Genomic DNA, 55,596 nt, shown 5'->3' on the forward strand with positions numbered 1-55,596 from the left:
TTTTTGATTGGATGAGATACGGTCCGATCCCCCTAAATCCCCCTTAGTAAGGGGGACTTTGAAGAAAGTATACTTCACGAACCTGAAAAATGCTGTATTTCTCCTCACCTTATATTATCCAGAAAAAAGGGGGCATTTGCCCCCTAATCTTTAATCGATAACCTTGAACGAACTAACCTGGAGAACCGGGCCAATCATTGCGAAAGTCATGACATCATCGCGAACTTCCCCCTCTACTGATACCTTCAAACCTTCTTTTTTCAAGTCAGAAGGGGCATCTTTGAGTTCATAAGTCTTATCCGCGCTGACTAAAGCCCAAGTACCGGGGCCAAAGCCTTTCTTTTCAATCGTTCCAGTTACATTCATGCCAGTTTTTGCTCTCCACTAACCGCTAAACGGGCTAATCCAAAACAGAGTAGCGCATTGATAACCAGGAAGCCACGGGCTAACCAACCTCCGCCTAACCACATCATAGCCGGGTCAATGGCGGCGCTGATGAATAAGCAACTCGCTACACCCAAAGCTGAACCAATGGCGAACCATTTCCAACTGGGATGACCCAAGAAGAGGACAACGAGAACGGCGGGAATCAGAACGCTAGCAAAGATGGGGTTTAAAGCGGTAGTCCCAATAACGGTGTTCCCTAACTCTGGAATAGAACTCCCCATCATCCGGAAAGGCCATTGCGGCACATCAAACAGATAGAAGCCTTGTAGGAAGAATAAACCGCTGCTACCGGCAACTAAGCCGCTGGTTAACGACCAACTCCAACCGAAGGGGAAGTAGTTTCGCAGCAACCAGGCGAGTAGGTACGATCCGATCACCATGCCAATTTTAGGCAAAAGGGCGATCGCACCACCATCAATCCAAAAACGAGGATTGAGATAGCCATTATCCCGCAACCACCGGAAGAAATCCTTGAAGGTAATTTGACCGCGCAAGGCCAACTTCACTGAAGCAGCAGCATCCAAATGACCCGCCCCAAAATGGTTTAAGGGGTCTTCTGCGACCTTACGAGAGGCTTCTTTTAAGATATTGGCAATTTCATCGGGACTCTCAATATTCGACGCTTTCAGCAACGCTGCAACCCCTGCTACGTGAGGCGCGGCCATACTGGTTCCCTGATAAGCAGCAAAAATGGGCTGTCCGGTTTCTGGGTCAATGGTATTTTGTAAAATACCGCCTGCGGGGTTTTCTTCATTCATATAACCCCCCGGTGCAGAAATATCTACACCCGCGCCAAAGTTAGAATAAGGGGCCCTGTCACCTGCGGAATCTAGCGCTGAAACGCCAATGACGCGAGGATAGCGGGCGGGGTAGCTGGCGGAATTCTGATTAGAATTACCCGCTGCTGCAATAACTACAACCCCTTTTTGATAGGCGTATTCGATGGCTTCTTGCATGAGTTGGCTTTCACCGCTGCCACCCAAACTCATGTTAATGACATCAGCACCATTATCGGCGGCAAATTTAATGGCTTCGGCGATATCTGCAACAGTTCCGCCGCCACTTGCGCCTAAAACCTTTAGGGGCATAATTTGGGCTTCGTAGGCAATTCCAGCAACCCCATAACCATTATTAGTGGATTGGGCGATGGTTCCGGCGACGTGGGTTCCATGTCCGGCGTCATCATCGGCGGCGATGCGGTCGTTGACGAAATCGTAACCTTTAACAAATTTAGTATCTTTGAGGTCGGGAACGCGACTAACACCCGTGTCGATGACGGCGACGGTGACGCCCTGACCGTGGGTTTCATCCCAAGCCGCTTCTACATTAATACTGCGGAGGTTCCACTGTTTGGGATAGTCCGGGTCATTGGGAACGGCGTTCAGCGTATAAATGTAGTTGGGTTCAATATATTCGGTGTACTTCTGCAAGCCCGATTGTCTCAGGTTTTGCAGCAAAGCGCGATCGCCCTCTACGATATAAACGTTGTCCGCTTGGGAAAATTCGCTATTGAGTCGGGGTTTGACCCCAAACTCTTGGGCAATTTCTTGGAGTTTCGGGCTAATCTGTTCGGCTTTTTCTTCCCGAAAGTCTAGTACAATCGAGTCAAACTCGCCTTTGTTCGACAATCCGGGATAGCTGAATAGGGCAAAGCCTAGTCCTATCACAAATAAACAAGTGAGGAAAAATTTTCTCATGTCCGCATCGCCTAGGTTGCTCGCTTGGATTCCACGATAACCCACAAAAAGGGTCATCCGACAGATTTGGATCGGGTGCGTCTGAAATCCTTCAAGAAGGACTACTCAATCAATTCGTCCGATTAAGGATTGTGCTGGAAAAATCGTGCCACGATAGAGAAGCAGGAACGGGTTTGAGCGACGATGGAAAGAGGATTACTGTGGTTGCCGTTGTTAATTGCCTTTTTTGGGTTAGCCTGGGCGGGATGGAATGATTACCAGAAGGTGGAAGCTTACCGCCAGTGGGCGATGCAGTTCGACCGGGCAAAGTACGATATCTATGCCGTTCTGGGTCAAAAAGGCAGCGAACTGACTTGGGGAAAGCCGACGCGCCAGGGGCCTGTGGAGTTAGAAACGTTTTCTTTGAACAATGTACAAGCAATTCGTCTGCTTGGCGATCGCCAACCCTTAGACTGGAATAGCGAGCTAAACGGATCTTTTAAGCAAGTTGCTCTGGAATTTATCCTACCTACCCCGCAAGCTTCGATTCAAGTTCCGTTTACAGAACTCTCTCTAGCGGCTGAATGGGGTAAGTTTCTGCAACAGGAGTGGCAGCGTTATCAATCGCAGAAAGCGGTTTAGATAAACCCAATTGACAAACTTATGAATTGAAACAGTTCGCTCAATACCGTTTCGAGAGTCTCCTATTCACTTTACAGGTTTTTCCATCATTCATAAGGTAGAGATAACTCATTTATCAGACCTCTGTCTCCGGTAGGTTTTCTTAAGTTTGTTACTTTTGTTAATTTGCACACAGACAACTTAAAGTTGCTGCTTTTAAGTCACTTAAATTGATTTAAAAATTAGCAAAATTCAAGAAAAAACCAAAATCCTGGAGACCTTATGACCTCTATTAATACCGATCCCAATCAAAAAGCCTTACAGAAATTCAACTCTCTAAGTGTAGACGATCGGTTAGCCTTTTTATGGTTTGTTTACACTGAAATGGGCGAGTCTATCACCCCGGCTGCACCGGGTTCCGCCGCTCCCGAAATTGCTGAAGGTTTGTTCAACCAAGTCAAAGAGAAATCGCACGACGAACAACTCCAAGTTATGCGCGATTTGGTCAACAATGCCGACACGCTCATCTGTAGAGAGTACGGTTCTTTCAGCGATAATACCAAGTTATTATTCTGGTATCGCCTATCCCAAGGAATGGAATCGCAAATCATTGTTCCCATGCCTCCCAACTATGAAATGGCAGAGACTGGCAATGAATTGTTAGAGCAACTGAAAGGATTCGATTTTAATCAGCAAATCACCTTCTTACGCGATTCAGTAATGGGAATGGGCGCTGAACCTAAAGGCGGTTCTGATATCTAAGGGACACTTAAAATTCTAGTTTTGATGAATTCCCAATTGAAAGAAAACCTAGGATACCTCATGCAAGAATTAGAACTGGTGCAAGCCAGTTCTTTTTTTATAGCTGTACTCAGTAAGGTGAGGACAGACTGAACTGCTCAAAGCATGAGACTCACTCGGTTTTAATTCAGCACTTTGCTATACTCGTTTTTCGCTCCTGAGTTAGACTTAATTCCCCTATCGATCGCGCTATGCTGTGGATGAAAATTTAGGAGATTGAATGATGGCAGACGAAACCTATCGTCAAGGAATTAGCGATCGCAATACCGGCATGGCTGAAAATATGTCTCAGTTTGACTCTGACTTAAGCGCAGCAGACGCAACTCCCGCCGGAGAACTGGATAATAACCGCTACCAAGCCGCCGTCGTCGGAGAAGAGTCCCCTGGCGGTACCACCCCCACCCCCGATCAAGATGTGGTTGAAGAAATTGCCGCCACCGCAGGCGTCGAAATGGACGATCGCCAACCCTTACGAATTAACGATACCTTAGAGAGACGCGATCGCAACCGTTCGGAACTCGACCCCGCCACGGCTGAAGACTACGAACAACGCCGAGATTAAATGGGTGCATCCCCCAATGGGTGACATCCCCTAAGCCGAATTAAAAGATTCAAGCCTAAGATGGGGGCAACAGGGAGTGAGGACGTTCGCTATAATCTGACTGCCTCAGTTCCAACTCCACGGACTGAAAAAATTACGGATTTTAGTCTTAGGAGCCTGTAAACAGCAACTATCATGATTACTTCAGTTACGCAGGCAGACTTGGCAACTCGACGACAGCATCTTCGCAAAAGCCGACGGATTAAGATTGTACAAACCATTTGGCGCAGTGCCGTCGTCAGTGGTATTGCTGGGGGAGTCGTTTGGGTGACAACCCTTCCCGGTTGGGTGATTCGCCAGTCCGAACAAGTTGCGATCGCCGGAAACCAGTTTCTTTCCACCCAAGCGATCCGTTCGCTACTCCCCATCGACTATCCCCAATCTTTATTTCGCCTCGAACCCTACAACATTGCCAACACTCTAGAAGCCAAAGGTCCCATTGCGGCGGCTAGAGTCAACCGCCAATTATTCCCCCCTCGCCTCACCGTTCAAGTCACCGAAAGACATCCCGTTGCCGTGGCGATCGCACCTGCGGGACATCACCCCTCACAAAACGCCTCTGTGGGCTTATTAGACGACCAAGGGGTGTGGATGCCTCAAGAAAGCTATACCGCCCTCAACCAGTCCTTTCCCCTACCCACCCTCAAAATCGTCGGCAAACCCGACACCTATCGCTCGCACTGGCGCGAAGTTTATCAAATCATTCATCGCAGCCCCATCCAAATTACAAGCATTGACTGGCAAGATACCAACAACCTTAAACTCGATACCGAATTGGGCGTGATTCATCTGGGCCCCTACAGTCCCAAATTTGAGCAGCAGATCAAAACCCTCGATCAAATGCGGCAACTCTCCGAAAGAGTCAACCCGGCGCAAATCGCTTATATCGATCTAAAAAACCCTGCTGCGCCGATGCTGCAACTCCGGTAGAGGCCAGCTCAAAAAGTGGACGCCCTGAAGTTGACAGTTGCAAGCAGGCTTGCTACAACTCTTGAGTCCCTCTTGTCAAACTTTAACGAGCCACTCCTTTGAAAGATTCAATCAAAACTTAAGAGTAATTCATTGCCTTGCTTGAGTATGATTAAACCTGTAGCAAAGCAGATGGGTTTCCCATTTCATTGGCCTAGCCTGTAAGTTCTCCATCCAGACCAACCGGCTGATTGGGCAAAACATCCAAAGCGGCGATCGCGCATCTTTAGGATAGCCCAGCAAGTTACAGTCTGAGGAACCACTTCAGGGTACTATCATTGATAAGCTGTGCTGCTTGTAGATAATAAAGTTGTTTAGATGACCTAACCAAATTGCCCATGACACTGCCGAATAGGAAACTAGGGCTTGCTCACGGAAACGCCAACGCTGAAAATCCTACCCCCTTTGCTATGTCAGTGGATGCTGCTAACCCTTTCCGCAATGCTGGACTGCAAATCGCGCAGTCCCACGATCGCAATAACCTCGCCGCAGAAGAGTCTAGGCAAGACAACATTGTGCCAAGCAGCGTTGCCCGGATTAAAGTGATTGGTGTTGGAGGCGGCGGGGGAAATGCCGTCAACCGCATGATCGCGAGCGAAGTGTCTGGGGTTGAATTCTGGACGATTAATACTGACGCTCAAGCCTTAATGCACTCATCCGCCGCTAAACGCTTGCAGATTGGTCAAAAATTGACCAGAGGACTAGGCGCAGGCGGCAACCCAGCAATCGGTCAAAAAGCCGCAGAAGAATCGCGAGATGAATTAGCCCTAGCGCTCGAAAGTGCTGACCTAGTGTTTATCACTGCGGGTATGGGAGGCGGTACAGGCACGGGTGCAGCCCCCATTGTGGCGGAAGTTGCCAAAGAAGTCGGAGCGTTGACTGTGGGAGTCGTGACGCGCCCCTTCACCTTTGAAGGTCGCCGTCGGACCAATCAGGCTGATGAAGGCGTAGAAGCCCTAAAAAGCCGGGTAGATACCCTAATTATGATTCCCAATGACAAACTGCTCTCTGTAATTACCGAACAAACTCCGGTACAAGAAGCGTTTCGCGTCGCCGATGACATCCTGCGTCAAGGGGTGCAAGGGATTTCCGACATTATTACCGTTCCGGGTTTAGTGAACGTAGACTTTGCAGACGTGCGGGCTGTAATGGCCGATGCTGGCTCGGCGCTGATGGGAATTGGCACGGGTTCTGGCAAATCGCGGGCCAGAGAAGCTGCGATCGCGGCTATTTCTTCACCCTTGCTCGAAACTTCAATTGAAGGAGCCAAAGGCGTCGTCCTCAATATCACTGGGGGAAGCGACCTAACTCTCCACGAAGTCAACGCCGCCGCCGAAATTATTTACGAAGCCGTCGATCCCAACGCCAATATTATCTTTGGGGCTGTCATTGACGAGCGCTTGCAAGGCGAAATCCGGATTACAGTCATTGCCACAGGTTTTAGCGGCGAAAGTCCCGTTCAACCTGCACAACGGGTTGCCAATGTGCCAGCGCAACGACCCGTTGTCCCCAGAACTCAGCCTCAAGCCCGCTCTGAGTCAGAACGAGGCTTAGATATTCCTGAGTTCTTACAACGTCGCCGTCCGCCCAATCGTCCCTAACTTGAGGGCTTCGCAATGGGAAGATGGAAAAGCAGCCTCCCCATCTTCCCCATTCCCCTTCTTAAATTCCCCTATGACCAACAGCATTTCTCGCTCGATACCCGTTGCTCTAACCATTGCAGGGTCAGATAGCGGGGGCGGTGCGGGAATTCAGGCGGATTTACGCACCTTCGCTTTTCACTGCGTTCACGGGACGAGTGCCATTACTTGCGTTACGGCTCAAAATACGCTGGGGGTGACTCGCGTAGATGCTCTCCCCGTAGAGGCGGTCATCGCTCAAATTGAAGCGGTGAGGAGCGATATTGGCGTGCAAGCAGCAAAAACGGGAATGTTGCTCAACCCGTCGATTATTGCGGCGGTGGCGCAACAGGTGAAAGACTATCCGTTTGCGAACCTAGTGGTCGATCCGGTGATGGTATCGCGCACCGGGGCGCAGTTAATTGATGATGAGGCGATCGCAATTTTGCGGGAACAGTTGATTCCCCAGGCGACGCTTGTCACCCCCAACCGCTACGAGGCACAGATTCTCAGCGGTTTGCTCATTCAGAGTTTAGATGATATGCGGGCGGCGGCCCAGCGGATTTATCAACAAGTCGGGGTTCCCATCTTAATTAAAGGCGGCGGCTTAAGCGGCGCGGCGCGAGGCGTGGATATCTGGTTTGATGGGAAACGCTACGAAACCTTGAAAACTACAACGGTTGAGACTCCGCACACGCATGGCACTGGATGCACCCTAGCGGCAGCGATCGCCGCTCAATTAGCGCTAGGACAAGATTTATTCCCCGCCATCCAACTTGCGAAAACCTACGTCACCCAGGCGCTACAACATGCCTTGGCTCTGGGTCAAGGGACAGGGCCGGTGGGTCACTTTTTTCCGTTACTCCTTCACGAGGAGTGATAAGTCTGACCGTTCGTTGAGCCAGAATTTAGCGAGATCTGCTGGCTAACGGGAATTTCAATTAAAAACTCTGTTCCTTGTCCCGGTTGGCTCTTGCACCAGAGCTGACCTTTGTGTTTTTCGACAATAATTTGATAGCTAATGGATAACCCTAAACCCGTCCCTTTACCGACCGGCTTGGTGGTAAAGAAGGGGTCAAACAGTTGCGTTTGAATCGCTTCTGGCATTCCGGGGCCGTTATCAGCAATGGTAATTGAAACATAATGGGGACGACTGACTTGCGTGCGAATCCAGATGGTTGGGGGTTTTTCAAGCGGGGATTTGCCGTTATATTCTGAATGGCGATCGCTACTTCCCACCACAGATAGCGGTCGTTCGAGCAAGGACTCTTCGAGCGCATCAATGGCATTACTCAAAATATTCATAAATACCTGGTTGAGTTGTCCGGCGTAGCACTCAACGCTGGGTAAATTGCCGTACTCTTTCACCACCTCAATCGCGGGACGATGGGATTTTGGCTTAAGCTGATTTTGTAGAATGACTAGCGTGCTTTCAATGCCTTCGTGGAGGTTCACCTGCTGCATTTTTCCGCGATCGCTGCGCGAGAATGTCCGCAACGACAAGACAATTTCTCGAATGCGATCGGCTCCAACTTTCATAGAAGACAGCATTTGAGGCAAATCTTGCATTAAAAATTCTAAATCAATGTTTTCCCGGTAATCTTGAATGGGTTCGACTGGATCGGGGTAATGTTCCTGATAGAGTTTGACTAATTCTAATAAATCTCTGGCGTACTCATTGGCAAAGGTGAGATTGCCATAGATAAAGCTGACGGGGTTATTAATCTCGTGCGCTACCCCGGCTAGCAGATGACCTAAAGCAGAGAGTTTCTCTGTTTGTACGAGTTGAGCTTGGGTTTGTTGAAGATTGTGTAAGGCTTGTTGGAGTTGTTCGGCTTGTGCGGTGGCTAAAGCGGCGGTGCGGCGACTTTCTTCATAGAGTTTGGCTTGATCGATCGCGATCGCAATTTGATCGGCGACAGCATTGAGCAATTCTACTTCGCTAATTTTCCAAGGGCGATCGCTACTTTCATGCTGGCACATGACCACCCCCAGATCGCCAGAGCGGGTTTGAACGGTAATGGCTAGGAGCGATCGCACTCCAATTTCTAAAAGCGCAACTTTGCTATTGACATCCAGTTGATGGGTAGTGGCAACATCATCCAGTTTCAGTAAACTTTGTTCGAGAATTCGCTCTCCCAAAAGCTCAATCGCTCGCAAACGATTGTCATCGCGTGCGGGTATGTAGGGCAACTCGCAACACTCATGGCCTAACTCAAATTGGCAGGATTTTTCTAGAGACAATAAAGAATTGCTCCCTGATGTTTCCTGACTTAAGGTTTCTTCTACAGAAAGGTCTTGACTTCTACACCAAAAAAACTGACAGCGATCGATTTGCAGCAACTCGCGAATCTCAGCAACAGCCGTCCACACAATCGTATCAATATCTAGGGAATTGCGAATTTGACTGGATAGGCGGCGCTTAAATACTTCCGATTGCTGAACTAATTTCCTAAACTGATTAGTCCGATGTCGCAATTGTTCTTGGGTTTGTTGCAAGCGCTCGTTTGCCGCTATCAATTCCTGATTGGCGATCGCCACTTCGCGAGACTTTTGTTCGAGCTGACAGTTATATTCAATCGCTTGAGAAACTTCTGCCAGCATATCAATAATAACCGGAGAAACTGTTCCTTCTAATTCCTCCATTCCCAACCAAGGCAATGGCTTAATTAAGTCTGGACTCGTATAGATGGTTTGAAACTGACCATTGGGCAAAATTTTACCAATTCGACAAGCTTTAGAAAGATGATGGTTTGGCTCAATTTTAACAATCCCGCTTGGCCCGTGAAAGGTTTGACCGTAAGCCGCTTGGCGCACATCATCTACCGCAAAGGATTGGGCAGTTTCTACCGCTTGTTTCCATAAAAAGACTTGAGCGTAAGCGGACTGAATTGAATCGCTGGTGACGCGATCTGTACCATATTGTTGTTTAAAACTTTGAACAAACTGCTGATTTTCTTTTAACTCTAAGCTTTGAAAATAACTCCATGCAGCATAATGTCCAGTCGCCACATCTGGAGGCATTCGTCGCAATTCTTCTTCGGCGACGCTAATCGCCATGATCGGAATTTTTTCAGGAGAAATTCCAAATTCTTTATACTGTTGATAAAAGGCAAGATTGCTATCTCCATTCAGCGTATTAAAAACTACATCTGGCTGAATGTTTTGAATTTGTTCAATAATTTCTGTAAAATCAGTAGTTCCTAGGGGCGTATATTCTTCACCCAGCAAAGTACCGCCAAAATGCTTGAGTTGGGCTTTGATCAGCTTATTGACCGTTCGAGGAAAAACGTAGTCTGAGCCTACCAAATAAAATCGCTTGCCCTGATTATCTAACAACCATTGGATAGTCGGTTCAACTTGCTGATTGGGACATAATCCACTGTAAAAAATTTGACGCGAACATTCTAGCCCCTCGTATTCTACGGGATACCAAAGTAGGGCATTAAATTCTTCAAGAACGGGTAAAACGGCTTTACGAGTCGCAGAAGTCCAACCGCCGAATAGAGTAGTCACGCCGCATTCTTGGAGAAGCTGGCGCGCTCGTTGAGCAAAGATTGCTGGATCGGAAGCGCCATCTTCAATCATTGGCTCAATTTGCCGCCCTAGCACGCCCCCAGAGGCGTTAATTTGCGCGATCGCCATCAGTTGAGCATCTTTGAGCGATTGCTCGCTAATCGCCATTGTACCGCTCAAAGAATGTAAGATCCCGACTTTGACCGTTTCCTCCGCCGCTTTGTGTTGTTCTGGCATCATTTTCAAGAGTGTTGAGCGCTTGCAGTTTTTCTATTCAGCATTACTGCCCATTGCTGGCTAAACTGGGGTTGTTTGAGACGAAACCTGCCTAAAGTGCGATCGCGCTTGAGTGGATTGCAGCCAGCAATCGGGTTGCGGGACAAAAGACCTATTATGACTAATCTTTAAATAAAGAAATTTCGATAAGCTTGAGTTCATAAATAATTTAACTTTTAGATTACTGATAAATCTGCTAGAGATTTGTATCTGATGAAACAGCAGGTTTCTCCGTTTAATTTAGCAGCCTGTCTGAAATTGCAGTCTCCGCCCCAAGCGAAGCCAAAACACCTTCTATTAAGATTTGGACATTGGCTGTTAAAATTTGGGGATCGGCTTGATGATCAGTAGAGAGTGGCTATGGAACCCATGCAGCCTGTACCGCAAGAAGTTCTGCAACAAGTCGCTGAGTATTTCAGCGTACTGGCTGAACCAATGCGCCTAAAAATCCTAAACTTACTTCGCAATGGTGAAAAATGCGTACAAGACTTAGTGGAAGCTACCCAAACGAGTCAAGCAAACGTCTCAAAACACCTCAAGGTCATGCTCCAAGCCGGGATTTTGCACCGCCGAACCGAGGGAACCTCTGCTTACTACAGCGTTAAAGACGAACTCATTTTTGAGCTTTGCAATCTGGTGTGCGATCGCCTTGCCACTCGCATCGAACAGCAAGCGCGTCATTTTCGCGATTTTAGCTTAACGGCAAAAAAATAAGTGGGGGAACTCAGGAAGAACCTGAGTCAACCCCTCACTCATCACCCCCTTCAAGGGATTAAATTGGGAAATCTCGCTCGACACTGGCACGAGTCAAAGGCTGATCGAGCGTTAGCCCTTCACCCCCTAGATACTCAATCGGCTGCCCTTCGACTAAAATCCAGACCGGTCGATTAGGCGCAGTTGCAGTAGCCGTGTAGACCACCTGCCACACGCGGCCGCTCATAGAGGCGCTACCGCCACCCTGAGTAAACTCCTGAGAGAGATTAACATACACGCCATCATTTCTAACCTCAACCCCGCGTAGCTGCGTTCCTGGGGGAATTGCGGAGGTATCGGCGGGACTATCCGGTTCGGATAGGAGATGATTAAAGGCGGTCGCGAGGCGATCGCTCTCATTTTGCACGCCAGATTGCACGGCAACCGGCTTGGGAGTAAGCTGAAAACTACTCCCCGTATCTCGAATCCAGTACACTTGTACGGTTTCCTGGACAGGCGTTACGGGCTGTTCTCCGGGAGTGGGACTGGCTTGAGCCGTCGGTGCGGGTGAAGGCGATGGGTCTTGGCGCGTATTGATCGCCCAGAAGGCCGTTCCTGCGCCCACAGCCAACATGAGAGCAGAAACAGCAATAATTGCGCCTTGAGAAATATTGCGATGGGGTTTTTGATCTTGCATAAAGATCCTCCTAAAACCGATGATTGAGCAAGGCGGATTGTACCGTCAACGAAAGCGCAAAGCTTAACGGGAAGGCGGAGCTAATCTTACAAACGCAGCCATTTCCATTTGTTCCGGATTGACCTCTACCTGTAAAAGCCGCGCTGTAATTCCTGAAGCCTCTAGCACTTGCAAGTCGAGGCGTCGATTAACCCCTTCTGTTAGTAAATTAACAAAGAGTTCTGGAACGGGAGTGCCATTTAATTCTAGACGAGGGTTCAGAAGTTGAAGTTTCCGTCCGCCAATCGTCCCTAAACCCGTTTCTGCGGTTAGCGTAATCGGGGTTGTTGCCGTTCCCTGTTCTTGTAAATTAACCTGGATGCGAAAGCGATTATTTCCTAAGAACTCTACTTGAGGGGCGAGGATTTCATAGCGGTTGACTTGAGCGCCCATTGGACCGGGAAACAATTGGCTAGCCGCTGTTCGCAGGCGATTGGTGACAGCAGGCGATCGCAATGCCCGGTTGATATCCTCTTCGCTCAGAGCCAGACGAATTCCCGCTTGGATCGGTCTTTCTAAAAATGAAAAATCTCGCTGTCTTAACCGTTCGCGCAACTGAGGCAGATCGAGATCGATGGGATCGGTTTCAATATCCACCGCCGCGAGTCGAATATCCGGTTGCAGCCAGAGTCCGCGTCCTGCAATTTGGATGCGTTCAACCTTCCCTTGTAATAATTGATGGCTTGGAGGGTTATCGACTCGGACTTCAAGCTGTTCGATACGTTCAAACTGAGAGCGAATCAGCCGTTCCCCCACCCGATCGACCACTAAGCCAATGGGAGAAGCCAATAGGAGCAAACCCGAAAGCAGGATCGTCAGAAATTCCATGAATATTTATGTTGTCTGCGCCGTAAAATTGAACTTTCATAGTTAATCTAACGGCTAACGGTTGCAGTGGCTAGCTCCAAATCGATTAATACCAGAAGCGATCGCCCTCATAAAAGTGCAAGCGTCCGTAGCCTAAAAACTGACCCCGCGCCTGTTCTCCCGGTGGAAAAGCAGTCACGCCAAACAGATAAACACCCCCAAAGCGCGGGTTGCGAATCGGATACAGGCGAATGGTGACGGTTTGACCTGGTGTTACGGGCGGATCGAAGACAATAGTTAGACTTTGCGATTGACGATCTTGAGTGACGCCTTGCAAATTTAAAGCTTGACCCCGCCGGGAAGAACCTCCTGCAAAAGCGCAGCTTTCAGTGAGGAAAAATTGAGGAAAATCTCCCCCCTCCCGCAAAGCAATGGTGACGCGCTGCAAGGGTTCGCCTGCATTCTCAGGCAAATCTAGGGTGAAATCGTAGCTAGCGTGCCAAACATTAACCGTATTAAAGCTTGTACTGGCAGACAATAGGCGGGGGGGTTGAACAAAATGGGTGCTGCCATCAGCAAGTTGCACGGCTTTGGCAAATTGAGCGTGAATGCCCATCGAAGCAAGAGCTGCTAAAGTTAAGCCGATTCGGGTGATGAGATTCATGGGAGAGTACCGAACGCGATCGCGGAATAGTTTTATTGTGTATCCGAGCGCGATCGCCCTCAATCAACCCAAAGAGCGACCTCTATTCACCTAAGACGGACCAATCGCACCGGAGTAAACCAAACCGCGCTGTAAATCCAGCGTCAGCATTGAGCCATCGCGAATCACTTCTGTTGCCCGCTTGACACCCACCATCACCGGAATTCCCAAACGCAAACCAATCACCACCGCATGGCTCGTTAAACTCTCTTCTTCTGTCACCACACCCGCCGCCTTGCGGATCGCATCCACAAAATCAGCACTGGTTGAAGGGGCGACTAAAATCTCACCGGGATTAAAGTGAGTGACATCAATGCCATTATGAGCAATCCTCGCCCGACCGCTGACAAACCCCTGTCCTACCCCCGTTCCACTGCATAAAACGGCGGTTACAACTTCCACCTTAATTAAATCTGTTGAACCGGGAACGCCCTGTAAAGTCCCGGCAGTCATGACCACTAGATCGCCTTCCTGCAACAAATACTTCTCTTGAGCCACCCCTAATGCCGCTTGGAAGGTTTGATTCGTCGAAGCCAAATCTAACACCAATAAGGGCGTAACCCCCCAAACCAGTTGCAAGCGACGCGCCACATCGACATGGGGAGTCACTGCCAGAATCGGTTTCTTGGGGCGAAACTTGGAAACATTCCGCGCAGTAGCCCCGGTTTTCGTCAGGGTCATAATTGCACTGGCTTCCAATTGTTCGGCAATGCGGCTCACAGCTTGAGAAATCGAATTGGGGATTGAACGGCGCGTATGCGGATGGGCTTGATGCGCCTTCATTTCTCGCTCAGTGCGAATTGCAATCCGGGCCATTGTTGCCACTGCTTCTACGGGATATTTCCCCACTGCCGTTTCATTAGAGAGCATGACGGCATCTGTACCATCTAGAATCGCATTGGCTACGTCAGAAATCTCCGCGCGGGTTGGACGGGGCGAGTGAACCATGCTATCCAGCATTTGAGTGGCTGTAATTACTGGAATTCCCAGGCGGTTCGCTGTTGTGATTAAGCGTTTCTGTAAAATAGGGACATCTTCGGCGGGTAATTCAACCCCTAAATCCCCGCGAGCCACCATGACGCCATCGGAGAGGCTTAAAATAGCGTCCATTTGCTCGATGGCTTCATGTTTTTCAATTTTGACGATGACAGGAATTTGTTTGCCCGCGTTAAAGATAAGTTCTTTAATTTCGAGGACATCTTGCGGGTTGCGGACAAAGGACAGCGCTACCCAGTCAATCCCTTGATTAAGACCAAATCTTAAATCTTCTCGGTCTTTTTCGGTTAAGGCTTTAATGGAGAGGTAGACGCCTGGGAAGTTAACGCCTTTGTTGTTAGAGAGGACGCCCCCAACGACGACGCGACAATGTAATTGTCGGCTGCCTTGGTCTACTTCTTCAACCAGCATCTCCACCCGGCCGTCATCGAGCAGAATGGTGGCATCGACAGGAACTTCATCGGCTAGGGGTTCGTAGGTGACAGAACTGATGGCTTGGTTCCCAATCATGGGATTGCTGGTCAGCGTGAAGCGATCGCCTTTATTGACTAAAATTGACCCATTCTCAAAGCGGCCGAGACGAATTTTGGGGCCTTGCAAGTCTTGGAGAATGCCTACAGGTTGATTCAGCTCAAAAGAAATCTGCCGAATCAGGCGAATCGAGCGTTGATGATCTTCATGGGTGCCGTGGGAAAAATTGAGTCGCAGCGTGGTGGCACCCGCTTCAATAAGACTGCGGAGAACATCTGGTTGACTGGTTGCAGGACCAATCGTGGCAACAATCTTCGTCCGACGCAAGGAATCGTGCAGTTGCATGGGTGGAGTTTTTCGGCAACAGAGCAAAAAAGGTAAACAAGATGCCTATCATATATCAAAGCCAGAGCCATCGGAGTTAGAGATTAACGATTCCTTTGGGGTAGACCCTTGCCGATCTCCAGCCGGTGGGGCGCTTGGCTAGGGTAAGTTTACCCAGATTGGGCGGCAAGAAAAGCTATAATAGCTACCCGATTGGGACTGGGGTTCCGCTGGTTCAATCCTTCGATTGGGGAGCAACTGCGATCGCGATCTTTAACAGTCTCAAGCACTCAATGGCATCTAAAAATGGTTAGTATAGCGTTGAGTCGTTCGCAAACATTAAGGGTGCAAGGCGATTAATCGCCAATAGATTGTGAATGTCTTAGCAAACGAGGGACTTAAGTCCCTGCTTGGTTTGCAACTCATTTAGGATCGCGATAGTCAATCAAGTATAAACTGCGTGGCGATCTAGCAGGTAATTAAGCCAAAATAGACACGAGAGCCTCCTCAAGGGATGTTTCATGGACTCTACCGATTACACTGAAGGCATAGATTTTCAGAAATACTGGCTGGTACTCAAGCGACACTGGCTACCTGCATCAAGTGTTTTTGCATTGATTGTCACCCTCGCGACCTATAAAGCAGCAACGGCCGATCCGGTTTATGAAGCCCAAGGCAAGTTGTTATTTAAAAAGCAAAACACAACCTCTGCACTCGTTACCGATGCCGGAGCGAAAATTGGTCAGCTAGACACCTTGACCCAATTCAATAACCCCTTGGATACTGAAGCGGAAGTGATTAGCTCCATGCCTATTGTCAAAGAAACTGTGGAGGCTTTGAATTTCCGCGACGATCAGGGCAAGTTCATTCCTCCCGGCGACTTTCTGTCCCAGCTCAACGTTAAGAAAATTGAGGGGACGGATGTATTAATGATTGCTTTTAAGAGCCAGTATCCCAAAGAGGCGGCTGATGCAGTTAACAAATTGATGGATATCTACATCAATAACAATATTTTGGTGAACCGTCGGGAAGCAACAGCGGCTCGCGAATTCATCATGCAGCAGCTTCCAGACACCGAAGAAACCGTGCGCCAAGCCGAAGCAGCCCTCCGCGCCTTTAAAGAGGAAAATAGCGTTGTTTCCCTGCAAGATGAAGCCACCTCTGCGGTCATTTCGATTTCTAACCTCGATAGCGAGGTGATTAAAGCCCAAGCGCAATATGAAGACGCGACGGCTCGCAGCCAAGCCTTGCAAAGTCAAATGGGGCTGAACCCGCAACAAGCACTAGCGATCAATACGCTGAGTCAGTCAGCCGCAATTCAACAAGTTTTAACCGAATACCAGAAAGTCCAGGATCAATTAGCCGTTCAACGGACTCGCTACCAATCTCAGCACCCTATTATTACTAATCTCGAACGTCGAGAAGCCGCGTTAAACGATCTGCTTCAAGAGCGCGTCGCCCAGGTTTTGGGCAATAATCAAGCGGTGGATCGACGAGATTTGCAAATTGGCGAACTGCAACAGCAGCTAACGGCCGATTTAGTGAATGCGGAAGTACAACGGTTGGGGTTAGGGAGTAACGTCAGCGCCTTAGTGAGGGCGCAAGGCAGCTATCGCGATCGCGCCAATGCCCTACCGCGTCTAGAGCAGCAACAGCGCGACCTCCAGCGACAACTCGATGCGGCTCAATCGGCTTATCAAATCCTATTAAGAAACCTCCAAGAAGTCCGAATTGCCGAAAACCAGAACGTCGGGAATGCACGCGTCATTTCCTACGCCACCCTGCCCGTTAATCCCGTAGCCCCCAATAAGAAATTGCTCGTGGCTGCTGGTGTTGTGGGCGGTAGCATGTTGTACGTTCTCACTGCCTTCCTGTTGGAGTTGATGGACCCCTCCATCAAAACTGCCAAAGAATTGCGAATGCTATTCCGCTATACCCTGTTGGGGATGATTCCCGCCACCAAAAAACGCTTTGGATTCCCAGGCTTTAGCTCTCGTCGGGAAATTCCCCTGCTCCCCACCCGCGACCAACCGACCACCTATACTAGCGAAGCCTATCGCACCTTACAAGCCAATCTCAAATTTATTAGTCCCGATCGCGAAATTAGAATCATTGTTGTCACCAGCGCGGTTTCTCAGGAAGGGAAATCAACCGTCGCTGCTAACTTAGCCGTGGCTACCGCTCAATTGGGGCGGCGAGTTTTGCTGATTGATGGCGATATGCGCCATTCTACGCAGCACCAAATCTGGAACCTCACCAATGTGGCAGGCTTGAGCGACGTAATTGCCAATCAAGCTAAATTTAATATTGCCGTGCGCGAGGTCATGGAAAATCTCGACGTTTTGCCATCGGGCGCAACACCCCCCAATCCCCTAGCGCTGATTGACTCCAAGCGGATGGCCTCGCTTTTAGAAGAGTTCAGAGATAACTACGAGTTCATTATCATCGACACCCCCCCGTTTTTACTGGTTGCTGATGCCCTCGCTTTAGGGAAAATGACCGATGGGCTGTTGCTGGTGACTCGTCCCGGTATTATTGACACGGCTAGTGCTGGCGGGGCCCGCGAAATCTTGGCTCAGTCGGGACAAAATGTTTTAGGTCTGGTCGTTAACGGTGTCAGCGCGGGTAGCGAACCCGATGGAGCCTTTCAACGCGTCAAGGCTTACCACAAAGGTAAATACAAAGATGCCGCCATTAAAAAGGTGACGGTTCCCTCTGAAAGTTCATCCGATCCATCGTTCCCAGACTGGGATAGATAAGTTTTCATGCTAAAACGCCTCAGTTGTTTATTAACCGCCTCAGCAATACCTGTCTGGATTGCACCCTCTTTGCTGATTCTTGGTGCGAGTGGTGCAGGAGTTGCCAGCCTTTCTGGGCCAGTGCGAGCGCAAGCCGTGCCTGATGTGGGCGCAAGTCCGCTCGATACCAGCTATCTGTTAGGCCCTGGCGATCAAATTGAAATTATTGTCTTTGATTACTCAGAATTTACAGGTCGCAAGGTCGTGTTGCCGGATGGGACAATTGCCTTACCGTTGGTGGGTTTGGTTCCCATTGCAGGACGCACCCCGGCGCAGGTGGCTCAGGATTTAACGGCTCGTCTGGGAGTTTGGGTTAGAGATCCGGTGGTGAGCGTTGATTTAGTCAAGTTGCGGCCGGTGAGGGTGAATGTTGCTGGAGAGGTGCAGCGTCCGGGGCCTTTGCAGTTAAATAACGTTCCTGATATTACAAATATTGGCAATGAGTTTTTTGAATTACCGACGCTGAGTAGTGCTTTGCTCAAAGCGGGAGGGATTACCAAAAATGCGGATATTCGAGCGATTCAATTGGTGAGAGCGGGGGTAGTGGGGGGAACGGGTACTCAAACGATTAATCTTTTAGATGCAGTGACATCGAATGCTTCGCGCGATTTGCTGTTGCGGGATGGCGATTCGATTTTTGTGCCTAGGCTCAACTCAGATGAAGAGTTCGATCGCCGGTTAATTGCCCGTTCGAGTATTGCGCCGCTAACGGTACGGGTGCGGGTTGTGGGGGAGGTGAAGATTCCTGGGGAGAAAGCTGTACCGCCGGGAAGTTCGCTCAGTAGCGCGATCGCGATCGCTGGAGGCCCGACGCCAGATGCAAAACTGAACGAGGTTTCGTTTATTCGGGTTCAAGAGGATGGACGGGTGGAAGAACAGCGCCTCGATCTCAGCACTCTGACGGATAATTTTCAAATTGAAGAAGGGGACGTGATCGTGGTGCCAACAACCCGTACTGCCACTCGACTCAACACGGCTAACCGTTTATCCGGCCCCGCTAGTGCGGTGATGCAGTTTATTCAACTGATCCGCTTATTATTGGGGGGTAATTAAGGGCTTAACCGATAGGTCTATATTTCGGTGGATTTATCTTTGGCATTCGGGTATCTAATCTAGTGTTGGCGCAATTGTTGATGTTGCTCTGGAGCGCCCTTTTGATCGTGGGTTCAAGAGAGGGGCTGAGTTCTCGATCCCAGACTCGTTTCGGACATCCGTTCGCGTGTTAGATCGATCCCCAAAAAGGGGAATGATAAATGTGGGAGATTCATCAAACCTGATTTGGCGGATCTCCCCAGGCAAGTTGAGGAAAGCACTATGGTTTGTACTGCGACTCGCACCCAAAGCTGGAAATCTTTGCAGTTCCAATGCTGGATGCCTGAGAAACAACGCCAAAATCCGAGGCGAATTCGGCGGAGTTTGATCGCTCAATCTGGCGAAGAGGGAATAGACTGCGAATATTTGCAGCAAATGCTGGCAAGCTTAGAAAGTTTGTCTGAATAGTCTTATTCTTGTCAAAATGGGGAGTTGAGATGGGGTTTGTTATCCCGATGCCCAATCTTTGTCCCGGTCTAGGTGAAATCGAATCGGATGTTTAATCGCTTAAAATATCTTCCGTGGCGATCGCTGATTGTGGTTGCCCTACTAACAGTGGCGATCGCTACCGTTCTAGATTTACTGCTAGTGTGGGCTATTCAATCTGCTGTTGTGAGCAGCGCCCTATCGCTGGTACGGGATGGCATATTGGGAGCGATTATGCAGTTTTTAGTCAATGTTGGGATTGGTGCATTAGCCGTCTATCTGCTAGAGCGTTGGCAAGGCGTTGCGATCCTGAGCGCGTCCACCCTTTGGGCGTTGGTTCCTTGCGTGATGCTGGTTTTATTTCTCAAATCTTTGTTAATTCCATCGGCCTTCTTTCTAGAAGTTTCGCGGATGACCTTGGTGGGGGTAGTAGTGGGCATCTTTTGGAAAGGACGCCCCTACTGGCATTAGAACATTACAGCAAAACCTTATTGAAATGCCTCTGCAATGGTTTGCGAATCGAGGCTGCGACCGATAAAGACTAGGCGCGTTAGCCGTTCCTCTGTCGTTCGCCACGGGCGGTCGTAAAACGACTCAATGCGATCGCCAACCCCCTGTACCACCAAACGTAGCGGTTTATTGGGGACATTCACAAAGCCTTTAACGCGGTAGATTTCCAACTTGTGCATCAGTTCCCGCAAGGTTGCTTGCAGGGTTTGCGGATCGAATCCCCGGTCTAACACCAGGGGAACGGAGTTAATCTCGTCATCGTGGTCGTGATCTTCCTCCGTGTCATGATGGCTGGGACGTGCCGCCAAATCGTCTTCTACGGCTGCATTAAAGCCGAGGAGTAAATCGGCAGAAACAGAACCCGCCGCACAGGGAACGACCTTAACGCCCGGTCTGAGTTGTTGTTGCAGCCAGGATTGAATGCGATCGCGAGTCGCCTCATCCACTAAATCTACCTTCGTCAGCAACACCAAATCCGCACAGGCGAGTTGATCTTCAAATAACTCCTCTAGGGGCGTTTCGTGTTCGAGACTGGGATCGGCGAGGCGTTGGGCGTTGAGTGCCTCTAAATCTTTAGCGAGGGTTCCCGTAGCAACCGCTTCGCAATCTACCACCGTCACCACGCCATCAACCGTGGCACCGCCGCGAATTTCCGGCCAGCGAAAGGCTTGGACGAGGGGTTTAGGCAACGCCAAACCGGAGGTTTCAATTAACATGCAGTCAATTTGGTCGCGGCGTTTCAGCAACTCCTGCATGGTGGGAAAAAATTCTTCCTGCACGGTACAGCATAAGCAACCATTGGTCAGTTCAATAATGTTGCTGGTTGCGGGTTCATCTTCGTCGCAGACTTGACAGGAACGCAATAGTTCGCCATCGATACCCACTTCGCCAAATTCATTGACGAGGACGGCGATCCGGCGTCCTTGGTTATTTTGGAGTAGATGGCGGATCGTGGTGGTTTTTCCAGAACCCAGAAATCCGGTAATGACGGTGACAGGAATTTTAGCAGCCATGTTGAAAGGTTAAAAGGATGTTTTTGTGTATGGAGCGAGCCGGAAAAGCTGGAAATTGTTGGCTTTTGGACTAAGCCCGGATCGGGGCGCTCAATGCAAAATTGCACAACCCGCCGGTAAGTTTTGTAAAGTTAAATGAACTTATCCCATTTCCTTCCAAATGCTTAGATATCAATCGGAGGAATTCTGGCAATAATCCCTTTTTTCAAGGGTTCGGGACGTTCAGACCAGGGTAATAATCCGTCTGTTTTGTTGTAATATCGATCGGCACATTCTAAAACTGCGGCGGCTGTAGTTGACAAACTTTCTTCACTGATGGGCAAGTCTCCAAATAAGTAAGTGTGTTTGCCAACCGCAGTAAAAGAAACCGCGCAGGGATGGCTGCACGCACTCATACATTGCACGGCTTTGATCGGGAATTCTCCTTGTAATTCCCAGGTTTGATGCAATTGAGTTAAGGACTCTAAGAAAACCTCTCCCCCACTTTTGCCTTGGGGTTTGCCGTCTTTCCAGACTGTGGCGCAACTGGTACAAACAAATAATGTATGGCGAATGTTCATAGATTAAACCGATCCGTACCTCGCGGATGTTGTGGGCGAATGTCACAGGCGGCGGGCATCCTGACTTAAAGATGTAAAGGCATCTCATCACAGTTGCGGGACAGCGTTGGACTTGCACCAAACTTTCCCCCTTGCGTCGAATGGCTGTTTCCCATCAGAACCGGCTGCTGCTTCATCTTATCAGGAAGGGGATTGAGAAGGGATGGTTCTTTGCGAGCCGGGGCGCTCATTTAAACAGGTGTCAGGGTTTCTACGGATAACAAGCGTCAATTAGCCAGGATTTTCGGCAGAAGTTGGAGCGGGCTAATGGTATTCGTTCTCAATAAACTGAGCTTCTTGCTAACTAATGGCAAAAAAAGCTATAATTTTCAACAAACAGACTTTATTGAGAAGATTATATGCCGCTCTACACAGCTTCTTCCCTCAAAGCAGAGCTGAATTCCAAAGGCTGGCGTTTGACCCCGCAGCGAGAAACGATCCTGCACGTTTTTCAAAACCTGCCGAGGGGCAATCATCTCAGTGCGGAAGAACTTTATAACGTCCTGCACAAACGAGACGAACAAATCAGTCTCTCAACGATTTACCGCACCGTTAAGTTGATGGCGCGAATGGGGATTTTACGAGAACTAGAGCTAGCAGAAGGCCATAAGCACTACGAACTCAACCATCCCTACCCGCATCATCATCATCATTTGGTCTGCGTGCAGTGCAACCGCACCATTGAGTTTAGAAATGACACGATTCTCAAGCAGGGGGTGAAGCAAGTCGATAAGATGGGTTTGGAACTGATTGATTGTCAGTTGACCATTCACACGATTTGCCCGGAAGCCTTGCGGAGAGGGTGGCCGGCGATGTTACCGAGTAATTGGGCTTGTTCGAGAGCGATCGCCCAAACTGAGGAACTTGAAGAAGACCTAAGCGAGAACTAAGTCTTCTGGTGGTTCTGCTTCAGGGGAATTTCAATAATAAATTCTGTGCCTTGCCCAATTTGGCTTTGACAATGGAGATATCCCTGATGCCGCTCCACAATAATTTGATAGCTAATGGGTAAACCGAGTCCTGTTCCTTTACCCACAGGCTTGGTTGTAAAAAATAGGTTAAAAAGCTGATTTTGGATCTGTTCGGACATTCCCACCCCATTATCGGCGATGGAGATGGCCACCCAGTCGGAGGCGCGAACCTCTGTAGAGATGGTAATGGTTGGGGAGTCGCTAGAATTTGCTGGCGCTGCCTCAGCAGATTCTAGTTTGGCTTCCAGGGCATCATGTCAATTACAAAGCAATCAGTTCATAAAAACCTGATTGAGTTGACCGGGATAGCATTCCACTTTTGGCAAGGGGCTGTAGGTTTTGACTACGTTAATGGCCGGTCTATTGGGCTTGCTTTTCAGGCGATTTTGCAAAATTAGCAACGTGCTTTCTAGACCTTCATGAATATCGACCGATTTCATCTGAGATTCGTCTACTCGCGAGAAATTCCGCAATGAAAGGACGATTTCCCGGATGCGTTCTGCCCCTACGCGCATAGATTCTAGGATTCGCGGCAGATCTTCTTGCACAAACTCTAGGTCAATGGCTTCTATGTGGGCGACAATTTCGGGATGGGATTGGGCATGGCAATCTTGATAAAGTTCAACAAGCTTAAATAGGTCTTGAACATATTGACCTGTATAAGTGATGTTGCCGTAAATAAAATTGACGGGGTTATTGATTTCATGAGCAATTCCAGCGACTAATTGCCCTAGGCTAGACATTTTTTCGCTTTGGACGAGTTTGGCTTGGGTGCGCTGGAGATCGTGCAATGCTTTTTCGAGGTGGGTGGCTTTTTCTCGTTCGCGGGTCTCGCTTTGGCGGAGGGCTTTTTCAATTTGTTGGCGTTCGACAATTTCTGCAACGAGTTTGCGGTTGGCTTTGGTCAGATCGCCGGTACGCTGTTTCACCCGTTCTTCGAGGGTTTCTTGGTAGTGACGCAGGGCTTGTTCGGCGCGTTTGCGATCGCTAATATCGCGAGAAATTCCCACAATTCCTAAAGGGTTGCCTTGGGCATCGCGCCAAACGCTTTTAATGCTGTTAAAAATATAGGTGACATCGCCTACGGTGAGGACTTCTTCGATGTTTTCCGAGATCCCGGTTTGAACGATGCGCCGATCCACTTCCCAGAGTTTTTGGGCGACTTCTAAGGGCATAAACTCTGCATCGCTTCTTCCAACGACTTCCGGGGAGGTTCTGTTAAACAGACGAGAATTTGCAGAATTGCTGATGACGTAAATTCCCTGTAAGTCTCGAACAAAGATGGCGTCTGGGGTACTGTCGATGATGGATTGTAGCAGGTGATAGTGTTTGAGAAGCCGTTGTTCGGCTTGTTTGCGATCGCTAATATCGGTAACGCTAGACCAAATTAAGCTTTCTCCAGCATGTTGCAGCACCACTCGCGAAACTTGAACTGGAATGGTGTAGCCCGCTTGATGCCAATATTCTTTCTCATAAGGGCCGTAACGCTGGAGGTTTGGCAAGCGAGCAAACTGAGATCGTTCTGCACTCAGGTAAGTTTCTGGGGTAATCTCCCAATAGGTGAGGTTCAGAAGTTCTTCCACCCTTCTTCCGAGAAGTTGCGCCAACTGGGAGTTAACGGCGACTAAAGTCCCGTCTAGGCGGCATAGAATTAAGCCAACCGGACAGCATTCAATCAGTTGTTGCAGAAAATTGGGACTAGCATCAAGGTTTAAGCCAGAAAACAACGGGTTTGAGAAGAAAAAGCTGGCGTTTGCCATGTTTCCAAAGAGGCGATCGATCGACCTAACCATTCAATCTACAGCGCGTGCGAGCTTGTCTTAGCTCCAGGTAGACTCTTGAAAGAGTTTTGACTCTACCTGCGGGAGTTACCCCAGTTAGAGGTGGGATAGGTTAGCAAACAATGACCTTAGCTATCCCTTGATTGGGTTCACCCTGTTAACCCAAGTCCCGCCTATCCTTACCTGTGCTGGAGCAGACTTCACCTAGGGGGACTGAATCAGACTTACTCTACCATTCAGCTTGAGTAAGATTGCACTGGAATTGTAACTAAATTTTAGGAAGGATTATCTGTAATTTGGGTATTCTTTCCTGGTTAACTGACAAAACTCTTTTGCCCTCATCCCCAACCCTTCGCCCATTGGGAGAAGGGAGTTAATCAGCGATGAGCGTTCCCTCTCCTATGGGAGGGCGGTTCGGACAACACCTTAATCAGATTTGTCAGTCAATCAGGTATTCTTTCAGCATTTTTTGTCAGTCCAATTCTACAGACACCGAAGCATCGCGCCGAACATGGATAAAATGCGAGAGATTTTCAAAGGTATCGTCATGGCTAATCACAAAAAGCTGACGGAAGGTTTGGATTTGACTGCCGCTTCCTGAGAGCCTTGCGAGCGCATCGGCTAGCTGACGGCGACGCGGGAGATCCATATTGGTTGTCGGTTCGTCAAAAAACGCAATATCAATATCAGCAATGATACGGAGGAGCGCTAACCGAACTGCCAGTGCAGCACACATCTGTTCGCCGCCAGACAAGCTTTTAAAACCGCGCCGATGTCCGTCTTCTTGGACAACAATTTCGTAATCTTCTGTCCACTCTAAGGCAACATTTTGACGGTTAAGGAGTTCGCGGAAAAGCTTATCGGCTTCGCGAGAAATTTCTTCGAGGTAGAATTTTGTAATTCGGGGCGAAGCTTGGTTATAGAAGCTCCGAGAGTCGGTAATAAATTTGAGCGTTTGTTGACATTGCTGGAGCCGCGTGGCTGCGCGATCGCGCTCTTGTGCGAGTTGTTTATACTGCTCGATTTGTTGTTGAATTCGAGCCAATTCGCTGCGTTTGGGGGCAAGGCTGCCTTGAATTTGGGCCTGTTGTTGAAATTTGAGGTGATATTCGGTTTCGAGGTTTTCTTGCTGTTGGGGATCGAAGCTGGCTGTTAAACTATCGCGTTCGACTTGTAAGGCTTGGTGCTGATTTTCTAAGTCTTGCAGTTGGGCGATCGCACTTTGCAATTCGGCTTCAAGTCGGGGACAATGTTGGGCGGCTTCTTCGTGTTTGAGGTAGTCTAAATATTGGGGTTGATGTTGAGTCTTGATTTGATTACATTCTTCAATTTGACGATCGAGTTCGTCAAAGGAACGTAGTTGTTCTTCTAGGGTTTGAATCTCTTGCAGGAGTTTTTCTTTAAGCTGTTGCGCGCCGCTATATTTCTGTTGAATGTTGGCGAGTTGTTGAATTTCTTGGGCAAGAAGTTCGGCTTGAGCGCGGGGATTTTTTAAGGCGGCGAGTTGTTGGCGAGTGGCTTCTAATTGCTTGACAATCTCTGGTTCTTGTGTTACCTGAAAAGTGAGTTTACTGAGGTGCGATCGCCGCTCTTGAATTTCGGTTCCTAGCTGCTTTTGGTCTTGTAATTTTGCGGCTAAACTAGCAAAATCGGTTCGACATTGATAAGCCGTATTCAGTTGTCCTTGTAGCGCTTCTAAATGCTGCTGAAGCTGTTGAGGAGACGTTTGCTGATGCAGATCGTTAAGAATTGCCTGGAGAGATTCTAACATCTCTGAATGAGATAGATCGGCTAATTCAAAAGTATTTTTGACTTGGGTTTGGAGTTGAGGATAGGAATCGAGTTGTTGTAGAGTTTGTTGCAGTTGAATTAAATAGCGATCGCGCTTTTGTTCGTTCCGCTTGACTAACTTCGATAAACTCTCCTTAAATTGTTGGGCGGCGGCGATCCGACTGAGCTTTTCGCTGACTGTATTTTGTTGTTTTTCTAATTCTGGAATTTGGCGAACGATTGCTTCTAAACTGCGGAGTTTTTCAATACTTTCCTGAAGAACAGTCAGCTTGTCTTGCAGTTGCAAAAGTTCTGCTTCTACCCTCTGTTTATCCCGTTGAGCAGATTGAACCTCCTGCAACGTTTTTTCTTGTTGAATGCATTCTAATTCATGGGTTTCTTGACGTTCAATTAAAGGTTGAAAGCGGTCGAGTTGGGCTTGGTAGTCTTGAGCGCGATTGACCTTATCTTGAAGCAATTGTAAATCAATTTCAGATTGATTTAAGCGTTGAATATATCGTTCTCGTTGTTGAAGAAGAGTCTGACGTTCAGATTGCAGCTTGGTGAATTGCTGAAATTTAGCTTCAGCCTCCTGATACGCCAAATATCCCGGACGAGTAGAAATACAAACTTGCAAGCTTTCCTGTGCTTTTTCTAGAGATTGCTGGCGAATTTGATTGGCTTGTAATTGACTAGAAATTTGAGCCTTTGCCGTTTGCAAGCGACTTTCTAAAGATTGAATGGTCTTGGCAAGTTGAGCAAATTCATCTCGCGTTTGTTTTAATACTGCCAATTGTTGAGTTAGCGTTTCTAGTTCAACCTCATCTGCTTCAATTGCTAAAATGAGTTGCTGGCTTTCGTGTTGCAGTTCGTCCCAATTTTGTAATTGTAGTTCGTAATGATTAATAGCTTGTTCGAGTTGGCTAACTTGAAGCTTGGCGTGGTTTTCTAAATCCCTTCCTTGAGTAAAAGCCTGCTTGTATTCTTCAACCTTCAATATAGGGTCAAAAATCTTTTTGCGATCGCCCGGTTTCCTCAAAAAATCCGTCGTCAGCGTTCCTTGAGGAATTCCAATCGTTTCTGAAAATAACTTTGATAGTTCCGTATTTTGCCCTACCCCCAGATGTTGGCGCAACCAGAGGGTGACATCCTCAACCTTTGTGTAATCTAACTTACGCTTCAGTTGAGGATCGTACAGTTCGTAGCCGCGCTTAGTACAGCGCTGAATTTGATAAGTTCTACCATCCAAACTGGAAATAAACTTAACCACAACTTGGGCTTGAGAACAGCCTTTGCGGATCAACTCCTCCTTGCTGTAGTCGCTGTAGTTAAACAACGTCCAAGCGATCGCTTCTAGGATACTGGTTTTTCCTGCCCCATTTTCCCCGCAGATCGCATTGGTTCCCGCCTCAAACTCAAAATAGCTTTGGCGATGAGACTTAAAATTTTCCAGTTGAACGGAGAGAATTTCCATAGTTTAAAACTCAATTCCGGGTTGCGCCTTGATCCCCTGTTCGCGGAAAGGGTGTTTAATTAAGGTCATTTCCGTTACTAGGTCAGCTTGCTCGATCAGTTGAGGTGGCGCGCCGCGTCCGGTTAAGATCGCATGAGTTTGTGCTGGCTTGCGCTTCACCCCTGCCAATACTGTATCGACATCCAAATAACCCAGCTTAAGGGCGACATTAATCTCATCTAACAAAACGAGCTTAAATTCGGGGTTGAGAATGTATTCTAGGGCAGTTTCCCACGCCTGGGTTGCTTTTTCGATATCGCGATCGCGATCTTGAGTTTCCCAGGTAAAGCCTTCCCCCATTGCGCGAAACTCCAGTTGATGCGGAACCCAAGGACTAAATGCCTGTTTCTCCGCCGGTTCCCAAGCCCCTTTGATAAATTGTACGATCGCCACTCGATAGCCATGTCCGAGCGATCGCAGTACCATTCCTAAAGCCGCAGTGGTTTTGCCCTTACCATTTCCAGTATTGACCACAATTAGCCCCTTTTCTTGGGAAGCCTGCGCGAGGCGTTGTTCCTGAACTTCCTTGCGGCGCTGCATTTTCTGGCGGTACTGTTCAGATGTGAGGGAACCAGGAGAAGATGACCGATCCATAGACTCAAACTCTCAACGAGGGTTTTCTAATATCGTGGCAGATTTAGGCGGCAAATTTGCCGTCCAGTGAATTTCTATCTTAGGGAGAGGTTCTAGCCAAAACCCTCGCTTTTTCAGGGATAGCAGTCCTTTTTGGGTGCGATTCGCGAAGCGATCCGCTTTGCGGAATCGCCAAACCTTATCCGAACTTTAAGTAAAATTATTGAGCTACTTCAGCAACATCAATGCTAGAGTGAGATTGCTCATCCTTAAGTTCAGGTTGCAAGACAAAATTGGTATTCCCTGCCCTGACCGGATACCCTTGGAGACCTTCATGGTATCTGGAGATGAAACTCAAACGCAAGCGCAAGTGCGATCCCGCTCTCTCTTGGGCGGATCGTTGTGAAGCACCTAGTATAAGCTGACCGACCTGTAACTTCAGGTTCGTTAAACTCTACGAAATGTAGATAGCACGAACTGGGTCGGTCAAGCTCTTATGGTAGGACTGATTGTCTCGTCTACTCCTACAAGAGCGAAAATTTTTCCCCACAATAAAGGGCGGCGTTGAAGTAACGCACCTGCTCGCCAACAGAGGGCTATTGATTTGGAGATCCTCTCCGTTAATGGCAATCATCTGGCGAATTTAGCCATGCGGCTCAGTTTTTTGCTGTTGAGATTCTAAAAATCCTCAATAGCAGATATCTCTTGCTCCTGGCTATCTCAAACGATGGGGATCGACACGTACACTTTCAATTTCTTTTATGCTATTCGCCTTATTTGGAGTATCGAAATGTCAAAACTACTCAACCATAGAATTGCACCCTCCCCCATGCCCACTGAGATCGGCGTCGTCGATCTAATTGACGGTTATTTTACCGCTTATAATTCAGCGCGGCTGCGGGAAATTTGTCACCTGCTGACTCGCGAAGTCATGCAACCGGGCGTTACAGTCGGCGTGAGTTTATCGGGAGCCATGACACCTGCCGGGTTTGGCGTAGGTGTATTAGCCCCCTTGATCCGCAACGGGTTCATTGACTGGATGATCAGCACGGGTGCGAACCTGTACCACGATATGCACTACGGACTGGGGATGAGCTTGTATGCAGGCAGTCCGTTTGCTGATGATGTTAAACTGCGCGATGAAGGTCGGATTCGGATTTATGACATCGTGTTTGGCTACGATGTGCTGTTGCAAACCGATGCCTTTATTCGGGAAATCTTACGCGCTCCTGCTTTCCAAAAGCGCATGGGAACCGCAGAATTTCACTATTTGTTAGGTAAGTATGTTTGGGAAGTGGAAAAACGCTTAGGCGTTCAAAATTCCTGCCTGCTGGCGACTGCTTACGAATGTGGCGTCCCCATCTACACCTCTTCGCCTGGGGATAGTTCCATTGGCATGAACGTGGCAGCTTTGGCGCTGGAAGGATCTCAGTTAGTTATCGATCCTTCTTTAGATGTTAACGAAACAGCAGCGATCGCCTATGGGGCCCGCGAGTCGGGTATCCCGGAAGTAGAAGGCAAAAGCGCTGCTGTGATTATCGGTGGCGGCAGTCCGAAAAACTTCTTGCTGCAAACCCAACCCCAACTTCATGAAGTGCTAGGTTTGGAAGAACGGGGACACGACTACTTTGTCCAAATTACTGATGCACGTCCCGATACGGGCGGTTTGTCGGGTGCAACGCCTTCGGAAGCAGTCAGTTGGGGTAAAGTTGACCCGAATGAACTCCCCAGTACGATTGTTTGTTACACCGATAGCACGATCGCACTACCCATTATTACCGCCTATGTGATGCAGCAATGCCAGCCGCGATCGCTCAAGCGTCTTTACGATCGTCGCGAAGAATTACTCGCTAAACTTCGGGAAGACTACGAAGCCGCAAAACGCCAGCCCGTCGAACTTCCACCCATTCCTGTTTTTGAAGAGGTTGCAGCGGAACCCGTCGCCACCTATCCTTGTGGCACTCCGATCCGCAAAAAACGTCACTAATCAATAGTTAACCTCTCCTTTACTGATCCTCCTCTCTATCTGGCGATAGGGAGGACTTTTTTTAGTGCTGAGTGCTAAGGAAGATCTTCTTGAACTACCGCCAGTCATCTAGGGCAAAAATATCGGGGCGGTTATAACCCCCGTCGTGGGGTTGAAGCATGGTAACGCCTGTGACTTCGGTGCGGAAACCTCGGTTCACCATTTGTTGGTAAGCGGCTTGTCGTCCAGAATTGACACCCGCCACTAGGCGCGATAAACCTTGGGTAGCGGCGACGGCTTCGCACAAGTTGAGGAGTTGCTCAAAGCGATCGCCTGCTTGCCTTCCCGGTCGGACGGCCCCAAACTTAACATAACAGGTATCGCTTCCGGCTTCCGTTCCTGCCCCCCAGTGGCAAACGGCAAAACCCGCTAACCCAGACTCATCCCATAACAATAGAGTATCGCCGAGGTTGAGGCTAGAAACAATTTGAATTTCCCCAGATACGTCCAAACCGGGATAAAGGCTATCGGTTAATTCCCTACAGGCTTGTAAGCATTCCTGTTGCTGCGAGGGGGTGAGTTGGGAAAATTGTGCTTCGTTAGAAACCGCTTGGTGGGAGTTGACTGTTTTTCCCATCACCATAGTGAGATAGTTGGGCCAAAACCCAAATTTTTGATACAACCCATGATGCAACGGGCTATTGGGAAAGGTAAATAACCCGGTTTGCTGGTTATTCCATGCCTCAAAGCGATCGCACGCAGCCCGCACAAGCTGTTTGGCGACTCCTTGTCCCCAAAAGTCGGGATGAACGCTTAACGGGCCAAAATAGCCAAAACTCCCCCAATTCACAGCAATAATAGAACCCACCAATTGACCGTCAACTTCTGCCGCAAAAGCCGCACGAGGGTCTGTTTTCCAGCGATGGTGAAAATATCCCGCATCCCCACAAAATTGCAGCGGATCGGCAAGTTTAATAAAGGTACCAAACGCCAAACGGAAAATGCGATCGGCTTCCTGAAGTTCGCTTTCTTGCAGTAGACGCACGCTGACATCCATCAAAGTTGCTTTCCTATTTCGTTACGTTCCAGTTAATTAAAGCGAATCTGGCTTCTGTGAATGAATCCCGGCGTACCACATGCATTTGTAGGATACCACTCTCTTCCACTGGTCATCCCTGCCTGTAATTGAATGGCCCGAAATTCTCGAACGGTGCAAAGAACCTCTCCGTTGGGACGGTTTCGTACATTAGAAGGCGGATCGAAGACGACTGCAATGGAGGTACCGGGAGTAAAGCTAGGGGCAGTACAAACCACTTTCATTAAGTCTTCTGTAGCCTGAGATTGAGGATAATTTACGGCTTGTTCGGGAAAAGTTGTCCAACTCCAAGCCGTACAGTTTGCTTGACTTGAAATTCTTTCATTTTCCAAACTGTAAGTGAAGTTGACGCTACGGTTGTTAATTCGTTCAATTGAACAAAGGTTCACAAAAACATTTTGCCCGCCGACAGCTTTTCCCAGAAAATAGTTACAATTTTGAGCCTGACTGGGAAGACCCCAGAAAAGAGCAATCAGGGGTGAGGCAACCCATGCTAGAGTTATAAACTCACAGAATTTAGGTTTCATAGTTCCTCCATCAACACTTAAAAGAAAGGCATCCCAAAATCCGGTTTATCGGGTCGCTGTCCCAGTACCCATTTGTAGACTTCTAGGGTTTGTTGGGCTTTTTTGTCCCAGGTAAACAAGTTGAGGGCGCGATCGCGGGCGCGTTGTCCCAAGGGAGCGATCGCGCTAGGATTATTTGCCAGGTCGGTTAAGATCTCGCGAAAACGCCGGACAATTTCTGTACGCGGCGCGATCGGGACGGTGTAACCTGTATCGGGGGTGACAAACTCGCCGGGGCCGCCATAGTCTACTACAATCGGCACGACACCCATCGCCATTGCTTCAATAACCACTGCACCGCCAAACTCGCGGATGCTGGGGAAACCAAAAATATCAGCTTGGGCGAGTCTTTCTTGAACTTGGGCGTGTTCTAGCCAGCCTGCCAGTTTTACCCCATCTGTCAGGCGTTCTTCAGCAATCAGGCTTTGCAAGCGCGGCATATCCGGGCCATCGCCAATAATTTCGACCGTGAGAAGGCGATCGCGAATCAGGGGTGCAGCCGCTTCTAGCAGCATATCCGCCCCTTTATAGGGAACCAGACGCCCCACAAACACCACTTTGATCGGCGTTTGGGGAACCCCTGTACGCAGGGCATAGCGCTGCGGATCGATAGCGTTTTCCGGGATATAAATGCTTTTCGCCCGATACGGGGCGGGCATTTGTTCCCAGGTATTGCGCGAACCCACTAAAATAGCAGCCGCATCGCGACGGGTGGAACGGTAGCCGGGGAAGAGTTTATAGACATCCCGGACGTAGGACAGCCATTCTTTTTCCTGGCGGCGAACGGTATCGAAGGCTTTGGGCCAGGGTAAGCCGCCATTGAGGGGCCCCACAATGAAGGGAACGCCGACTTGACGGCATTTTCCCCCTAGAATGCTGGGGATGGTGGGGCTTAAGGGGGTAACGCGGTGAACGATATCGAATTCTTGGTTAGCGATCCGTTTGCCAAATTTCCGCCAAACTTGGCGTTCAAAGTAATAGTAGGGGAAAACTGAGAAAGCCATCGCGGTTGTCCAGCCTTTTCCCTCCCCTCCCCGTAGTAGGGATATGAGTTTCTCGATGGGTTGGCGGACGGGTTCGGTATCGATAATGGTAAAGTATTCGCCTTCAACGCATCCCGCCCGCTGGAAGACTTCCCGATTGGGCAGTTCGGTGATAACGTGAGCATCAGTGATATTGGCGATCGCTCTGGTTTGCGACCAGCCCACTAAGGGGACGCTGATCCATTCGGGGTTAGCAATTTGGGCGATCAGCAGGACTCGCAAGCGGTCTTTTGACATGGGAGTCGGTTAGGTAAGGGCGTTAACAATTTTTTGGGCGATGCTATCCCAATTTAAGGTGGTTTGAATTTTCGATCGGGCTGCATCGGACATGGCGGCGAGGCGTTGCGGATCTTGAAGCAGGGAAATGAGGGTTTTTGCGATCGCCTCTGCGGTAAGTTGATCCACTAAAATTCCATTCACCTCTTGTTCGACAATTTCGGGCATTCCATCGCGATCGGAAACAACACAAGGAACGCCATAATTGAGGGCTTCGAGTAAGAATTCTTGGAAAGGTTCGCAATAGGAAGGGGCAACAACAATATCGGTATTGAGGAAAATCTCGCGCAGTTCATCGTGGGAACGAATGCGGCCCGGATTTAAAACACCCGGTTCGTTTATATTAATCTTTTTACCAATAATCACGAGTTGAGCTTGGGGAATCACTTGACGAACTTGCTTAAAGGCTTCTAGAACTAAGGGGCCGCCTTTACGTTCAAAGTCAGAACCGTTAAATAGCAGTTGATAGCTACCAAATTTCTTTTTACCAGTGTAGGGTTCGTGAAAGTGACCCGCAGACGCAACTACCGTAATTTTATCGGGCTTGACGCCATAATCTTCAATTAAGCATTGCTTCACCATCTGACTCATGGGAAACAAATGGGTCGCGTTTTGATAGGCTTTGCGTTCGCATTCCAACCAAGCTTCTAAATCTTTAGCGTTATCAAAAGGACACCAAGGCGACCATTTATCAGCAGCCAGTTTCATGGTGTAATCTAAGTACATCCCGTAGGGAATATCAAAGTTATCCCAAAAGGGACTAAATAAACCAAAAATCTGTAAGACAAAATCGGGTTTGTAGGGAAGTTGACGAATTTTTCTCTCGGCGTTGCGCGATTTGGTAATGTAAGCTTTAGGGTTTTTATGAAAAATTTTATCGGCTTGGCTTAAGGAGACTTTATAAAGAACTTTATAAGCCGTATCTGCTACTTTTTGGGGAAGCTTGTTATTATAGACATCGCCACAGGGTAAGCGTTCTAGACTCTGACAATGGGCTTCTAGGGCTTTGAGGAGATATTGATAGCGATAGAGAAAATTGGGATCGCCTGTTGCAACAACTTGTTTTAGCTGCATCTATAGACCTCGCACAAGAGCGGTTTATTTTTGCTCGTTCTGTCTAATCGTGGAAGTTTGTAAACTCCTGGCACTCTGATGATGGTAGGGAAGTCAAGTTAAGCTAACAAATGCATTCGCTACGTTGATAAACGGTCATCTGACTTTTGACTTCAGGACTTTGGCGATCGTACTGATGGAGAACGTTGATCGTACTGCCATCTTCGTTGACTAAATATCCCTGTTCGTTGAATTTGAGCTTTGATGCTTCACTATAATGCATCGTTAGGATTGGGCCTTGGTAATTATTATAAAATTTCACATTTGGCACTAACCCCTTATGCAAAATATAGTTATGCACGCCTTGATCGATGCCCCAGGTATGGCATTTTAAGGCAAGCATCCGATCGATCATCACTTCTAAATAATTCAAAATGGCATCGCGGCTACCGATCGTTGTTCCCGAACAAGAGGTTCGACAATGACCAATTTCTTGCAAGGCTTCTTTTCCAAATCCTTGGGCGATCCATTCAGTATTCGCATCGCCAACATTTAACGTTTTACCTTCTTCTTCAAAGAAGCAGCAGAGGCGATCGCCAATTTCAAAATCAAACGGATCTCGCTGAAAAATCACATCGCGCACATCCGTTAGCATAATCTTGTCATACTGATGCCCATACTTTGAAAGATAGAGATAGTACAGGGGATAGCGCACGCACATCACATGAACAAACAAGCTAGCAATTTGTGCCTTTGTGCGATAAGAACCGCGTTTTCCAGTCGTTAGCTTTTTAACAATCCAATAATTTAAGCGATTAATGGGATAAAGATTGACCAGGCGATGATAAGGATAAATCTTTTTCATCGCCCACTTGCCGTTACGATATAAGGGCAATTGAAAATAAAGCTCGTTAAACGCTTGCACGTCAACCCCAAACTCGCGAATTCCGGCAATGGTTTCCGGGGCTAGATCGCCGACGAGAAAACAAATATCACCCTCATAGCCCGTATTTCTAAGCGAGAGAAGAAAAGGTTTAATCTTCTCAAAATTATAGGTTTTCACTAAACCCATAACCAGATTTTTTTGAGGCTTTGAATCTTGATTCATAAGTCAGTTGAAGCTACCAGTAACACTTCAGTTTGAGACACTTACTTTCACCCTTGTCTGCTTGAGATCGATAATTTTACCGTTGGTGATTGTTTGACAATTAGGCTAGAGTATTAATCGAGAATTTTTTGGGGAGGCTGTCAGCATTGCGAGGCTGAACTTGTGAAGTCCTGTCAAGCTTTGACTAGCAGTGTGTATCGTCCGTTAAGTTTCTCAAATATAACTCAAAAGTGAGAACAGAAAAGATTTTTAGGGTGCTGAACTGCAAGGGGCTTCCTTGACTCCTTTGATAACCTCCTCTAAGCCCGATCAACTGCCGGATACCTGCAATGCTGAATAAGTATAATGCTACGCTCGAAAAGCTGAGTCCCGGACTGCGTAAGATTTTAGGTAACATTGGCTGGCTATTTGCCGATCGCATTCTTCGCATGGGCGTTGGAGTGATTATCACCGCTTGGCTAGCCCGTTACTTAGGCCCCGACCAGTTTGGCTTACTGAATTATACGATCGCTTTTGTTTCATTATTTACGACCCTGGCGGCATTAGGCTTAGATCAAATCGTGGTTCGCAACATCGTCCGCGATCCCGACTGTAAAGCCGAAACCCTGGGGACAACGCAAGCCTTAAAAGTCTGTAGCGGTATTTTAGGTTACATCCTAGCGATCGGCGCGATCGCCCTTTTGCGTCCAGACGATCCCCTGATTCGCCTGCTAGTCGCCATCATCTCCGGTAGCCTCGTCTTTGAATCTCTCAATACGATTGACTTCTGGTTTCAAACCCAGGTGCAATCTAAATACACCGTCTGGGCGAAAAATATCGCCTTTATCATCATGACGGCGGTTCGCATTCTGTTAATTTCCCTGCAAGCCCCCCTGGTGGCGTTCGCGTGGGCGGCGCTGGCTGAAAGCGCGTTAGGCGGAATTGGCTTAACCGTCGCCTATAGTATCAGTGGCGAAAACCTGCGAACCTGGCAAGTGAACTGGGGACGGGCGCGAGGTTTACTCAAAGATAGCTGGCCGTTAATTCTATCAAACCTAGCAATTATGGTCTATCTGCGGGTTGACCAAGTGATGTTAGGACAACTCGCCACCGATGAGTCTGTGGGGATCTACTCTTCAGCCACCCGCTTATCGGAAGTGTGGTATTTCATTGCGATCGCCATTGTCAATTCCGTGACCCCTAGCATCGTCGAAGCTAAGAACCAGGGGGAAAACGCCTACTATGGCAAACTGCAAAAACTGTTTAACCTGATGGCGGGAATTGCCTATGCGATCGCCATCCCCATGACCTTCCTGTCTACCCCCCTAGTCGTTCTCGTCTTTGGTCAAGAATACGCCCGCGCCGGTGAAGTCCTTTCCATTCACATCTGGGCGGCCCTGTTTACCTTCTTTGGCTGGTCTAAGGGCGTGTGGATCGTCACCGAAGGTCAGACCCTTTTCGCCCTTGTCGCCACCTCCCTAGGGGCAGTGATGAACGTGGGGTTAAACCTGTGGCTAATTCCCCAGTATCGAGAAATTGGGGCAGCGATCGCCACCGTCATTTCCTACGGCTTTACCGATTATGTGATGTGTTTCATCTATCCGCCAACCCGTCGTCTCGCCTGGATCATGACCAAAGCCCTAACCCTGAGTTTCCTGTTCAGGCGATCGTAGAACCGAACTAAAAGGCTTGTTCTTTGCGAAGCAGTTCGCCGATGGTCAAATTCGGCTGAGGTTTGCCTTCAAAAGCGGTTCCCACCTCCCCATTAAAGAAATGCACCAACCCAATGTTGTAAGCTTCCTCTGGTAGAGGAATATAGCCCACCTGTTCGGAAATCTGAGAACCATTTTTTAAGTAGAAGTTGACAAACTCCTTAACGGCTGGGTTATTTTGGGCCGATAAATAATTGACATAGATAAACAAGGGCCGCGCAAACGGTTGATACTCGGCATTTTCCACCGTTTCTCGCTGGGGCGATACGTTATTAATCGCTAAAGCCTTCAGTTTGTCTTGATTTTGCTCGTAATAAGAATAGCCAAAAAATCCGATTGCATTCGGATCGTTCGCTACCCCACTCACCAGTAAATTATCATCCTCGCTAGCGGTAAAGTCTTTGCGGGTTTGCTGACCCGAACCCACCACCACCTCAGCAAAATAGTCATAGGTACCCGAATCTAAACCCGCCCCATACAGGTTAATGGGTCGGTTGGGATAAGAGGGGCGAATTTGCTGCCAAGTTTTGATTTGTCCTTGGGCCGCAGGCTGCCAAAGGGTTTTGAGTTCGTCTACGGTGATATCTTGCGCCCAGGTGTTTTGCGGGTTCACCACCAGGGTTAGCGCATCAAAAGCAATGGGTAACTCCACAAAACGCACCCCCGCTTCTCGACAAGCCAGGATCTCGGCTTCGGAAATTGGGCGAGAGGCGTTGTTAATGTCGGTTTCCCCAGCGCAGAATTTTTTAAACCCGCCGCCAGTCCCGGAAAAGCGCAAGTCAAGCTGGGCATTACTGCCTTTTTCCGTTTGTTGAAAGGCGGCGGCGACGGCTTGGGTAACGGGGAAAACGGTACTGGAACCATCAATTTCAATTTCCGGCGTAGAAACGGCGGGTAGGTTAGTGCTGGTGATGGCTTGGGTGGAAACTTCGGGCGCGGGGACGCAGGCTGAAATCATGAGGGCGATCGCCCCTAGCAATTGCGTTCGGGTAGAGAAAACCATATTTATCTCGATCTCCTGGGCACGAACAAGGAAGACAGGTTGCAATCTGTTCCAAATTATAGTTAAATCAATTTAACTTGATGAGTCAAGCAAAAGTAATCTTTAAACAAAGGAACAAATTAACCAATCGATAAAGAAAGCACAAATTTTTCTTAATATGAGCTAAAAGCTGCGCCAGATCGCGCTCTCCGGGCGATCGCGCGGAGGGCTGCGGTAATATTCGTTAGATAACTTCCGTAATTCTACTTAGACGCCTAACACTTGTCTGTACTGCGCGATCGCCTTCTCCAGGGAAAAATCTAGCGCCCTTTGTTTCAAACTCGTGGAGTTAACCGGAGAATCCAGCGTTTTAGCGATCGCCTCCGCCATTGCTGTCACATCCCCAATGGGAACAAGCGGCCCATACTGTCCATTAATCAAAATCTCGCGAGGGCCGCTTTCGCAATCCGTAGACACCACCGGAATCCCCGCCGCCATTGCCTCAATTAACGCCGTAGGCAACCCTTCAAACAGCGAAGACAACACAAACACCGAAGATTTCGCCATATAAGCATAGGGGTTAGAGACAAAGCCCGGTAACAACACCTCTTGCCCTAACCCCAAATCTTGGATTAACCGTTCCAACATCGGGCGATCCTGCCCTTCCCCTAAAATCATTAAACGAATCGGGCGGTGTTGGCGTAACTCAGCAAAAGCCTGAATTAAAGTCGGAAAATCTTTTTGCCGTTCCAAACGCCCCACCCCTAAAATAACGGGAGGGCGATCCGGCTCAAACCAATAATGATCGACCGGTTCTTTCACCCGTTCGTAAAATTCAGGCATCACCACCGGGTTATAAACGACCTTCACCAAACCCGAAGCCATCCCCAAACGGGCTAAATCCTCAGCCGCCCCTTGAGACACCGTAATCACAGCATCCGCCCAAGGATAAAATAGCTTTACCAAGTAAGGCGCGATCCGGCGCTTCAAGTTCGTCGCATTTTGCGCTTCTCGCGACAGCGTATTATGAACCGTCACCACCACTCGCACGGGCAATCTCATCAAGCGCCGCGTCCAAATTGCCACCAAATTCGCATCTTCCAAGGCAGAAAGCAGGGCAACAGGTTTCTGTTTCCGCACGTAACGGGCTAAGATTGGCAGGCTCAAGATTAAACGCTTGCTCTTGAGATTAATTAAGCGCACCCCAGGCGGAATCTGCGACATTAAAGGCCCTTCTGCCTTCGCCAAAACCAAATCCACCTCTAATCCCGCTTCCACAAATCCTCGCGCTAGATACAGCATAATTCGTTCTGCTCCACCGCCATCCAAAGCAGACATAAATAGAGCAATTCTCGTCTTCGGTTGTTCGGGATTCATAGGGCTGTTTTGAGGTAGATGGAGGACAGGCTTAATCTTTAGGATTTTTCAGATAAACGTAGATTGCTCTGGCGTAGAGCGTTATTTTACCCCAAAGGGATAGGGAAGCCCGGTGTTTTTTGACATACTGGCGATATTCTGGCGTTAAGCCGCCATTGCGCCAAAAAATCCCGATTCCCGACGCCATCAAATAACTCGCAAGTTCGATCAGTTCGGGGAAGTTGACCCCAATCCAATAAGCTTTGAGGATTAATAATTTGGCTTTGCGTTGTTGTTTATCGCTTTTGACTACATAGCGATCGCTCCCAGCCTCGCGGACAAATCCATGAGCGTTATCACCATGCAAGCGATATAAACCCAGTTTACTTTCTAAGGTCGCGCCGGGGCTTAAACCCATGCTGGTAAAGATCAAATAACCATCATTCAACAAGGTACCTTCCGCATCGGGCATCGGCAGAATTTTACCTAACAGAGAACGGCGAAAGCACAGCCCGGAAGTAGAAGGATAGGGAAAGTTTTTATACAGTTTTCCCCGACGCAGGGAGGCGCATAAATCAAAGTGCTGTCGGTTGCTAGCGGTGAGGGGTTTGTCCTCCCGAATAGCTTTAACATCAACAAACTGGCTCTCTGTGAATTCTAAGGGGTGAAAGCACCACCCCAAGCTCGGATCGGTCTCGAAGGCGCTGACCACTTCCGCCACGCGATGGGATAAACACAGGTCATCCGCATCCAAAAAACAGAGAATTTCGCCCCGGCTGGCTGCAAATCCGGCATTAAAGGCGCTCGGTTGTCCGCCATTAGCTTTAAAAATGGGGATAATGCGATCGCCATATTCCTCAATCACCGCCCGCGAGTCATCCGTCGAACCATCATCGACCACAATGACTTCACACGGCGAATAGGTCTGTTGTAAGGCGCTATCAATCGCATCGTTTAAAAATCGCCCGTAATTGTAGTTATTAATGACAATACTGACCAGTGGTTTGCTCATGCCCCTTCCCCTGTTGGTGCGTTTCCTCCAGGAATCGCAGGTTGGCTAATTTGCTGCTTATATTGTTCCCAATATTCTCGTTCGGCTTTTTCCTGGGGAGTCAGTCGCCGGACATAACCAATGGAAAGCGTTACCGCAACGTGCAGCAGCCAAAAAAGATTATTGTGTTCGATAATCGTACTCTCCGTTTGGTTATACAAAATTAAGAACGAAGCATACAACAACGGCCAGAGGGCGGCGGAGGATTGGGTAACTCGCAACCAACTCACCCCGCGAATGTAAATCGTCACCAAACTCATCGCAAAGAAAAATGAACCCAATAGCCCTAGGTCAAGGGTGAGGTTAATAAAGCCATTATGCGAGTGCGCGGGTTGATATCGCACTGCCGTCCACACATATTCTGCACCGCCGGAAACTTGCCAAAAGGCTTGATAGCCATAACCTAGCCAAGGTCGCTGTCTAATTTTCTCAATAGAAGCTTCCCACAAATAAGTCCGACCGCTGAGGGTGGGTTCTTTCCCCAAACCGAATAAGAAGCCTTCCCAGTTTTCGACCAACCATGTGACACCGCTGGTCGTGACAAACACAATTAAAATCAAAAAGGGAATCATGATGCCATCGCTCCAGCGCAGCGCTTTAAACAGCGGCGTCAATGCAACTAGGGCTAGGGCAATCAGTAACCCCGTTTTGGAAGTGGTTAGAAAGGCCAAACCAATAGTAACCCCAAACACAAGCCATAGCGTGCGCCGGTGTTTGGGCGGAGCATCTAGGGCGACTAACAGGGTGGGAATTGTGCCCATTGCCATGAGTCGGGCGAGGAGGTTTTTGTGGACTAACGGTCCCCGCCATGCGCCAGCGTGAACCCCCTGTTCTATGCCCGATCCGGGAAAAGCGCCTGTAAAGAGAACTGTAAAGACAGAAATAATCCCCATCCCCCACGCCACAATCTGCAATTGCTCTTTGAGCGAATAGCGCGAAGCGAGATATAGCCCAAACATTGCAGTTTGTAGGGTGGAAATTCCTCGTTTCATCGACAGGGAGGGGAAGTCCGACCACGCGAAGGAGATAATGGCGGTGAAGGCTAATGCCCAAATAAACGGATCGCGCCACAGCGCCCGAAAGACGCTTTTGGGTCGCAACGCCATCAATAGCAAGCTGGTGGCGATTACGCCATACTGAATTAGCACGATTAAGGGATATAAAGGAGAATATCCCCCACCAATCCCCCCGCCGACGCCTTCAGAGGCTACGTATCGACTTTCGATAATCAGAACTTGAGAAAAGGCAATAACGCCAAATACTGCAAACGCCTTCTCCAGTTTGAGTAAATCGGAAAGTAACGTATAAATATTCATGGAATCTTCAAAGTCGGCAAATGAACTGACCCCCCGAATGCCTAGCTACCCAGTATAATTTGTAAAAGTCGGGCTTGCCAATTTTTTCTCAATCTGTTATTAAGCTTTTATTAAAACAGTAAAACAGCCTCTTAATCCACGATTGAAGTTTTGCCTGTAGAATCAATAATTTGTTGCTTTAGAGGAGATTAATCCTTTAATGTTTAAGCTCAAAACAACTCGCTTTTTACTGTTAATAATTGCGGGTTTATTTGCTGCAATTAGCTGGAATATTGTCCCCTGCGTGGTGGCTCAGACCGCTTCCCCATCGCAAATCTCAGCGGCAAATTCTTCTGGCTATCAATGGCAAAATGTGGCGATTGGAGGAGGTGGATTTGTTACTGGAATGGCAATCCATCCGAATGTGAAAGATTTAATTTACGTGCGAACAGATGTCGGAGGTGCTTATCGTTGGGATGCGGCTCAACAGCGCTGGCTGCCTTTAATGGAAATGTTTGGTCAATCTGAAAGTTACTTGTATGGCATCGAGAGTTTAGCGCTGGATCGGAATAATCCCAATATTATTTATGCAGCGGCGGGAGAATATACCGATTCTAGAAGTCGGCACAATGGCGTCATTCTTAAATCTAGCGATCGCGGTCAGAGTTGGACGCAAACCCCCTTGAGTTTTAAGTTAGGGGCGAATGAAGATTGGCGCTGGAATGGCGAACGGTTAGCCGTCGATCCCAATCAAAGCAATCTCCTGTATTTAGGCTCGCGCCATCAGGGGTTATGGAAAAGCGAAGATGGGGCAAAAACTTGGACGAGAGTGACAAATTTTCCTACCCCAGGAACGCCGAACCGAGGAATCGTTTTCATCCTCTTCGATCCCAAAACCGGAACCCCAGGAACGCCAACTTCTACAGTTTATGTCGGGGTTGCGGGTGCCGGAGTTTATCGCAGCCAAGATAGAGGACAAACTTGGACATTGCTCCAAGATAGCGCTAAAAATCCTCAACGGGGGGTTTTAGCCAGCGATTCCACCCTGTACGTTACCTTTGATGCACCGGGAGCAATTAAAAAGTTCCGAAATAACGCTTGGGTCGATATTACGCCCGCTACCCTCGATTCTTATAACGCCATTAGCGTCAGTCCGAGCAACCCTCAATTGATAGTCGCCGCCCAATGGTTCTTTAACCACGGGAATAAACTATTTAAATCCACCAATGGCGGTCAAACTTGGCAAGAAATCCAAGCCAATCACCAAAGTAGCATTCCCTGGAAGAGCAATGACGAGCGCTTCTGGACTTCCGGGATCTCCAGCCTCAGCTTCGATCCGCATTACCGCGATCGCGTTTGGTATACCGACGGCTGGGGAATTTGGCGGACTGATGAAATTAATCGCGATCGCTCCGTTTGGCGTAACGTTGTTTCAGGACTCGAAGAAATTGTTAACTTTACCCTCGCCAGTTCTCCCCGCAGCGGCACCTTATTTCAAGGTTCAGCCGACATTGGTGGGTTGCGTCACGAAACCCTCAACGGCTACCCCCCAAAACTGATCCAATCTCCAAGCTGGATGACATCCGATTTTGTCTCAATGGATCTCTCCTCAAACGAACCCGATTTAATCGTTAGCGTTGGCAGTCGGCGATGGACTAGTTCAGGATTTCCCGATCCTGGTTACGGCGTATACTCCACCAATGATGGACGCAGTTGGACCGAATTTCCCGCCTATCCCAACGGCTATCGTAAAGCCCAACGGGGACGCGTAGCCGTAGCTGCACAAGGCGATCGCACTTGGGTTTGGATACCCGAAGGCGAAAACGAAGTCCCCTACACCACCCAAGATCGCGGCAAAACTTGGACAAGATCCACAGGTGCACCCGCTGGCTTAACCACCACCGTTTGGCAGTGGAATCAACCCCTCGCTAGCGATAAAGTCGATCCCAACCAGTTTTATCTCTACAAAAACGGCAGCTTCTACCGCAGCACCAACAGCGGCAAAACTTGGCAGGCTACCGTTAACAACCTACCCCGCTTAGACATGGACTGGGCGAATAATGCCTGGAGTACGATTAAAGCAGCCCCCGGCTTAAAAGGTGAAGTTTGGGCTAGTTTTAATCGAGAGGGGTTGTATCGTTCCCGCAATGGCGGTACAAGCTTCACTAAACTCCCCAACGTCCAACAAGCCTATCTGTTCGCCTTTGGCAAAAATCCGCCCAACCGCCAAAATCCCACAGTTTTCGTTTATGGCACCGTCAATAACGCGGCGGGAATTTTCCGATCCGATAACTTAGGGGAAACTTGGGTCAAAATTGATGTCCCCGGACAAGCTATTGGTAAAGACCCTAAATTTATGGAAGGCGACGCCCGCGTCTATGGTCGAGTCTACATTGGGATGGGGGGACGCGGCATCTACTACGGTCAACCTGCCAATTTAGCCACCACTTCTCAGGGTGCTGCATCTAGCAATCATTGCCGCTTACCCCAACTTTTAGCCAGCCGCCTATGAACGCTTTTAAACGCTTATTCTATCTGGGTTTGCTTGCAAGTTTAGTAACCTTAACCGAAAGTGCGATCGCCCAAGGCAGATTCGATCGGATCAACTGTGTCAACGTCATTGACAGAAACTCTCTATTAATTCGTCCTTCCGGCTTCGATCCGATCAAACGGCTACCCATCTATGAAGTTACCGTCGCCTCCCCAACCCAAGAGTTGAAATATCAAACCATTGCAGGCAACAACGTCAACATTCAGACCAGCATGACTGCATTCTATAACTTTGAGGTCTCCCACTCTTCGATGAGCGAAGGACGTTTAGAAGTTCGTTTGCGTCCCCGCAGCCGCAACGTTGAATTCACCGCCGAACAAAACGGTTGGACGCTGAGAGGCCATTTAAACTATTGCGATGGTCAGTGGCAAAATCAAATCCTTGACTTCTGGCTAGGACTTTAATCGCATTTTCCTTCTTCTTCCCCCCTTTCTGAGTGCTGAAATTGCTAGGGCGGATACACAGAACTTAGCTGTAGATCCATCTTAATTTAGGCGGATACACAGCAGCTTTGCTGTAGATCTCGCTCTTTGGGGTGGATCTACAGCAATGGGGTCGTTGATTCACCTAATACTGGCGGATAAACAGAGTTACTCTGTACAATAAATTTAGCTAAATTGCTATTTGAGTATTCCTGATGGACATTGTGAAAGAAATATTCGGACTGATAAAGGATGTAGCTTGGCCTCTTACTATTCTCGTCATAGCTTTGCTATTCAGAAACCCCATAACAAACATACTTTTTGCATTGCTTCCATCAGACTACAAAAGACAGCGAAACCTAAAATTTAAGGTTGGTCAATTTGAGTTGGAATCTCAAGTTGTAGCAAAGGTTCAGGAACGTGCAGAAGCAATAGCTAGGGAACCAGACTTGAGTAAAAGGTTAGTAATGGCTAAAGAACCTTTTCTTGTTGAAGAAGCATTAAAGTTAATTGATGCGAAACAGCTTGAAATACTCGAAAAGCTGTACAACAATAGAATAGAAAATGCGTGTCTTATTAATTGGTACAGACCTATAGATGGAGTTGATCCTAGTATCTGCACAGTACTGGAAAAACTTGGACTTATCGTTAGTACAGCTATGTATGATGGGGATGAGGTCGCACGAATAACTCCGGTAGGTATGGCACTACTTGAACGTGTCGGACGGATTGGTCACGCTCAAGGAATGGATACCCCAAAGTGAGCAGTCTAACTAGCAGACGCAGGCTAAAACTTCACGGCAGCGGACAGACGAAAGCCGCTGGTGCTTAGTTCAAGGTTATCTGCCGCCGCTGCGTTTTGCCGTTAGACCGCTTAGCCCTTCGTGAGGACAGAACTGGAAGCCTATAAATCAGTGTTCAAAAATAAGATCCCTTAGAATCTTCAGTTAGATAGTACTTGTATAATTAAACTGGTGTTTATGAAATTGCTGTTTGTTTGCAGTAAAAATCGGTTACGTAGCCCAACAGCCGAAGCAGTATTTGCAGATTACAAAGGATTAGAGGTAGACTCAGCAGGACTAGATCGGGAAGCAGAAATACCTCTGAGTAGTGAAGCAATTGAGTGGGCAGATATTATTTTCGTTATGGAGAAGTCTCATCGAAGCAAACTCTCAAGAAATTTTCAGCCCTGGCTCAAGCATAAACGAGTGATATGTCTAGATATTCCTGATGAATACGAGTACATGGAGCCAGCTTTAGTACAATTGCTGAAGAAAAAAGTAATACCACTACTGGGAACTTTTTAGAAGAGATTTAGCGCCGTTGTCTAACAGTTTCAATGCACACCGACTGTATAGAGGTTATTTTTGGAGAAAGTCGCTACGTTACCATAAGCTTATCAAGATTCGGTCAGCTTTTAGTCGTTGCTCACACTGACTGAGGAGACAAAGTACGAATTATCAGTACCCGCACAGCCATCTGTCAGGAAAGGAGATTTTATGAACAGGAAAGCTGATGGCGAAATGGAAGATGAATTACGCCCTGAGTACGACTTTTCTCAACTCGAAGGGGGTGTAAGAGGTAAGTATGTTGAGCGTTATCGAGCAGGGACAAATCTAGTTCTTCTCGATCCTGATGTCGCTCAAGCGTTCCTGACTAAGGACGCTGTAAATGAAGCGTTACGGTTATTGATGCAGGTTGCTCAGCGCCAGCCTGCTCAGAAACTCTGTGCTACAAAGGATTTTTTAATGTAGGGGCGGCAACTTTAAAGTGTGAAAACGAAGAACATTTCATGAATGTGTTACAGAAGCCATTTAGCGCAGTCTTTGAAATAGGGGAATCTGTTACCATCAAGGCAGTGGATTTGAAGTTGCTTATGACTTTGGCAATCGTGGCTGAACCCGCCCCTCTACAAGCGAATGAGGATGGTGTGATTCTCGTTGGCAAGACTCGTGTCACATTGGATACTGTAGTTGCTGTCTTCAATCAGGGTGCGACCGCAGAGGAAATTGTTTATCGGTATCCGTCCTTAAATCTTGCGGATGTTTATGCCACGATCGCCTTCTATCTCAAGCACCAATCAGAAGTAGGAGCCTACCTGCAACAGCGACGGCAGCAAGCACAAGAGATTCGCGCAATGAACCAAGCGAGGTTTGACCCGCAAGGCTTGCGCGATCGTCTACTTGCCCGTAAAGCACAGCAGCAAGCATGATAAAACTGCTTGTTGATGAGAACTTTGATAACACGATCGTTCGAGGCTTGTTTCGTCGTAATCCGATACTTGATATAGTGCGCGTGCAAGATATTGGCTTGTCGGGTGTAGATGATCCAACCATCTTGGAATGGGCAGCGCAAGAAGGACGCGTTCTCCTAACTCATGATGTCGCTACAATTACTCGCTATGCTTACGATCGGGTCAGGGAAGGTCAGCCTATGCCAGGGGTGATCGAAATCAGCACAGATGCTCCAATAGGACAGGTGATTGAGGATGTGCTTGTCCTGGTAGAGTGCAGTCAGGATGGAGAGTTAGAAGGGCAAGTTCAGTATCTCCCGTGGTGAGGCGGTCTAACAACGCCCATGCACACCGACCGCTACATTAAGTAGCTATCAACCCCTTAAGAAAGGAGTGATAAGTCTTAATTGACTCACCACTCCCTCAGTTAAAACCCGATTTAGACTTTAGTATTCTGGAACCGAAGCATCTACTTCGCGACTCCAAGCGGTAATTCCGCCTTTGACGTTTGTTCCTTCGATACCTGCGGCTTTCAGAAGCCCTAGGGCTTTAGCCGAACGACCGCCCATCTTACAATGAGCAATTAACTTGTGACCGTTGAGCAACTCTTTAACTTGCTCAACTCCCGTTCCGTTCTCAATATCCGGTAGCGGAACCAAGACAGAACCGGGAATTTTAGCAATTTCGTACTCATTGGGGTTGCGAACATCCAACAGCACAAAATCCTTCGCACCGCTGTCAATAAGCTGCTTGAGTTCTTGAACCGTCATCTCTGGGAGAGACGCTTGTTGTTGTGCTTCTGCCATTTTTGCTTGAGGAATGCCACAAAATTCTTCGTAGTCAATCAGTTTTTCGATAACTGGGCGTTCCGGGTTCGGTCGTAACTTCAATTCCCGGAACTTCATTTCAAGGGCATTGTAGAGCAATAAACGCCCGCTGAGGGTGGTTCCGGCACCCGTAATAATTTTGACGGCTTCTGTGGCTTGGATGACGCCAATAATGCCCGGTAGAATCCCTAAAACGCCCCCTTCTGCACAGGAAGGAACCATTCCCGGCGGTGGGGGTTCGGGATACAAGTCGCGGTAGTTGGGGCCATCTTGGTAGTTAAAGACGGTGGCTTGTCCTTCAAAACGGAAAATGGACCCGTAGACGTTGGGTTTGTTGAGTAAAACGCAGGCGTCGTTGACTAGATAGCGGGTGGGGAAATTGTCGGTACCATCGATGACGATATCGTAAGGTTCAACAATTTGCAGGGCATTTTCCGAACTGATACGGGTTTCGTATAAGTCTACTTGGCAGTCTGGGTTAATTTCGAGAATGCGATTTTTGGCAGACTCAATTTTAGGTTTCCCCACCCAGGAGGTACCGTGAATGACTTGGCGTTGGAGGTTGGAATAGTCTACAACATCAAAGTCAACAATGCCGATCCGACCGATCCCGGCGGCGGCTAGATAGAGTAACAGGGGCGAACCGAGTCCGCCGGTTCCAATACACAGAACGCTGGCGGCTTTCAGGCGCTTTTGACCGTCTAAGCCAATTTCTGGCAGGATCAGGTGACGAGAATATCGCTCGTAGTCTTCTTTAGTGAGCTGAATCTCTTCGAGATTAGGATTGAGCATGGCAAGTTAGCAACGCGAGGACTGAACTCAAACGAATTTAACGCATTCACAAGGTTTGCGTCGATTCGCTGTTATTGGCTGAGGGGACTCTAATTTTAAAGCGATTTGTCGATTTCTGCTGCGTTTGTGTAAAGAATCTTTTCTTCTTGAAATTGATGCTGTTCGTCCAGCCGCCAGCTCCGATGGTCGCGAACCTGACCTTGCAGGACAGATAAGATGAGATAGGAGTATTGCGGCCAGGCGATCGCGCGATCGAATTCCGAGGGGTTAGCGGGATGATCGGGGTGAGAATGGTAAACTCCAACAATCTGCAAATCGCGATCGCGGGCTTGGCGTTGAACTTGCAGCAGCGTTTGAGGTGCGATCGCATACCGTTCCCGACGGCTACCTCCCAAACTTGCCGAACCGCTAACCGCCGCAAATACTGTGAGATCGGCTTCATCCCAGCTATTTTCCGTGGGGTAAATCTCCACAATGCAATTCACCTGCGCTACAACCCGACCGAGCAATAAACCACAGGACTCTTGAGGATAATGGCGTTCGACCTGTTGGCAGATCTGTTGTAAATACTGTTGGCTAATCTGCAAATTCACGATCGGGGTAGCCCCTAAAATATACTTATTGTTACACGCAGCAGGCGTTCTATTGTTCGCTTGCCTGAGTTCGAGAATCGCGACCCTTGTCTGCATTGCGTTCTGTGCCAAACTCGCCCCCATGAGAAGCCAGCAGAATGCGTGAAACCTCGGTCAGTTCATCTTTTTGTGCCATTCAACCCCATTTTTTCCTAGTCAATGTTGCTTCATCTTTGGCAGGCTTTTAGTTCTCGTTCCACCTCAGCAAAAATCACCTTACAAAAATGGGGACTTCCTTTGGCGGTTGGGGTTGGTATGTCCTTGGGGAGTATTGGCTTGTGGCAAGCCCTGAGAACGGAAAGCCGCAACTCGGTGCAAAATCTGGTCTTTCAAGAACTGATTGCTGCTGAGAGTCAACTCAACGCCGAAATTAACCAGCGAATTCTGGGATTTCAGCGTATGGCCAATCGGTGGAATGTCCGAGGCGGAACGCCCCAAAGCGAATGGGAAGCCGATGCTCAATCTCATATCAACGATTATCCTAGCTATCAGCGCATTTACTGGATCGACCCGGCTGGGGAGGTTCGTTGGTTAATTCCCTTTCAGGACGATCGCGATTTATTAAATCAAAGCACCCAGAGTGAAGAGAGCCGTCGCAACGCCTTAGCCGTTGTCCGCGATCGCCGTCAAATTGCGGTAACAGGTACCATTGAGCTAGTCGGAAATGTAGGTCAAGGCTTTTTAGTTCATATTCCCCTCTTCGCTAATGACCGATTTGATGGCGTGATGGTGGCGGCGTTTCACCTGGAATCGTTACTCGAACCCATCTTTAGCGCAGTTGTGAAGCGCGGTTATGCGATCGCCATTTTTGAGGATCGACAACTCATTTATCAAGCCCTCCCCCCCTCATGGAACGCCCCACCGCCCGATTTCAGACGCTGCGAAGCCTTTTGTCGCCAAAACCAGTTAACCTTTTACGACATTGTTTGGCAAATCCGCATTGAACCCAGCCCCCAAACGCTCCAATCTCAACTCAATTCCTTACCCGAAGTCGTTCTAGGGGGAGGATTGGCGATCGCTTGGATCTTAGCCCTCGCCCTATACCTCCTCCAAGCCAATGTTCGGCGCATTCGCCAAGTCGAACGCATCAATCAAGCACTCAGTAAAGAAAACGCCACCCGCCAGCAGGTTGAGTCCACCCTGCAAGATACCCTGATTTTGCAGCAAGCCCTGCTGAATGGAGCCAACTACGCCATCATTTCCGTTTCTCCCGATGGCATGATTCAAACCTGGAATGCTACAGCCGAACGTCTCCTCGGTTACAGCGCCTCAGAAATGATTGGAATTGCTACCCCAGAAGTCTTTCACGATCGCGAGGAAATCATCCAACGCGCCCAACAGCTATCGAGAGAACTCAACGAACCCATCGCCCCCGGAATTGCTGTCTTGTTCGCCAAAGCGATCCGTAATGACACCGACGAAAGCCAATGGACTTATATCCGCAAAGACGGATCTCGCTTCCCCGTTCTACTTTCCATCACGGCTTTGCGCGATGCGGAGAGACACATTGCTGGCTTTATGGGCATTGCTAGCGATATCACCACCCGCCAGCAAGCCGAAGACACGCTTCAATCAACTTTACGAGAACTCGAATTTCAGAAATTTGCCCTCGATCAAGCTGCGATCGTTGCCATTACCGATCGCCACGGCACCATTACCTACGCCAACGACCATTTTTGCACCATTTCTGGCTATAGCCGCGCAGAACTCCTCGGACAAACCCATCGACTGATTAAATCCGATTATCATCCGCCGGAATTCTTCCAAAAGATGTGGTCTACGATCGCTAAAGGTAAAGTTTGGAATGGCGAGATTAAAAACCGGGCAAAAGATGGCAGCGACTACTGGGTAGATACCACCATTGTCCCCTTTCTCAACGATCGCGGTCATCCCTTTCAATACATGGCGATCCGCATCGACATCACCCAACGCAAGCAAGTGCAAGAGTTATTGCAAATTAGCGAAGAACGCTTGAACTCGCTTTAGATAGTACAGAGGATGGCTTGTGGGATTGGAATTTAACCACCGGAGACTGTTACTACAGCCCGCGCTACCTAGCATGGTGGGTTATGCCCCTGGAGAATTGCCCAACCGCATCTCAGTGTGGAAACGGCTAATTCACCCCGATGATTTTATTAAAGTCCAAGAAGCCCTGCGCGAGCATTTGACGGGCAGAAGTCCGATTTACGAACTCGAACATCGCTTGCGAATTAGAGCGCGTTCGGGTCATGCTCATCCTGATGGAGAGTGGTGTTGGGTACTCGGACGCGGCAAAGTTGTCAGCTACGATCCAACAGGGAAACCCCTACGCATGGTGGGTACCAATATTGATATTAGCGATCGCAAACACGCCGAAGCCATCCTGCACGAACAAGAATCCACCCTCCGCAGCTTTTTCAACAGCGCCTCTATGATGATGGGTATTGTGGAAATTGTGGAAGGCGATCTGATTTATTGTTCTAGTAACTCAACCGCCGCCGCCTTCTTCGGGCTAACCCCCGAAACCATGCAAAATCGGCGAGCCAGCGAACTCTCCTCTTCTAGCCACGTTCAGCGCTGGATCGGACATTGTTGGGAAGCTCAACGCACCGCTTTACCCGTACGCTTTGAGTATTGTTTTAATTTACCTCAAGCCGATCGCTGGCTGTCTGCCACCGTTTGCGAGATTGCTAACTCCGCAGAAACCCGTCCCCGGTTTGCCTATATTATCGAAGACATCACCGAGCGCAAGCACGCTCAAGAAGCCCTGCACCGCGAACTGCACCGCACCTTACTGCTAAAGCAAATTACTGAAGAAATTCGCCAAAGTCTAGATGTTAAGCGAATTTTTACCACCGCCGCCCATCAAATTGGCATGGCGTTTCAAGTCAACCGCTGCATTATTCACACCTATATTCTCGATCGGGCACAGCCTCGGATTCCCATCGTTGCCGAATATCTAGAACCGGGTTATGCCTCAGTTTTACATCAAGAATTTCCCTTAACCCATCATCCCGAATGGGTGCAAATGCTTTCCGGCGATTGTCCGATCGTCAGCTTTCATCAACGCCCAGAACGTCCTGCTGCTGCTAGTCCTGAATTTTATCGGCAAATCGGCTTAAAATCATTACTGGCGATTCGCACCTCCTATCAAGGCGAACCCAATGGCGCGATCGCCCTACATCAATGCAGTTCCCTGCGCGAGTGGAGTAGCGACGAAATTGAACTGCTAGAAGCCGTCGCCGCCCAACTGGGAATTGCCCTGGCTCAAGCCCGCTTGCTCGAACAAGAAACCCGCCAGCGCCAGCAACTCACCACCCAAAATAGCGAATTAGAACGCGCCAAACGCGAAGCCGAAAACGCCAACCGCGCCAAGAGCGAATTTTTGGCAATGATGAGTCACGAAATCCGCACCCCCATGAATGGCATTATTGGCATGACAGGCTTGCTGCTCGATATGCCCCTCGATCGCCAGCAGCGAGACTTTGTAGAAACCATCCGCAACAGTGGCGATACGCTGCTTGCCATTATCAACGATATTCTCGACTTCTCTAAAATTGAGTCGGGCAAACTCGAACTCGAAGAACAACCCTTTAACCTGCGCGAATGTATTGAAACCTCTCTCGATCTCCTCGCCTCCAAAGCCACCGAGAAAAAACTCGAACTCGCTTATTTAATCGATCCGGCTGCTCCCCAATGGATTTTAGGGGATGTGACGCGCCTGCGACAAATTTTAGTCAACTTGCTGAGTAATGCCGTTAAATTTACCAGCAAAGGCGAAGTTGTCGTTTCCGTCACCGCTCACCGCTTGGGGGCTTCTTTGAATGTCCATCCCGCCCAATACAGCATCGAGTTTACGGTTAAAGATACCGGAATTGGCATTCCCCCAGAACGTTTAGACCGATTATTTAAACCCTTTAGTCAAGTGGATGCTTCCACAACGCGACAATACGGCGGTACGGGCTTAGGATTGGCGATTAGCAAGCGACTGTGCGAACTCATGGGTGGAGAAATTTGGGTGAACAGTCAACCCGGTATTGGCTCGGCGTTTTACTTTACCATCGTTGCCCAAACCGCAGAACACCTAGCCGTAGAAAGTTTAGCGGATGCCTTACCTTATCTCCAGGGCAAGCGGCTGCTGATTGTGGATGATAACGCGACGAATCGGAAAATGCTGGTACTGCAAGCCCAGTCTTGGCAGATGCTTCCGAGGGCTGCTGAGTCGGCTGTCGAGGCGCTGGAATGGTTGCAAGCGGGCGATAGCTTCGATCTGGCTATTTTAGATATGCAAATGCCTCATATGGATGGGTTAGCGCTAGCCGAAGCCATTCGTCAATTGCCGGATCGCGTGGATTTACCGCTGGTGCTGCTGACTTCAATGGGCAAACCCCAATTGGATTCTGCCCTATTTTCAACAATTTTAAGCAAGCCGATTAAGCAATCTCAACTGTACAACGCTCTGGTGCAAGTCATTCGCCAGCAGCCTGTGGTGGTGCAATCCCACGATTTGCAAGACGTTCAACAAGATGCCCAAATTGGCAGGCATCATCCTTTACGCTTGCTAGTCGCAGAAGATAATGCGGTGAATCAGAAAGTGGCGTTGCAATTGCTCAACCGTTTGGGCTATCGGGCGGATGTGGTGGCGAATGGTTTAGAAGTGCTACAAGCGTTAGAGCGGCAGCCTTACGATACGATCCTGATGGATGTGCAGATGCCAGAAATGGATGGTTTAGAAGCAACGCGCCAAATTCGGGCATTCTATAAGGGAACTCAACCTTGGATTATTGCGATGACGGCTAATGCCATGCAAGGCGATCGCGAAGAGTGCTTATCCGCCGGGATGAACGATTATGTTAGCAAGCCAGTTCGCTTGGAATACCTCAAGCAAGCGCTCTGCAAATCTCCCATTCCACCCGATTTAGAGGAAAGCCCGCCGCCGAGTTTAAATTTACCCGATCCCGTATCCATCGCAGCGCTGAAGGATCTGATTGGCGATGTTCCCCCAGAAGCGATCCGCGATTTAATCGATTGCTATTTACAAGAATCCCCCTACTGGATTGAAAATATGCAAACGGCGATCGCCGATTCAGATATTTCCGCTTTATATCGAGCGGCGCATACTCTAAAATCCAGTAGTGCATCTTTTGGAGCCACCCACCTCGTACAACGGTGTCAAGAGATCGAGCAGTTAACTCGATTCTCCCCAGAATTAGTGGACAATTCCCAGCAACTCGCACTCATTCAAAGCCAAGTAGCTGCACTCGTTGCAGAATACGAGCGGGTTAAAATCGCCTTGCAACGAATACGCTAAACTCAATAATGCCTATGAACGCTTCTGCCGCACCGTCTGAAACTTCCATAATTCTGATTGTTGATGACGATCGATTTATGCGAATGCAGTTGCGTCAATGTTTAGAACGAGAGCGCTATCAAGTCATTGAAGCGATTAATGGCGAAAAGGGATTAGAGGCTTATAAAACCAATCAGCCCAACTTAGTGCTATTAGATGCTTTGATGCCAGTAATGGATGGGTTTGAGTGTGCTCGCAAATTATGACACACCCAGGCGCAGAACATACCCCCGTTTTAATGATTACGGGTTTAGAAGATCAGCAATCTGTCGATCGCGCTTTTGAAGTTGGGGCAAGCGATTATGTCACAAAACCCATTCACTGGGCAGTTTTGCGCCAACGGGTGAAGCGACTGCTACACCAAGCGCGACTGCAACGCCAACTCGAAGAAGCCAACGAACGCCTCAAACAACTGGTTTCTCTAGATGGCTTAACCCAAGTGGCAAATCGTCGCCGTTTTGATGAATACCTCGATCAAGAGTGGCGGCGGATGGCTCGCGAAGAGTTACCGATCTCGCTGGTATTATGCGATATTGACTTTTTTAAGCGATTTAATGATACCTACGGACATCAAGCTGGCGATCGCTGTTTGCAACAAGTCGCCCAATCCCTAATGCACGCAGCGCGGCGTCCTGCCGATTTGGTCGCCCGTTATGGCGGCGAGGAGTTCGCTGTCATTTTACCCAATACCAAAGCTCACGGAGCCGTACAGGTGGCGGAGGAGATGCGATCGCAGGTGCGATCCTTAGCCATTGCCCACGCCGATTCACCCGTCAGTTCCCTCGTCACTCTCAGCCTAGGCGTTGTGAGCATCTTACCCCAATTAGAAATCCCTGTAGCCTCCCTCATTGCCACAGCAGACAAGGCTCTCTACCAGGCTAAAGCCCAAGGGCGCGATCGCGTCGTCTATTCTCAACCTCTTTCTTAGTGCTGAGTGTAAAGTGCTGAGTGCTGAGTGGGAAGAAGGGAGTTGGGAATTGGGAGTTAGGATTTGGGGAAGAAAGGATGGGGGGAGTTGGGAATTG

At 48.6% G+C, this 55,596-nt stretch carries 49 protein-coding genes, 2 pseudogenes and 1 riboswitch; of the genes and pseudogenes, 26 read left to right on the plus strand and 25 right to left on the minus strand.

Annotated elements, in window-relative coordinates:
* Positions 1-150: 150 nt before the first annotated feature.
* Together QQ055_RS03265 and QQ055_RS03270 are read right to left on the minus strand one after the other, a co-directional pair.
* Positions 151-366 carry a hypothetical protein gene (locus QQ055_RS03265; protein ID WP_283361794.1) on the minus strand — a complete coding sequence of 72 codons (216 nt, stop codon included), beginning with the start codon at positions 364-366 and terminating at the stop codon, positions 151-153.
* Positions 363-2,144 carry a S8 family peptidase gene (locus QQ055_RS03270; RefSeq protein ID WP_284475956.1) on the minus strand — a complete coding sequence of 594 codons (1,782 nt, stop codon included), beginning with the start codon at positions 2,142-2,144 and terminating at the stop codon, positions 363-365. The genes QQ055_RS03265 and QQ055_RS03270 overlap by 4 nt, the downstream gene beginning before the upstream one ends.
* A gap of 183 nt (positions 2,145-2,327) precedes the next feature.
* On the opposite strand from QQ055_RS03270, the gene QQ055_RS03275 reads away from it, so the two are divergent.
* The 6 genes from QQ055_RS03275 (at position 2,328) to thiD (ending at position 7,614) form a co-directional block, all read left to right on the plus strand.
* Entirely contained in the window at positions 2,328-2,765 is a 438-nt protein-coding gene (locus QQ055_RS03275) for a hypothetical protein (protein WP_284475957.1), read from the plus strand.
* A gap of 261 nt (positions 2,766-3,026) precedes the next feature.
* Positions 3,027-3,506 carry an orange carotenoid protein N-terminal domain-containing protein gene (locus QQ055_RS03280; RefSeq protein WP_283361796.1) on the plus strand — a complete coding sequence of 160 codons (480 nt, stop codon included), beginning with the start codon at positions 3,027-3,029 and terminating at the stop codon, positions 3,504-3,506.
* Positions 3,507-3,765: 259 nt separating this feature from the next.
* Positions 3,766-4,107, plus strand: coding sequence for a DUF6335 family protein (locus tag QQ055_RS03285; RefSeq protein ID WP_283361797.1), 342 nt, complete (start codon positions 3,766-3,768; stop codon positions 4,105-4,107).
* A 174-nt stretch (positions 4,108-4,281) separates the two neighbouring features.
* Positions 4,282-5,076, plus strand: coding sequence for a cell division protein FtsQ/DivIB (locus QQ055_RS03290; RefSeq protein ID WP_069965977.1), 795 nt, complete (start codon positions 4,282-4,284; stop codon positions 5,074-5,076).
* A 377-nt stretch (positions 5,077-5,453) separates the two neighbouring features.
* Positions 5,454-6,716, plus strand: coding sequence for a cell division protein FtsZ (gene ftsZ / locus QQ055_RS03295; RefSeq protein ID WP_069965976.1), 1,263 nt, complete (start codon positions 5,454-5,456; stop codon positions 6,714-6,716).
* Positions 6,717-6,789: 73 nt separating this feature from the next.
* Positions 6,790-7,614 (plus strand): bifunctional hydroxymethylpyrimidine kinase/phosphomethylpyrimidine kinase, encoded by an 825-nt coding sequence (gene thiD / locus QQ055_RS03300; RefSeq protein WP_284475958.1) that lies wholly within the window; start codon positions 6,790-6,792, stop codon positions 7,612-7,614.
* On the opposite strand, the gene urtA is transcribed toward thiD, so the two are convergent.
* On the minus strand, positions 7,602-10,487 hold the full coding sequence (gene urtA / locus QQ055_RS03305) for an urea ABC transporter substrate-binding protein (protein ID WP_286004231.1): 2,886 nt from the start codon (positions 10,485-10,487) through the stop codon (positions 7,602-7,604). The two genes, thiD and urtA, sit on opposite strands and share 13 nt — an antisense overlap.
* A 399-nt stretch (positions 10,488-10,886) precedes the next feature.
* On the opposite strand from urtA, the gene QQ055_RS03310 reads away from it, so the two are divergent.
* On the plus strand, positions 10,887-11,240 hold the full coding sequence (locus QQ055_RS03310) for an ArsR/SmtB family transcription factor (RefSeq protein WP_069965974.1): 354 nt from the start codon (positions 10,887-10,889) through the stop codon (positions 11,238-11,240).
* A gap of 58 nt (positions 11,241-11,298) precedes the next feature.
* On the opposite strand, the gene QQ055_RS03315 is transcribed toward QQ055_RS03310, so the two are convergent.
* The 3 genes from QQ055_RS03315 to QQ055_RS03325 all read right to left on the minus strand — a co-directional run bounded on the left by QQ055_RS03315 (position 11,299) and on the right by QQ055_RS03325 (position 13,378).
* Positions 11,299-11,916 carry a GerMN domain-containing protein gene (locus tag QQ055_RS03315; RefSeq protein WP_069965973.1) on the minus strand — a complete coding sequence of 206 codons (618 nt, stop codon included), beginning with the start codon at positions 11,914-11,916 and terminating at the stop codon, positions 11,299-11,301.
* Between the two features lie 63 nt (positions 11,917-11,979).
* A complete protein-coding gene (locus QQ055_RS03320; protein ID WP_284475960.1) occupies positions 11,980-12,783 on the minus strand; it encodes an LmeA family phospholipid-binding protein in 804 nt (267 codons plus the stop codon).
* Positions 12,784-12,868: 85 nt separating this feature from the next.
* Positions 12,869-13,378: a DUF2808 domain-containing protein gene (locus QQ055_RS03325; protein WP_286004232.1), complete on the minus strand. Its 510-nt coding sequence runs from the start codon at positions 13,376-13,378 to the stop codon at positions 12,869-12,871.
* Here QQ055_RS03325 and QQ055_RS03330 point away from each other — a divergent pair.
* Positions 13,371-13,520, plus strand: a complete 150-nt coding sequence (locus QQ055_RS03330; protein WP_286004233.1) for a hypothetical protein — start codon at positions 13,371-13,373, stop codon at positions 13,518-13,520. The genes QQ055_RS03325 and QQ055_RS03330 overlap by 8 nt on opposite strands.
* Here the strand turns inward: QQ055_RS03330 and pyk are convergent.
* A complete protein-coding gene (gene pyk, locus QQ055_RS03335) occupies positions 13,517-15,277 on the minus strand; it encodes a pyruvate kinase (protein ID WP_283361804.1) in 1,761 nt (586 codons plus the stop codon). The two genes, QQ055_RS03330 and pyk, sit on opposite strands and share 4 nt — an antisense overlap.
* A gap of 500 nt (positions 15,278-15,777) precedes the next feature.
* Here pyk and QQ055_RS03340 point away from each other — a divergent pair, with 500 nt between their 5' ends.
* The 4 genes from QQ055_RS03340 (at position 15,778) to QQ055_RS03355 (ending at position 20,043) form a co-directional block, all read left to right on the plus strand.
* A complete protein-coding gene (locus tag QQ055_RS03340) occupies positions 15,778-18,015 on the plus strand; it encodes a GumC family protein (RefSeq protein WP_284475962.1) in 2,238 nt (745 codons plus the stop codon).
* 6 nt (positions 18,016-18,021) lie between these two features.
* The gene (locus tag QQ055_RS03345) at positions 18,022-19,107 is read left to right on the plus strand and encodes a polysaccharide biosynthesis/export family protein (protein WP_283361806.1); all 1,086 of its coding nucleotides are present in this window, start codon (positions 18,022-18,024) and stop codon (positions 19,105-19,107) included.
* 261 nt (positions 19,108-19,368) lie between these two features.
* The gene (locus tag QQ055_RS03350) at positions 19,369-19,554 is read left to right on the plus strand and encodes a hypothetical protein (protein WP_283361807.1); all 186 of its coding nucleotides are present in this window, start codon (positions 19,369-19,371) and stop codon (positions 19,552-19,554) included.
* An 87-nt stretch (positions 19,555-19,641) separates the two neighbouring features.
* Positions 19,642-20,043: a peptide chain release factor 1 gene (locus tag QQ055_RS03355; protein WP_283361808.1), complete on the plus strand. Its 402-nt coding sequence runs from the start codon at positions 19,642-19,644 to the stop codon at positions 20,041-20,043.
* A 17-nt stretch (positions 20,044-20,060) separates the two neighbouring features.
* On the opposite strand, the gene cobW is transcribed toward QQ055_RS03355, so the two are convergent.
* Together cobW and QQ055_RS03365 are read right to left on the minus strand one after the other, a co-directional pair.
* Positions 20,061-21,095 carry a cobalamin biosynthesis protein CobW gene (gene cobW, locus QQ055_RS03360; RefSeq protein ID WP_284475963.1) on the minus strand — a complete coding sequence of 345 codons (1,035 nt, stop codon included), beginning with the start codon at positions 21,093-21,095 and terminating at the stop codon, positions 20,061-20,063.
* A gap of 164 nt (positions 21,096-21,259) precedes the next feature.
* The gene (locus QQ055_RS03365; protein WP_283361810.1) at positions 21,260-21,655 is read right to left on the minus strand and encodes a DUF1636 domain-containing protein; all 396 of its coding nucleotides are present in this window, start codon (positions 21,653-21,655) and stop codon (positions 21,260-21,262) included.
* A 33-nt stretch (positions 21,656-21,688) separates the two neighbouring features.
* A riboswitch (cobalamin riboswitch) is annotated at positions 21,689-21,835 on the minus strand.
* Positions 21,836-22,053: 218 nt separating this feature from the next.
* On the opposite strand from QQ055_RS03365, the gene QQ055_RS03370 reads away from it, so the two are divergent.
* On the plus strand, positions 22,054-22,584 hold the full coding sequence (locus QQ055_RS03370) for a ferric uptake regulation protein (protein ID WP_283361811.1): 531 nt from the start codon (positions 22,054-22,056) through the stop codon (positions 22,582-22,584).
* On the opposite strand, the gene QQ055_RS03375 is transcribed toward QQ055_RS03370, so the two are convergent.
* From QQ055_RS03375 to cobO, 4 genes are all read right to left on the minus strand, one after another.
* The gene (locus tag QQ055_RS03375) at positions 22,581-22,913 is read right to left on the minus strand and encodes a sensor histidine kinase (RefSeq protein ID WP_349775313.1); all 333 of its coding nucleotides are present in this window, start codon (positions 22,911-22,913) and stop codon (positions 22,581-22,583) included. The two genes, QQ055_RS03370 and QQ055_RS03375, sit on opposite strands and share 4 nt — an antisense overlap.
* A 24-nt stretch (positions 22,914-22,937) precedes the next feature.
* Positions 22,938-24,458 (minus strand): PAS domain-containing sensor histidine kinase, encoded by a 1,521-nt coding sequence (locus QQ055_RS03380; protein ID WP_286004234.1) that lies wholly within the window; start codon positions 24,456-24,458, stop codon positions 22,938-22,940.
* 460 nt (positions 24,459-24,918) lie between these two features.
* A complete protein-coding gene (locus QQ055_RS03385; RefSeq protein ID WP_284475966.1) occupies positions 24,919-27,690 on the minus strand; it encodes an AAA family ATPase in 2,772 nt (923 codons plus the stop codon).
* Between the two features lie 3 nt (positions 27,691-27,693).
* On the minus strand, positions 27,694-28,323 hold the full coding sequence (gene cobO, locus QQ055_RS03390; RefSeq protein ID WP_283361814.1) for a cob(I)yrinic acid a,c-diamide adenosyltransferase: 630 nt from the start codon (positions 28,321-28,323) through the stop codon (positions 27,694-27,696).
* A 769-nt stretch (positions 28,324-29,092) separates the two neighbouring features.
* Between cobO and QQ055_RS03395 the strand changes: the two genes are divergently transcribed.
* Positions 29,093-30,289, plus strand: coding sequence for a homospermidine biosynthesis protein (locus tag QQ055_RS03395; protein ID WP_283361815.1), 1,197 nt, complete (start codon positions 29,093-29,095; stop codon positions 30,287-30,289).
* A gap of 94 nt (positions 30,290-30,383) precedes the next feature.
* Here QQ055_RS03395 and QQ055_RS03400 read toward each other — a convergent pair whose 3' ends face one another.
* The 5 genes from QQ055_RS03400 to QQ055_RS03420 form a co-directional block, all read right to left on the minus strand.
* Complete coding sequence (locus QQ055_RS03400; protein WP_283361816.1) at positions 30,384-31,325, minus strand: GNAT family N-acetyltransferase; 942 nt, start codon at positions 31,323-31,325, stop codon at positions 30,384-30,386.
* Between the two features lie 32 nt (positions 31,326-31,357).
* Complete coding sequence (locus QQ055_RS03405; protein ID WP_283361817.1) at positions 31,358-31,891, minus strand: hypothetical protein; 534 nt, start codon at positions 31,889-31,891, stop codon at positions 31,358-31,360.
* Between the two features lie 17 nt (positions 31,892-31,908).
* Positions 31,909-33,210: a glycosyltransferase family 4 protein gene (locus tag QQ055_RS03410; RefSeq protein WP_283361818.1), complete on the minus strand. Its 1,302-nt coding sequence runs from the start codon at positions 33,208-33,210 to the stop codon at positions 31,909-31,911.
* Positions 33,211-33,219: 9 nt separating this feature from the next.
* Entirely contained in the window at positions 33,220-34,323 is a 1,104-nt protein-coding gene (locus tag QQ055_RS03415; protein ID WP_284475967.1) for a glycosyltransferase family 4 protein, read from the minus strand.
* A 103-nt stretch (positions 34,324-34,426) separates the two neighbouring features.
* Positions 34,427-35,374 (minus strand): hypothetical protein, encoded by a 948-nt coding sequence (locus tag QQ055_RS03420; RefSeq protein WP_286004235.1) that lies wholly within the window; start codon positions 35,372-35,374, stop codon positions 34,427-34,429.
* Positions 35,375-35,739: 365 nt separating this feature from the next.
* Here QQ055_RS03420 and QQ055_RS03425 point away from each other — a divergent pair, with 365 nt between their 5' ends.
* Entirely contained in the window at positions 35,740-37,062 is a 1,323-nt protein-coding gene (locus tag QQ055_RS03425) for a flippase (RefSeq protein ID WP_284475969.1), read from the plus strand.
* A 7-nt stretch (positions 37,063-37,069) separates the two neighbouring features.
* Here QQ055_RS03425 and QQ055_RS03430 read toward each other — a convergent pair whose 3' ends face one another.
* The 4 genes from QQ055_RS03430 to QQ055_RS03445 form a co-directional block, all read right to left on the minus strand.
* Entirely contained in the window at positions 37,070-38,104 is a 1,035-nt protein-coding gene (locus QQ055_RS03430; RefSeq protein ID WP_284475970.1) for a PstS family phosphate ABC transporter substrate-binding protein, read from the minus strand.
* 246 nt (positions 38,105-38,350) lie between these two features.
* On the minus strand, positions 38,351-39,460 hold the full coding sequence (locus QQ055_RS03435; protein ID WP_284475971.1) for a glycosyltransferase: 1,110 nt from the start codon (positions 39,458-39,460) through the stop codon (positions 38,351-38,353).
* A gap of 31 nt (positions 39,461-39,491) precedes the next feature.
* Positions 39,492-40,451 (minus strand): glycosyltransferase family 2 protein, encoded by a 960-nt coding sequence (locus QQ055_RS03440; RefSeq protein WP_284475972.1) that lies wholly within the window; start codon positions 40,449-40,451, stop codon positions 39,492-39,494.
* Positions 40,448-41,806: an O-antigen ligase family protein gene (locus QQ055_RS03445; RefSeq protein WP_069965951.1), complete on the minus strand. Its 1,359-nt coding sequence runs from the start codon at positions 41,804-41,806 to the stop codon at positions 40,448-40,450. Before QQ055_RS03445 ends, QQ055_RS03440 begins: the two co-directional genes overlap by 4 nt.
* Before the next feature lie 199 nt (positions 41,807-42,005).
* Between QQ055_RS03445 and QQ055_RS03450 the strand changes: the two genes are divergently transcribed.
* The 8 genes and pseudogenes from QQ055_RS03450 (at position 42,006) to QQ055_RS03480 (ending at position 47,317) form a co-directional block, all read left to right on the plus strand.
* Positions 42,006-44,297 (plus strand): hypothetical protein, encoded by a 2,292-nt coding sequence (locus QQ055_RS03450; RefSeq protein WP_284475973.1) that lies wholly within the window; start codon positions 42,006-42,008, stop codon positions 44,295-44,297.
* The gene (locus QQ055_RS03455; protein WP_283361826.1) at positions 44,294-44,740 is read left to right on the plus strand and encodes a hypothetical protein; all 447 of its coding nucleotides are present in this window, start codon (positions 44,294-44,296) and stop codon (positions 44,738-44,740) included. The genes QQ055_RS03450 and QQ055_RS03455 overlap by 4 nt, the downstream gene beginning before the upstream one ends.
* Before the next feature lie 233 nt (positions 44,741-44,973).
* The gene (locus tag QQ055_RS03460; RefSeq protein ID WP_284475974.1) at positions 44,974-45,522 is read left to right on the plus strand and encodes a hypothetical protein; all 549 of its coding nucleotides are present in this window, start codon (positions 44,974-44,976) and stop codon (positions 45,520-45,522) included.
* A gap of 216 nt (positions 45,523-45,738) precedes the next feature.
* Complete coding sequence (locus QQ055_RS03465; RefSeq protein WP_284475975.1) at positions 45,739-46,065, plus strand: low molecular weight protein tyrosine phosphatase family protein; 327 nt, start codon at positions 45,739-45,741, stop codon at positions 46,063-46,065.
* A gap of 62 nt (positions 46,066-46,127) precedes the next feature.
* Positions 46,128-46,274: pseudogene (locus QQ055_RS10795) on the plus strand (BrnT family toxin); the annotation flags it as partial.
* The gene (locus tag QQ055_RS03470) at positions 46,258-46,512 is read left to right on the plus strand and encodes a hypothetical protein (RefSeq protein ID WP_284475976.1); all 255 of its coding nucleotides are present in this window, start codon (positions 46,258-46,260) and stop codon (positions 46,510-46,512) included. The pseudogene QQ055_RS10795 and the gene QQ055_RS03470, both read left to right, overlap by 17 nt.
* A gap of 122 nt (positions 46,513-46,634) precedes the next feature.
* Positions 46,635-46,970: a DUF433 domain-containing protein gene (locus QQ055_RS03475; RefSeq protein WP_286004236.1), complete on the plus strand. Its 336-nt coding sequence runs from the start codon at positions 46,635-46,637 to the stop codon at positions 46,968-46,970.
* The gene (locus QQ055_RS03480) at positions 46,967-47,317 is read left to right on the plus strand and encodes a DUF5615 family PIN-like protein (protein ID WP_284475978.1); all 351 of its coding nucleotides are present in this window, start codon (positions 46,967-46,969) and stop codon (positions 47,315-47,317) included. The genes QQ055_RS03475 and QQ055_RS03480 overlap by 4 nt, the downstream gene beginning before the upstream one ends.
* Before the next feature lie 120 nt (positions 47,318-47,437).
* Here the strand turns inward: QQ055_RS03480 and moeB are convergent, their stop codons facing one another.
* The 3 genes from moeB to QQ055_RS03495 form a co-directional block, all read right to left on the minus strand.
* Positions 47,438-48,610, minus strand: coding sequence for a molybdopterin-synthase adenylyltransferase MoeB (gene moeB / locus QQ055_RS03485; protein ID WP_283361831.1), 1,173 nt, complete (start codon positions 48,608-48,610; stop codon positions 47,438-47,440).
* Positions 48,611-48,705: 95 nt separating this feature from the next.
* Positions 48,706-49,299, minus strand: coding sequence for a M67 family metallopeptidase (locus tag QQ055_RS03490; RefSeq protein WP_286004237.1), 594 nt, complete (start codon positions 49,297-49,299; stop codon positions 48,706-48,708).
* Complete coding sequence (locus QQ055_RS03495) at positions 49,253-49,378, minus strand: hypothetical protein (RefSeq protein ID WP_283361833.1); 126 nt, start codon at positions 49,376-49,378, stop codon at positions 49,253-49,255. The genes QQ055_RS03490 and QQ055_RS03495 overlap by 47 nt, the downstream gene beginning before the upstream one ends.
* A gap of 23 nt (positions 49,379-49,401) precedes the next feature.
* Here QQ055_RS03495 and QQ055_RS03500 point away from each other — a divergent pair, with 23 nt between their 5' ends.
* The 3 genes and pseudogenes from QQ055_RS03500 to QQ055_RS10875 all read left to right on the plus strand — a co-directional run bounded on the left by QQ055_RS03500 (position 49,402) and on the right by QQ055_RS10875 (position 55,499).
* Positions 49,402-51,228, plus strand: a complete 1,827-nt coding sequence (locus tag QQ055_RS03500; protein WP_286004238.1) for a PAS domain S-box protein — start codon at positions 49,402-49,404, stop codon at positions 51,226-51,228.
* A 19-nt stretch (positions 51,229-51,247) separates the two neighbouring features.
* Entirely contained in the window at positions 51,248-54,532 is a 3,285-nt protein-coding gene (locus QQ055_RS03505; RefSeq protein WP_286004239.1) for a response regulator, read from the plus strand.
* Positions 54,533-54,546: 14 nt separating this feature from the next.
* Positions 54,547-55,499 (plus strand): annotated as a pseudogene (locus tag QQ055_RS10875) (GGDEF domain-containing response regulator).
* The last annotated feature ends 97 nt before the right edge of the window (positions 55,500-55,596 follow it).

The sequence above is a fragment of the Geitlerinema calcuttense NRMC-F 0142 genome (genome assembly GCF_030285425.1).

What these genes read in the sequence shown, in the direction of transcription:
- QQ055_RS03315 (WP_069965973.1), bottom strand. Translation starts at nt 11,916, where the DNA reads ATGCAAGATCAAAAACCCCATCGCAATATTTCTCAAGGCGCAATTATT.
- QQ055_RS03330 (WP_286004233.1), top strand. Translation starts at nt 13,371, where the DNA reads ATGCCCATCGAAGCAAGAGCTGCTAAAGTTAAGCCGATTCGGGTGATG.
- cobW (WP_284475963.1), bottom strand. Translation starts at nt 21,095, where the DNA reads ATGGCTGCTAAAATTCCTGTCACCGTCATTACCGGATTTCTGGGTTCT.
- QQ055_RS03460 (WP_284475974.1), top strand. Translation starts at nt 44,974, where the DNA reads ATGGACATTGTGAAAGAAATATTCGGACTGATAAAGGATGTAGCTTGG.
- QQ055_RS03280 (WP_283361796.1), top strand. Translation starts at nt 3,027, where the DNA reads ATGACCTCTATTAATACCGATCCCAATCAAAAAGCCTTACAGAAATTC.
- QQ055_RS03430 (WP_284475970.1), bottom strand. Translation starts at nt 38,104, where the DNA reads ATGGTTTTCTCTACCCGAACGCAATTGCTAGGGGCGATCGCCCTCATG.
- QQ055_RS03270 (WP_284475956.1), bottom strand. Translation starts at nt 2,144, where the DNA reads ATGAGAAAATTTTTCCTCACTTGTTTATTTGTGATAGGACTAGGCTTT.
- QQ055_RS03275 (WP_284475957.1), top strand. Translation starts at nt 2,328, where the DNA reads ATGGAAAGAGGATTACTGTGGTTGCCGTTGTTAATTGCCTTTTTTGGG.
- QQ055_RS03420 (WP_286004235.1), bottom strand. Translation starts at nt 35,374, where the DNA reads ATGGGTTTAGTGAAAACCTATAATTTTGAGAAGATTAAACCTTTTCTT.
- QQ055_RS03410 (WP_283361818.1), bottom strand. Translation starts at nt 33,210, where the DNA reads ATGTCAAAAGACCGCTTGCGAGTCCTGCTGATCGCCCAAATTGCTAAC.
- pyk (WP_283361804.1), bottom strand. Translation starts at nt 15,277, where the DNA reads ATGCAACTGCACGATTCCTTGCGTCGGACGAAGATTGTTGCCACGATT.
- QQ055_RS03325 (WP_286004232.1), bottom strand. Translation starts at nt 13,378, where the DNA reads ATGGGCATTCACGCTCAATTTGCCAAAGCCGTGCAACTTGCTGATGGC.
- urtA (WP_286004231.1), bottom strand. Translation starts at nt 10,487, where the DNA reads ATGCCAGAACAACACAAAGCGGCGGAGGAAACGGTCAAAGTCGGGATC.
- QQ055_RS03415 (WP_284475967.1), bottom strand. Translation starts at nt 34,323, where the DNA reads ATGCAGCTAAAACAAGTTGTTGCAACAGGCGATCCCAATTTTCTCTAT.
- cobO (WP_283361814.1), bottom strand. Translation starts at nt 28,323, where the DNA reads ATGGATCGGTCATCTTCTCCTGGTTCCCTCACATCTGAACAGTACCGC.
- QQ055_RS03450 (WP_284475973.1), top strand. Translation starts at nt 42,006, where the DNA reads ATGTTTAAGCTCAAAACAACTCGCTTTTTACTGTTAATAATTGCGGGT.
- QQ055_RS03435 (WP_284475971.1), bottom strand. Translation starts at nt 39,460, where the DNA reads ATGAATCCCGAACAACCGAAGACGAGAATTGCTCTATTTATGTCTGCT.
- QQ055_RS03345 (WP_283361806.1), top strand. Translation starts at nt 18,022, where the DNA reads ATGCTAAAACGCCTCAGTTGTTTATTAACCGCCTCAGCAATACCTGTC.
- QQ055_RS03400 (WP_283361816.1), bottom strand. Translation starts at nt 31,325, where the DNA reads ATGGATGTCAGCGTGCGTCTACTGCAAGAAAGCGAACTTCAGGAAGCC.
- QQ055_RS03490 (WP_286004237.1), bottom strand. Translation starts at nt 49,299, where the DNA reads ATGCAGACAAGGGTCGCGATTCTCGAACTCAGGCAAGCGAACAATAGA.
- QQ055_RS03440 (WP_284475972.1), bottom strand. Translation starts at nt 40,451, where the DNA reads ATGAGCAAACCACTGGTCAGTATTGTCATTAATAACTACAATTACGGG.
- QQ055_RS03365 (WP_283361810.1), bottom strand. Translation starts at nt 21,655, where the DNA reads ATGAACATTCGCCATACATTATTTGTTTGTACCAGTTGCGCCACAGTC.
- QQ055_RS03290 (WP_069965977.1), top strand. Translation starts at nt 4,282, where the DNA reads ATGATTACTTCAGTTACGCAGGCAGACTTGGCAACTCGACGACAGCAT.
- QQ055_RS03495 (WP_283361833.1), bottom strand. Translation starts at nt 49,378, where the DNA reads ATGGCACAAAAAGATGAACTGACCGAGGTTTCACGCATTCTGCTGGCT.
- QQ055_RS03320 (WP_284475960.1), bottom strand. Translation starts at nt 12,783, where the DNA reads ATGGAATTTCTGACGATCCTGCTTTCGGGTTTGCTCCTATTGGCTTCT.
- QQ055_RS03470 (WP_284475976.1), top strand. Translation starts at nt 46,258, where the DNA reads ATGAACAGGAAAGCTGATGGCGAAATGGAAGATGAATTACGCCCTGAG.
- QQ055_RS03475 (WP_286004236.1), top strand. Translation starts at nt 46,635, where the DNA reads ATGACTTTGGCAATCGTGGCTGAACCCGCCCCTCTACAAGCGAATGAG.
- QQ055_RS03500 (WP_286004238.1), top strand. Translation starts at nt 49,402, where the DNA reads ATGTTGCTTCATCTTTGGCAGGCTTTTAGTTCTCGTTCCACCTCAGCA.
- QQ055_RS03285 (WP_283361797.1), top strand. Translation starts at nt 3,766, where the DNA reads ATGATGGCAGACGAAACCTATCGTCAAGGAATTAGCGATCGCAATACC.
- QQ055_RS03265 (WP_283361794.1), bottom strand. Translation starts at nt 366, where the DNA reads ATGAATGTAACTGGAACGATTGAAAAGAAAGGCTTTGGCCCCGGTACT.
- QQ055_RS03425 (WP_284475969.1), top strand. Translation starts at nt 35,740, where the DNA reads ATGCTGAATAAGTATAATGCTACGCTCGAAAAGCTGAGTCCCGGACTG.
- ftsZ (WP_069965976.1), top strand. Translation starts at nt 5,454, where the DNA reads ATGACACTGCCGAATAGGAAACTAGGGCTTGCTCACGGAAACGCCAAC.
- QQ055_RS03340 (WP_284475962.1), top strand. Translation starts at nt 15,778, where the DNA reads ATGGACTCTACCGATTACACTGAAGGCATAGATTTTCAGAAATACTGG.
- moeB (WP_283361831.1), bottom strand. Translation starts at nt 48,610, where the DNA reads ATGCTCAATCCTAATCTCGAAGAGATTCAGCTCACTAAAGAAGACTAC.
- QQ055_RS03455 (WP_283361826.1), top strand. Translation starts at nt 44,294, where the DNA reads ATGAACGCTTTTAAACGCTTATTCTATCTGGGTTTGCTTGCAAGTTTA.
- QQ055_RS03380 (WP_286004234.1), bottom strand. Translation starts at nt 24,458, where the DNA reads ATGGTTAGGTCGATCGATCGCCTCTTTGGAAACATGGCAAACGCCAGC.
- QQ055_RS03395 (WP_283361815.1), top strand. Translation starts at nt 29,093, where the DNA reads ATGTCAAAACTACTCAACCATAGAATTGCACCCTCCCCCATGCCCACT.
- QQ055_RS03370 (WP_283361811.1), top strand. Translation starts at nt 22,054, where the DNA reads ATGCCGCTCTACACAGCTTCTTCCCTCAAAGCAGAGCTGAATTCCAAA.
- QQ055_RS03405 (WP_283361817.1), bottom strand. Translation starts at nt 31,891, where the DNA reads ATGAAACCTAAATTCTGTGAGTTTATAACTCTAGCATGGGTTGCCTCA.
- QQ055_RS03480 (WP_284475978.1), top strand. Translation starts at nt 46,967, where the DNA reads ATGATAAAACTGCTTGTTGATGAGAACTTTGATAACACGATCGTTCGA.
- QQ055_RS03385 (WP_284475966.1), bottom strand. Translation starts at nt 27,690, where the DNA reads ATGGAAATTCTCTCCGTTCAACTGGAAAATTTTAAGTCTCATCGCCAA.
- QQ055_RS03355 (WP_283361808.1), top strand. Translation starts at nt 19,642, where the DNA reads ATGTTTAATCGCTTAAAATATCTTCCGTGGCGATCGCTGATTGTGGTT.
- QQ055_RS03465 (WP_284475975.1), top strand. Translation starts at nt 45,739, where the DNA reads ATGAAATTGCTGTTTGTTTGCAGTAAAAATCGGTTACGTAGCCCAACA.
- thiD (WP_284475958.1), top strand. Translation starts at nt 6,790, where the DNA reads ATGACCAACAGCATTTCTCGCTCGATACCCGTTGCTCTAACCATTGCA.
- QQ055_RS03445 (WP_069965951.1), bottom strand. Translation starts at nt 41,806, where the DNA reads ATGAATATTTATACGTTACTTTCCGATTTACTCAAACTGGAGAAGGCG.
- QQ055_RS03310 (WP_069965974.1), top strand. Translation starts at nt 10,887, where the DNA reads ATGGAACCCATGCAGCCTGTACCGCAAGAAGTTCTGCAACAAGTCGCT.
- QQ055_RS03350 (WP_283361807.1), top strand. Translation starts at nt 19,369, where the DNA reads ATGGTTTGTACTGCGACTCGCACCCAAAGCTGGAAATCTTTGCAGTTC.